General features: G+C 65.2%; 52 protein-coding genes (1 of these 52 cut by a window edge). 26 read left to right on the top strand and 26 right to left on the bottom strand.

The window, feature by feature from the left end:
• The 8 genes from XI05_RS14420 to XI05_RS14385 form a co-directional block, all read right to left on the bottom strand.
• Window positions 1-670, bottom strand: the 5' portion of a protein-coding gene (locus XI05_RS14420; protein WP_271502559.1) for a helix-turn-helix transcriptional regulator. The gene continues 206 nt to the left of window position 1, outside the view; the window shows 670 of its 876 coding nt (coding positions 1-670); its start codon is at window positions 668-670; its stop codon lies off the left edge, out of view.
• A 134-nt stretch (window positions 671-804) separates the two neighbouring features.
• The gene (locus XI05_RS14415) at window positions 805-1,518 is read right to left on the bottom strand and encodes an ABC transporter ATP-binding protein (protein WP_271502558.1); all 714 of its coding nucleotides are present in this window, start codon (window positions 1,516-1,518) and stop codon (window positions 805-807) included.
• Window positions 1,511-2,278 carry an ABC transporter ATP-binding protein gene (locus XI05_RS14410; RefSeq protein ID WP_212256023.1) on the bottom strand — a complete coding sequence of 256 codons (768 nt, stop codon included), beginning with the start codon at window positions 2,276-2,278 and terminating at the stop codon, window positions 1,511-1,513. Before XI05_RS14410 ends, XI05_RS14415 begins: the two co-directional genes overlap by 8 nt.
• Complete coding sequence (locus XI05_RS14405) at window positions 2,271-3,215, bottom strand: branched-chain amino acid ABC transporter permease (RefSeq protein WP_271502557.1); 945 nt, start codon at window positions 3,213-3,215, stop codon at window positions 2,271-2,273. Before XI05_RS14405 ends, XI05_RS14410 begins: the two co-directional genes overlap by 8 nt.
• The gene (locus tag XI05_RS14400; protein WP_018644491.1) at window positions 3,212-4,129 is read right to left on the bottom strand and encodes a branched-chain amino acid ABC transporter permease; all 918 of its coding nucleotides are present in this window, start codon (window positions 4,127-4,129) and stop codon (window positions 3,212-3,214) included. Before XI05_RS14400 ends, XI05_RS14405 begins: the two co-directional genes overlap by 4 nt.
• Before the next feature lie 390 nt (window positions 4,130-4,519).
• Window positions 4,520-4,738, bottom strand: coding sequence for a hypothetical protein (locus XI05_RS14395; protein ID WP_271502556.1), 219 nt, complete (start codon window positions 4,736-4,738; stop codon window positions 4,520-4,522).
• Window position 4,739: 1 nt separating this feature from the next.
• Window positions 4,740-5,399, bottom strand: a complete 660-nt coding sequence (locus tag XI05_RS14390) for an acyl-homoserine-lactone synthase (protein ID WP_271502555.1) — start codon at window positions 5,397-5,399, stop codon at window positions 4,740-4,742.
• An 85-nt stretch (window positions 5,400-5,484) separates the two neighbouring features.
• On the bottom strand, window positions 5,485-6,213 hold the full coding sequence (locus XI05_RS14385) for a helix-turn-helix transcriptional regulator (RefSeq protein WP_271502554.1): 729 nt from the start codon (window positions 6,211-6,213) through the stop codon (window positions 5,485-5,487).
• Between the two features lie 165 nt (window positions 6,214-6,378).
• Here XI05_RS14385 and XI05_RS14380 point away from each other — a divergent pair, with 165 nt between their 5' ends.
• The 10 genes from XI05_RS14380 to XI05_RS14335 all read left to right on the top strand — a co-directional run bounded on the left by XI05_RS14380 (window position 6,379) and on the right by XI05_RS14335 (window position 16,590).
• Window positions 6,379-6,555, top strand: coding sequence for a hypothetical protein (locus XI05_RS14380; RefSeq protein WP_172786151.1), 177 nt, complete (start codon window positions 6,379-6,381; stop codon window positions 6,553-6,555).
• 438 nt (window positions 6,556-6,993) lie between these two features.
• On the top strand, window positions 6,994-7,932 hold the full coding sequence (locus tag XI05_RS14375) for a LysR family transcriptional regulator (protein WP_271502552.1): 939 nt from the start codon (window positions 6,994-6,996) through the stop codon (window positions 7,930-7,932).
• A gap of 132 nt (window positions 7,933-8,064) precedes the next feature.
• Window positions 8,065-8,940 carry a shikimate dehydrogenase gene (locus tag XI05_RS14370; RefSeq protein WP_271502550.1) on the top strand — a complete coding sequence of 292 codons (876 nt, stop codon included), beginning with the start codon at window positions 8,065-8,067 and terminating at the stop codon, window positions 8,938-8,940.
• Window positions 8,941-8,996: 56 nt separating this feature from the next.
• On the top strand, window positions 8,997-10,127 hold the full coding sequence (locus XI05_RS14365; protein WP_271502549.1) for an ABC transporter substrate-binding protein: 1,131 nt from the start codon (window positions 8,997-8,999) through the stop codon (window positions 10,125-10,127).
• Between the two features lie 78 nt (window positions 10,128-10,205).
• Complete coding sequence (locus tag XI05_RS14360; protein WP_271502548.1) at window positions 10,206-11,081, top strand: branched-chain amino acid ABC transporter permease; 876 nt, start codon at window positions 10,206-10,208, stop codon at window positions 11,079-11,081.
• Window positions 11,078-12,076, top strand: coding sequence for a branched-chain amino acid ABC transporter permease (locus XI05_RS14355; protein ID WP_260381239.1), 999 nt, complete (start codon window positions 11,078-11,080; stop codon window positions 12,074-12,076). The genes XI05_RS14360 and XI05_RS14355 overlap by 4 nt, the downstream gene beginning before the upstream one ends.
• Window positions 12,073-12,816, top strand: a complete 744-nt coding sequence (locus tag XI05_RS14350; RefSeq protein ID WP_271502546.1) for an ABC transporter ATP-binding protein — start codon at window positions 12,073-12,075, stop codon at window positions 12,814-12,816. The genes XI05_RS14355 and XI05_RS14350 overlap by 4 nt, the downstream gene beginning before the upstream one ends.
• A gap of 113 nt (window positions 12,817-12,929) precedes the next feature.
• Complete coding sequence (locus tag XI05_RS14345) at window positions 12,930-13,667, top strand: ABC transporter ATP-binding protein (RefSeq protein ID WP_271502544.1); 738 nt, start codon at window positions 12,930-12,932, stop codon at window positions 13,665-13,667.
• Window positions 13,664-14,722: a Gfo/Idh/MocA family protein gene (locus tag XI05_RS14340; protein WP_271502542.1), complete on the top strand. Its 1,059-nt coding sequence runs from the start codon at window positions 13,664-13,666 to the stop codon at window positions 14,720-14,722. The genes XI05_RS14345 and XI05_RS14340 overlap by 4 nt, the downstream gene beginning before the upstream one ends.
• Window positions 14,719-16,590 (top strand): bifunctional sugar phosphate isomerase/epimerase/4-hydroxyphenylpyruvate dioxygenase family protein, encoded by a 1,872-nt coding sequence (locus tag XI05_RS14335; RefSeq protein WP_271502540.1) that lies wholly within the window; start codon window positions 14,719-14,721, stop codon window positions 16,588-16,590. Before XI05_RS14340 ends, XI05_RS14335 begins: the two co-directional genes overlap by 4 nt.
• A 159-nt stretch (window positions 16,591-16,749) precedes the next feature.
• Here XI05_RS14335 and XI05_RS14330 read toward each other — a convergent pair whose 3' ends face one another.
• On the bottom strand, window positions 16,750-17,922 hold the full coding sequence (locus tag XI05_RS14330) for an ABC transporter substrate-binding protein (RefSeq protein ID WP_172786161.1): 1,173 nt from the start codon (window positions 17,920-17,922) through the stop codon (window positions 16,750-16,752).
• A 301-nt stretch (window positions 17,923-18,223) separates the two neighbouring features.
• Between XI05_RS14330 and XI05_RS14325 the strand changes: the two genes are divergently transcribed.
• Window positions 18,224-19,486: an NAD(P)/FAD-dependent oxidoreductase gene (locus XI05_RS14325; RefSeq protein ID WP_271502538.1), complete on the top strand. Its 1,263-nt coding sequence runs from the start codon at window positions 18,224-18,226 to the stop codon at window positions 19,484-19,486.
• A gap of 143 nt (window positions 19,487-19,629) precedes the next feature.
• Here the strand turns inward: XI05_RS14325 and XI05_RS14320 are convergent, their stop codons facing one another.
• The 4 genes from XI05_RS14320 to XI05_RS14305 all read right to left on the bottom strand — a co-directional run bounded on the left by XI05_RS14320 (window position 19,630) and on the right by XI05_RS14305 (window position 24,211).
• Window positions 19,630-21,312, bottom strand: a complete 1,683-nt coding sequence (locus tag XI05_RS14320; protein WP_271502536.1) for a tannase/feruloyl esterase family alpha/beta hydrolase — start codon at window positions 21,310-21,312, stop codon at window positions 19,630-19,632.
• 94 nt (window positions 21,313-21,406) lie between these two features.
• Window positions 21,407-22,618 (bottom strand): ABC transporter substrate-binding protein, encoded by a 1,212-nt coding sequence (locus XI05_RS14315; protein ID WP_260381243.1) that lies wholly within the window; start codon window positions 22,616-22,618, stop codon window positions 21,407-21,409.
• A 48-nt stretch (window positions 22,619-22,666) separates the two neighbouring features.
• Window positions 22,667-22,990, bottom strand: a complete 324-nt coding sequence (locus XI05_RS14310) for a 2Fe-2S iron-sulfur cluster-binding protein (protein WP_271502533.1) — start codon at window positions 22,988-22,990, stop codon at window positions 22,667-22,669.
• 12 nt (window positions 22,991-23,002) lie between these two features.
• Window positions 23,003-24,211 (bottom strand): cytochrome P450, encoded by a 1,209-nt coding sequence (locus tag XI05_RS14305; RefSeq protein ID WP_271502530.1) that lies wholly within the window; start codon window positions 24,209-24,211, stop codon window positions 23,003-23,005.
• Window positions 24,212-24,294: 83 nt separating this feature from the next.
• Between XI05_RS14305 and XI05_RS14300 the strand changes: the two genes are divergently transcribed.
• Window positions 24,295-24,801, top strand: coding sequence for a MarR family winged helix-turn-helix transcriptional regulator (locus XI05_RS14300; protein WP_271502527.1), 507 nt, complete (start codon window positions 24,295-24,297; stop codon window positions 24,799-24,801).
• Window positions 24,802-25,138: 337 nt separating this feature from the next.
• Here the strand turns inward: XI05_RS14300 and XI05_RS14295 are convergent, their stop codons facing one another.
• Window positions 25,139-26,986, bottom strand: a complete 1,848-nt coding sequence (locus tag XI05_RS14295) for a feruloyl-CoA synthase (RefSeq protein ID WP_271502525.1) — start codon at window positions 26,984-26,986, stop codon at window positions 25,139-25,141.
• Window positions 26,987-27,142: 156 nt separating this feature from the next.
• Between XI05_RS14295 and XI05_RS14290 the strand changes: the two genes are divergently transcribed.
• Both XI05_RS14290 and atzF read left to right on the top strand, forming a co-directional pair.
• Window positions 27,143-27,649 (top strand): MarR family winged helix-turn-helix transcriptional regulator, encoded by a 507-nt coding sequence (locus XI05_RS14290; RefSeq protein ID WP_271502523.1) that lies wholly within the window; start codon window positions 27,143-27,145, stop codon window positions 27,647-27,649.
• A gap of 194 nt (window positions 27,650-27,843) precedes the next feature.
• Window positions 27,844-29,661, top strand: a complete 1,818-nt coding sequence (gene atzF / locus XI05_RS14285) for an allophanate hydrolase (RefSeq protein WP_271502521.1) — start codon at window positions 27,844-27,846, stop codon at window positions 29,659-29,661.
• 58 nt (window positions 29,662-29,719) lie between these two features.
• Here the strand turns inward: atzF and XI05_RS14280 are convergent, their stop codons facing one another.
• The 10 genes from XI05_RS14280 to ugpB all read right to left on the bottom strand — a co-directional run bounded on the left by XI05_RS14280 (window position 29,720) and on the right by ugpB (window position 40,853).
• Window positions 29,720-30,442, bottom strand: a complete 723-nt coding sequence (locus XI05_RS14280) for a GntR family transcriptional regulator (RefSeq protein WP_172786170.1) — start codon at window positions 30,440-30,442, stop codon at window positions 29,720-29,722.
• On the bottom strand, window positions 30,439-30,834 hold the full coding sequence (gene hpxZ / locus XI05_RS14275) for an oxalurate catabolism protein HpxZ (protein WP_260381251.1): 396 nt from the start codon (window positions 30,832-30,834) through the stop codon (window positions 30,439-30,441). The genes XI05_RS14280 and hpxZ overlap by 4 nt, the downstream gene beginning before the upstream one ends.
• Window position 30,835: 1 nt before the next feature.
• Window positions 30,836-32,230, bottom strand: a complete 1,395-nt coding sequence (locus XI05_RS14270) for an AtzE family amidohydrolase (RefSeq protein WP_271502519.1) — start codon at window positions 32,228-32,230, stop codon at window positions 30,836-30,838.
• A 4-nt stretch (window positions 32,231-32,234) separates the two neighbouring features.
• Window positions 32,235-32,414, bottom strand: coding sequence for a DUF4089 domain-containing protein (locus tag XI05_RS14265; protein WP_172786172.1), 180 nt, complete (start codon window positions 32,412-32,414; stop codon window positions 32,235-32,237).
• Between the two features lie 26 nt (window positions 32,415-32,440).
• Entirely contained in the window at window positions 32,441-34,177 is a 1,737-nt protein-coding gene (locus XI05_RS14260; RefSeq protein ID WP_271502517.1) for a dipeptide ABC transporter ATP-binding protein, read from the bottom strand.
• A gap of 94 nt (window positions 34,178-34,271) precedes the next feature.
• Window positions 34,272-35,171, bottom strand: a complete 900-nt coding sequence (locus XI05_RS14255) for an ABC transporter permease (RefSeq protein WP_271502515.1) — start codon at window positions 35,169-35,171, stop codon at window positions 34,272-34,274.
• A gap of 167 nt (window positions 35,172-35,338) precedes the next feature.
• Entirely contained in the window at window positions 35,339-36,352 is a 1,014-nt protein-coding gene (locus XI05_RS14250) for an ABC transporter permease (RefSeq protein WP_271502513.1), read from the bottom strand.
• 6 nt (window positions 36,353-36,358) lie between these two features.
• Window positions 36,359-37,978 (bottom strand): ABC transporter substrate-binding protein, encoded by a 1,620-nt coding sequence (locus tag XI05_RS14245; protein ID WP_172786177.1) that lies wholly within the window; start codon window positions 37,976-37,978, stop codon window positions 36,359-36,361.
• Between the two features lie 348 nt (window positions 37,979-38,326).
• A complete protein-coding gene (locus XI05_RS14240) occupies window positions 38,327-39,286 on the bottom strand; it encodes an aminoglycoside phosphotransferase family protein (protein WP_271502511.1) in 960 nt (319 codons plus the stop codon).
• Window positions 39,287-39,512: 226 nt separating this feature from the next.
• On the bottom strand, window positions 39,513-40,853 hold the full coding sequence (ugpB, locus tag XI05_RS14235; protein WP_271502670.1) for a sn-glycerol-3-phosphate ABC transporter substrate-binding protein UgpB: 1,341 nt from the start codon (window positions 40,851-40,853) through the stop codon (window positions 39,513-39,515).
• Between the two features lie 186 nt (window positions 40,854-41,039).
• Here ugpB and XI05_RS14230 point away from each other — a divergent pair, with 186 nt between their 5' ends.
• The 10 genes from XI05_RS14230 (at window position 41,040) to XI05_RS14185 (ending at window position 52,664) form a co-directional block, all read left to right on the top strand.
• Window positions 41,040-42,050 carry a TRAP transporter substrate-binding protein gene (locus XI05_RS14230; protein WP_333939898.1) on the top strand — a complete coding sequence of 337 codons (1,011 nt, stop codon included), beginning with the start codon at window positions 41,040-41,042 and terminating at the stop codon, window positions 42,048-42,050.
• A gap of 54 nt (window positions 42,051-42,104) precedes the next feature.
• Window positions 42,105-44,135: a sensor histidine kinase gene (locus XI05_RS14225; RefSeq protein ID WP_271502667.1), complete on the top strand. Its 2,031-nt coding sequence runs from the start codon at window positions 42,105-42,107 to the stop codon at window positions 44,133-44,135.
• Window positions 44,105-45,850, top strand: a complete 1,746-nt coding sequence (locus XI05_RS14220) for an ATP-binding response regulator (RefSeq protein ID WP_271502507.1) — start codon at window positions 44,105-44,107, stop codon at window positions 45,848-45,850. The genes XI05_RS14225 and XI05_RS14220 overlap by 31 nt, the downstream gene beginning before the upstream one ends.
• Before the next feature lie 10 nt (window positions 45,851-45,860).
• Window positions 45,861-46,592: a response regulator gene (locus XI05_RS14215; RefSeq protein ID WP_271502505.1), complete on the top strand. Its 732-nt coding sequence runs from the start codon at window positions 45,861-45,863 to the stop codon at window positions 46,590-46,592.
• A gap of 467 nt (window positions 46,593-47,059) precedes the next feature.
• Entirely contained in the window at window positions 47,060-47,671 is a 612-nt protein-coding gene (locus XI05_RS14210) for a sigma-70 family RNA polymerase sigma factor (RefSeq protein ID WP_271502503.1), read from the top strand.
• Between the two features lie 494 nt (window positions 47,672-48,165).
• Window positions 48,166-48,864, top strand: a complete 699-nt coding sequence (locus XI05_RS14205) for a cytochrome c biogenesis CcdA family protein (protein WP_333939907.1) — start codon at window positions 48,166-48,168, stop codon at window positions 48,862-48,864.
• Between the two features lie 32 nt (window positions 48,865-48,896).
• The gene (locus tag XI05_RS14200) at window positions 48,897-49,460 is read left to right on the top strand and encodes a thioredoxin family protein (RefSeq protein WP_271502499.1); all 564 of its coding nucleotides are present in this window, start codon (window positions 48,897-48,899) and stop codon (window positions 49,458-49,460) included.
• Between the two features lie 104 nt (window positions 49,461-49,564).
• A complete protein-coding gene (locus tag XI05_RS14195; protein WP_271502497.1) occupies window positions 49,565-50,536 on the top strand; it encodes a hypothetical protein in 972 nt (323 codons plus the stop codon).
• A 409-nt stretch (window positions 50,537-50,945) separates the two neighbouring features.
• Window positions 50,946-51,539, top strand: coding sequence for a L,D-transpeptidase (locus tag XI05_RS14190; protein WP_271502496.1), 594 nt, complete (start codon window positions 50,946-50,948; stop codon window positions 51,537-51,539).
• Between the two features lie 87 nt (window positions 51,540-51,626).
• On the top strand, window positions 51,627-52,664 hold the full coding sequence (locus tag XI05_RS14185) for an amino acid ABC transporter substrate-binding protein (protein ID WP_271502494.1): 1,038 nt from the start codon (window positions 51,627-51,629) through the stop codon (window positions 52,662-52,664).
• A gap of 273 nt (window positions 52,665-52,937) precedes the next feature.
• Here XI05_RS14185 and XI05_RS14180 read toward each other — a convergent pair whose 3' ends face one another.
• Together XI05_RS14180 and XI05_RS14175 are read right to left on the bottom strand one after the other, a co-directional pair.
• Window positions 52,938-54,077 (bottom strand): acyl-CoA dehydrogenase family protein, encoded by a 1,140-nt coding sequence (locus XI05_RS14180; RefSeq protein ID WP_271502492.1) that lies wholly within the window; start codon window positions 54,075-54,077, stop codon window positions 52,938-52,940.
• A gap of 149 nt (window positions 54,078-54,226) precedes the next feature.
• Window positions 54,227-55,441, bottom strand: a complete 1,215-nt coding sequence (locus XI05_RS14175; RefSeq protein WP_271502490.1) for an acyl-CoA dehydrogenase family protein — start codon at window positions 55,439-55,441, stop codon at window positions 54,227-54,229.
• 127 nt (window positions 55,442-55,568) lie between these two features.
• Here XI05_RS14175 and XI05_RS14170 point away from each other — a divergent pair, with 127 nt between their 5' ends.
• Window positions 55,569-56,114 carry a carboxymuconolactone decarboxylase family protein gene (locus XI05_RS14170; protein WP_271502488.1) on the top strand — a complete coding sequence of 182 codons (546 nt, stop codon included), beginning with the start codon at window positions 55,569-55,571 and terminating at the stop codon, window positions 56,112-56,114.
• 89 nt (window positions 56,115-56,203) lie between these two features.
• Window positions 56,204-56,698: a VOC family protein gene (locus tag XI05_RS14165; RefSeq protein ID WP_212255956.1), complete on the top strand. Its 495-nt coding sequence runs from the start codon at window positions 56,204-56,206 to the stop codon at window positions 56,696-56,698.
• The last annotated feature ends 117 nt before the right edge of the window (window positions 56,699-56,815 follow it).

Genomic DNA, 56,815 nt, shown 5'->3' with positions numbered 1-56,815 from the left:
ATCGCCGGCTCAGGCCTGCGTTGCGCGCCAGCTCGTCGATGCTCCAGGGATAGGCAAGGTCGGCGTCCATCCGCTCCTTGACCGATTGCAGCCGAATGCGCTGGAGATCTGTTGCCGGATCAACCGCGATCCGGCCGCACTCACCGAACAAGACATGGACGACGATCTCGGCGGCATGCGCCGACAACAACAATCGCGCCGCGTTTCCGGCGACCGGCGGCGAGAACATTTCCGCCGCGACCGCCCGCACCCGCGCTGATGCGGGCCGCGAGACGATGACCGCACCAGATCCTTCGTCCTTGAACAGCGCCCGAAACGCGGCGCCGAGTCCGAGCTGATCGATGGAAGCTTCGGGCAAGGCGAGGCCGATGGCGGGCCGCTCCCCACACCGCACCGAGCGTTTCACGGCGAGGGACTCCCGCACGGCCATCACGCCCATCCGCCTCTCGCCGATTGAGCGCGTCAGAGTGCCGCGGCCAGTGTCGGCTTCATCGAACCCCACCGAGATGAACAGGCCCGGCGCCGCGATTGCAGGCCCCTCGGCGTCTGCTCGAAACTCACCTTTGACGAACACACAGCCCGGATAATCCAGCCATTGGGCGGCCCCTCGCTGTGCGGAACCGATGTCGTCCTGAGGCAACCCGACAATTTGCTCGTAAAAGTCCCGCATCGAATCCACAACGCCGCGCCTTCTTTGACGGCTGACGGCGGCGCGCTCAAGAGCTCAGCGCGCAGTTTGGAGGATTTCGAAATTGGATTTGCTCGAAGGAAGCTTGCGTTGCGCCGGCGAAGGCAACGAACGCGTCAGATTCCCAGATATTTGTGCTGCAGGTCCGGCGCGGCCATCAGCTCGTCGGAGGTGCCGCTCCACACCGTCTTGCCGCGCTCGATGATGTAGTGGCGATCGCAGATGCGGGCGAGATGATCGACGTTCTTGTCGACGACCAGGATCGACTGGCCCCGGCTCTTGAGCAACGACAGGCAGTTCCAGATTTCTTCGCGGATCAGCGGCGCGAGACCCTCGGTCGCTTCGTCCAGGATCAGGAGTTTGGGATTCGTCATCAGCGCGCGGCCGATTGCGAGCATCTGCTGCTCGCCGCCGGAGAGCTGGTTGCCCATGTTGGACGCACGCTCGGCCAGGCGCGGGAACAGCACGTAGATGGCCGCGAGCGTCCAGGGATTATCGCTGTTGAAGCGATCGGCCGCAGCCGCGACCAGGTTTTCGCGCACGGTGAGGTTCGGGAAGATCTGGCGTCCCTCGGGAACGAGACCGACGCCGAGCTTGGCGATTTTGTAGGACGGAAGCTGCCGCACCTCAGCGCCCGCGAAACGGATGCTGCCTGCGCGTGCCGGCGTCAGGCCCATGATGGAGCGGATGGTCGTGGTCTTGCCCATGCCGTTGCGGCCCATCAGCGAGACCATCTCGCCCGGCTTGATCGACAGCGACAGGCCGAACAGCACCTGGGACAGGCCGTAACAGGTCTCGATGCCGTCGACGTCGAGCAGCGTGTCAGCCATGATGTGTCACCACGTGCTGATCGCCGAGATAGGCGCGCTTGACGTCTTCGTTGGCCCGGATCGCGGCCGGATCGCCGGAGGCGATGACGCGGCCATAGACCAGCACCGAGATGCGGTCGGCGAGCGCGAACACCGCCGGCATGTCGTGCTCGACCAGCACGATCGAGACCTCCTTCCGCAGCTCCTGCAGCAGCTTCACCATGCGCTGGGATTCGGTGACACCGAGGCCGGCCATCGGCTCGTCCAGCAGCAGCAGCTTCGGCTTGCTGGCGAGCGCAACGGCAAGCTCGAGCTCGCGACGCTCGCCATGGCTGAGCCTGTTCACCACGACATCTGCCCGATGGCCGAGACCGACGCGGTCGAGCGCGGCGTGTGCGGCATCGCGCAAGGGTCGCTCCTTGCGCGCGTTGGCGAAGAAGCGAAACGAGGTGCCGGCATGCGCCTGCGCCGCTAGCGCGACGTTGTCGGCGGCGGTGAAGTCGAGCAGCAGCGAGGTGATCTGGAACGAACGCGCAAGACCGAGCGCGCAGCGGCGATAGGCCGGCAAGTCGGTAATGTCCCGTCCCGCCAGCGAGACGCTGCCGGAATGCGGCGCGAGATGTCCGGTGAGCTGGCTGATCAGCGTAGTCTTACCGGCGCCGTTCGGGCCGATGATGGCGTGCAGCTCGCCGGATGCGACGTCGAGCGAGACGTTGTCGGTCGCGATGATGCCGCCGAAGCGGCGCACCAGCTTTTCGACGCGGAGCAAGGGTTCAGCCACGGCCAGCCCTCCCGAGCACGCCCATGATGCCGCCGCGGCCGAACAGCACGATGAGCAGCAGCAGCGGCCCCATGATCAGCGCCCAATATTCGGTGATCTGCGACAGGAACTCCTCCAGCAGCAGGAACACCACCGCACCCATGATCGGGCCGAACAACGTGCCCATACCGCCGAGGATCACCATCACCATGAGGTCGCCGGAGCGGGTCCAGTACATCACGGCCGGGCTGACGAAATCGGTGTTATTGGCGAGCAGCGCGCCGGCCAAGCCACACATGGTACCCGATATGACGAAGCAGACCAGCTGGTAGCGCTTGGCCGGGAAGCCGATCGCCTGCATGCGCTGCTCGTTGGAGCGCAGGCCCTGCACCACGAGGCCGAAGCGCGAATTGACGATGCGCCAGATCAGGAAGACGACGCCGAACAGGCAGGCGAGGCAGAGATAGTAGAACTGCACGCGATTGCCGAGATTGATGAGGCCTGAGAAGTCGCTGCGATTGTAGATGGTGAGGCCGTCGTCGCCGCCGTAACGCGCCAGCCCCGAGGCGACGTAATAGGCCATCTGGGCGAAGGCCAGCGTGATCATGATGAAGTAGACGCCGCGGGTGCGAAGCGAGAGCGCGCCGATCACGAGCGCATAGATCGCAGACGCGGCGAGCGCGACCGGAAACTGGATGAAGCCGGAACCTACGCCTTCCTGCGCGAGCATGCCGACGGCGTAGCCGCCGATGCCGAGATAGGCGGCATGGCCGAAGCTCATCATGCCGCCAAACCCCATGATCAGGTTGAGGCTCGCGGCCGCCAGCGCCAGGATGATGATGCGGGTGAACAGCGTCAGGATGAAGATGTTGCCGGACAGCTGCGAATAGAGCGGCAGCAGCACGAGGCCCGCCAGCATCAGGGCCGTGACGGCCTTGCTCACGCTCAGGTTCTTCATCGACGGTTGGCCGGAAACAGCCCCTCCGGCCGCACCACCAGCACGATCGCCATCAGGAGATAGATCAGCATGGAGGACAGCGCGGGTGCGGCGGTGGACGCGGCGGCGCCGCTCAGCACCTGGCGGAGCAGGTTCGGCAGGAAGGCGCGGCCGAGCGTGTCGATCATGCCGACGAAGATCGCGGCGAGGAACGCGCCACGAATCGAGCCGATGCCGCCGATCACGATGATGACGAAGGCGAGGATCAGGATGTTCTCGCCCATGCCGATCTGCACGGTCAGGATCGGCGCCTGCATCAGGCCGGCGAGGCCCGCGAGCGCGGCCCCCAGGCCGAACACCAGCGTGTAGAGCAGCTTGATGTTGATGCCGAGCGCACCGATCATCTCGCGGTTGGAGGCGCCGGCGCGGATCAGCATGCCGATGCGGGTGCGCATCACGCCAAGATAGAGCAGGAGCGCGACAAGCAGCGCCACCGCGATGATGGCGAGGCGATAAGCGGGATAATGAATGCCGGGCAGGATCGGCACCGGCACGGTGAGCCAGGCCGGCAGCGGCAACGCCAGGCCCGCCGGGCCCCAGATCAGCCGCACGGCTTCATTGAAGAACAGGATCAGGCCGAAGGTCGCGAGCACGTGGTCGAGATGGTCGCGGCCGTAGAGATGCCGCAGCGCCGTCACCTCCAGCACGATGCCGAGCACGAGCGTGGCCCCCAGCGCCATCAGCGCGCCGAGCAGGAAGCTGCCGGTCCACGCCGCGAAGGTCGCGGCGAAATAGGCGCCCATCATGTAGAGCGAGCCGTGCGCGAGGTTGACGAGATCCATGATCCCGAACACCAGCGTCAGGCCGGCGGCGAGCAGGAACAACAGCAGGCCGAACTGCAGCCCATTCAAGAATTGTTCGACGACGAGCAGCATCAAGACTCTTTCAAGCGCGCGCAACGTTGCGCCGATGTTCGAACACAGTCGCCATCAGTGAAAGAGCTCCCCCTGCCTCTTCAAGGCCGAAAAATGGGTAATGGCAGTATCGTTCCTAGGCAAGAGCGATTCGACACCAGACATGCACTTTGTTGCATCTCGGCACATGCGGATTGCACCCGGCAGCACGATCTCAAAAACATTTTAGGCTTAAAACAATTCGGAGCAATAGGGGATTTTAGGCATCCGGCGCTTCTTCGTGCAGCAAAGGGGCGCCGACATGCGCCTTGCAATGCAACAAGGCTGCGGCCCGCCATGAGGCAACCTGCCGCACTCAAATGACATCACCCTCTCACCGGCTGGCGATGAGAGGGTGCGATCATGTTGCGCCTAGTGCGACGTCATCTGCCGGGGGAGTTCGTCCGGCTCGGCAAGAACGCTGTTGGCCGTCGATGCCTCCAGGGCTGCCATCCGAAACAGGTAGGCGAGCGTCGTCAATCCGGTGTCTTCCGCCATCTGCGCCAGCTCGAGCGCCATGTCGGACATGTAGCCGAGATCCTCGTCCAGGATTTGCGCCATGATCTGGCTGTCCCGCATCACGTTCGACATTTCAGGCGCTCTTTCGTTGCGCGGCAGCATGACCGCGGAGGTTGGCACGGGCGATGCAGTCGATCCGCGGACCGGCCTGCTGGACGATGCTCGTCATCCCAATACGGTCGCGCACGACATCGAGCGACTCCTGGCGCATCTCGATGGTCGCCGCCATGGTCCAGGAATTTTCCACCAGCGCCGGCAATCCCAGCGGCGTCACGACGAATCCGATGTCGTGGAACCGCGGCAACCACCACGTCTCCATGACGAGGCAGAGCCGTTCGATGCCCTGATCGAGACAGAATTCCTGCGCGGCCGCCATCAATTGTAAATTGAACGCGCCATCGCGGCGCTCGCGCGTGACGAAGAAGCGCGACCACTCCCAGACCAGCGGGTCCGCAGGGCAACCGCGCACCGCGGCGAGATGCGGGAAAACCTCGCTCATCATCGTCGGCCGGGTGGTCGGATACATGCGGGAGCCGCCGAGCACCCGGCGGTTTTCGAGAGCCAGAAGGTAGACCGCGTCCTCGTTGTCGTAGGTGTCGATCTCGCGGCCATCGGGCTTGCGAAGCGCCTCCCATTTCCGCTCCTCGACGAAAATCTCGTGACGAATTCGGAAATGCTGTTCGAGAACGTCCTCGTACAGGTGCCGATTGACGCAAGAAATCACATGAATCATGAAGTCCCCCATGGCTTGAAATGAGGGAAGCCTCAGCGAAAAAGGCAAAATCGACTATTGGGAAATTTCCCAGTAGGCGAAGATTTCAGGGAGTGATGATTCTGTGGCGGATCGCGATGGCGACCGCATGCGTCCGGTTGACGGCGCCGAGCTTGCGCGCAGCAGTTGCAAGATGCTCTTCGGCGGTGCGTTGCGTGATGTGCAGGATCTCGCCGATTTCCCAGGCAGACTTGCCTTGCGAGGCCCAGGCGATCACCTCGCGCTCGCGGGGGGTAAGACGCGTTGACGGATACGGCACCGGCTCCAGCAAACGGCGGATGTGATCGAAGCCGTACATCCCGATCAGGTGCAGCGCCGGCTTGCTGCGCGCATTGAGATCGAGGTGGACGCCGCCGAGCGAGACGCCGGCCTCATAGCCAGTCAAGCCGTGGATCGGCACGACGAAGCCGCGCGACATGCGAAAATCGGCTGCGCGCCGCATCACCTCGACCGCGCCGGGCTCCAGCTCCGGATCGTACGGCGCTTCGGACCATTCGAAAGGGTTCACCGTCTGCCGGCATTTGCGGACCACGGGATCGACCCGGTCGTAGCTCTTTTCGGTATAGAGGCTGAACCACTCCGCCGGCCACTTCTTGGCAAGCACCATCTGGGAAAAGCGCTGCTCGGGATTCGGCAAGCCCGTCACGATGATATGTTCGAAACCGTAGCGACCGAACGCGGTTGCAAGCGCGTCCATGGCGTCCGAAACCTTGGTATGGGCTGCGAGCCCTTCGATGAAATCGAGCGCCTCCCGGCCATAATCAACGGCGGACATCGTAAGTTTCCTGACCTCGCCGCTCCCGTATAGCACGTATTCGCAGACTGCCTCAATTCGCTATGGCCGTAGTTTCCCGGTGCTCATCCGCTCTGAAGATTTAAACTACTTGTGGCAGAATTGACGCCACGATACACCTGAAGGCGTCGAAGCGGGAAACCAACGATGGAAGACGAGGACATCGCCCTCAACAGCGTGCTCGGCCTGGAATTGAACCGCGTGTTTTTTGCCGTCCGCGAAACCGCAAACAAGCAGAAGATCATCGAGTTTGCGCGCGAGGTGCTGCAGAGCGAGCGCGCGGAGCTGGCCGGGAGCGTGTTGCCGGAAGGGCCGGCGAGCTAGAGTGCCGTTGCAACAGGCGAAGCAACAGATCGCGCCACGAGAACGCCTCTCCATCTGAACGCGCGGATTTTAGTCGAACACCTGGAGCGAAGTTGCTTCGTCATCATCCGCAACGAGCCTGCTGGGCTCTTACCCTCCCCTGGAGGGGTCCGGGACGAGCGTAGCTCGCCCGTGGGTCGTCTCATATTGAGCGCCGCGAAATGTGAGACGGGGTGGGGTGACGGTCCCTCCGCGACGAACAGTGCCCGAGTGGAGAGATCACCCCACCCCGCTCGCGCTTCGCGCGATCGACCCTCCCCCTCCAGGACCCCTCCAGGGGAGGGTAAAGCAGCGCGGCTCCGTCCACATCGACACACACTTGCCGCTGGATGACATCGCATCTCTCGTGAGATGATCGCCGCCACGATCTCTTGTCGATGCCAGGGACATTTCTAGGCCATGATGACGCTGCGCCAGGTCGAAGTGATCCGTGCCGTGATGGTGACGGGCACCATTGGCGGCGCGGCGAAGCTGCTCAACGTCTCGGCGCCGGGGATCAGCCGCCTCGTCAAATACACCGAGCGCTCGCTCGGCATCCGCTTCTTCCAGCGCCAGAACGGGCGCTACTTCCCGACGCCGGAAGCCGAGAACATCTTCGAGCAGATCAACGGCGTCTACAAGAAGGTCGACGACCTCTCCGAGATCATCTCCAAGATCGGGCGCGGCGGCCTGTCGGAATTGCGCATCGGCTCGGTACCGAGCATCTCGCAGGTGATGGTGCCGCGCGCGATCGAGCGCGTCCGCCGCCGCTATCCCGATCTCGGCATCGACATCAACATCCTCAAGCTCGAGGAAGCCATCGACTACCTGATGCTCGGCCGCGGCGAGTGCGTGGCGATGAGCTATCGGCTCGATCATTCCGGGCTCGACTTCCTGCCGCTCGCCTCGGGCGAGCTCTATTGCATCGTGCCGCCGGGTCACGAGCTCTCCGGCCGCAAGCAGGTCTCGGCCGCCGAGATCACCCGCTATCCGCTGATCGGCATCGATCCCAACGATCCCTATGGCCGCATCATGGCCGGGATCTTCGCGCGCCATCGGCTCGACTACAACATCACCATCCGCGCGCGCTTCGGCACCACCGTCTGCGCGCTGGTGAAGGCGGGGCTCGGCATCGCCATCATCGACCAGTTCACGGTGGCCCATGGCGGCTATCCCGGCATCGAGCTCTTGAAGATCGCCGAGCCGACGCGGTTCGACACCTATGTCGCGGTCAAGCGCGGCACGCCGCTGTCGCTGCACGCCGAATACTTCATCGAGGCGCTGCGCACCGAGATGCGCGCGGTCGAGCCGTCCGGCGGCAGTGGCAAGGCCGCCCCGGCCCGCGGACGAAAGAAGTAACATGATGTTAGGTTTGCAGGACAAAAGGGTAATTGTGTTAGGCGCGGGAAAGGCTATCGTCGCAGCTGGAATTGCACGGATTTCCCCGCTAATGGCCGGGGCCGGATGCTCCCAACGAAACGATCGCGAACCATGTCGAAACGCGGATACGCCGCTAGCAAGAAGCTCCTCACCGGCCTGATCGGCGCGCCGATCGCGCATTCCGCGTCTCCCGCCATGCACGAGCGCGCCGCCGAGGCACTCGGCCTGCGCGGCCATTACCAGCTCATCGAGGTCGCCGGCGCCGATGCGGCCGGGCTGCGCATGATGCTGGAGGGCGTCCGGCGGCTCGGCTTTGCCGGCGTCAATGTCACCTACCCCTACAAGGAAGCGGTCGTGCCGCTGCTCGACGCACTGGCGCCAGGCGCGGCCAGCATGGGCGCGGTCAACACCGTCGTCGTCAGGGATGGCCGGCTGACCGGTCACAACACCGACACCACGGGTTTTGCGCGGGCGGTGATGCCGTTGCTGGCGTCGTCCGGCAACGCCGTCGCCGTGATCGGCGCCGGCGGCGTCGGTAAGGCCATCGCGTTTGCGCTGGCGAGCCTGAAAGTAGCCGACATCCGCATTCTCGACAGCGAGCCGGCGCGCGCCGAGAAACTGGTCGCCCTGCTCGCCTCGCGCGGCGCCCGCGTCGCCGCCAGCGTCGAGGACGCGCTCGAGGGCGCGACCGGTCTCGTCAACGGCACCCCGGTCGGCATGCTGCCGAACCGTGACACGCCGGTGCCGGTGGGACTGCTCAGAGCGGACCTTTGGGTCGCCGACGCCGTCTATTCGCCGTTGATCACGCCGCTGCTGGCCGCAGCGCGAGAGAAAGGCGCCCGGATCATGACCGGCCGCGAGCTCGCGATTTACCAGGCCGCCGACGCCTTCGAACTGTTCACAGGCCTTGCCCCATCGACCGAGATCATGGGAGAGGCTTTTGACGCCGTGATGGCTGCGCGCAGCGCGGCCTATCAGGCAGCTTGAGGCGAAGCGGCCGGATACAAGGCCGCTTGCAAGATTTGAAACGGGAGGAGAGGACGATGAAATCAACGCTAGTGGTGGGCGCATTGCTCACCGTCATCACTGCAACGGGCGCCTTTGGCCAAGCGATCAAGCTCGCCAATGTCGCGGAGCTCTCGGGCGGCGGCGCCACCGTGGGCACGAACTGGAAGAACGGCATCGATCTCGCGATCGAGGAGATCAACGCCAAGGGCGGCGTGCTCGGCCGCAAGCTCGAGGTCAGCCATGCCGACTCGCAGTCCAACCCGGGGGTGGCGCGCGCCCAGGTGCAGAAGGCGCTCGACGCCGAGCCCTATGTTCTGCTCGGACCCGGCTATTCCGGGTCGGTGAAGGTGACCGCGCCGCTCGCGGCCGAAGCCGGCATCGCGCAGATCATGGGCGGCGAAGCCGCCGAGCTGACGCAAGCCGGCAACAAGTTCCTGTTCCGCACGTCGTTCGGCCAGCAATCCTCGATGCCGAAGGTCGCAAAGTACATCCACGACGAGATGAAGGCCAAGACCGTCGCGGTGGTCTGGGTCAACAACGACTTCGGCCGCGGCGGGCGCGACGTGATGATCAAGGAGCTCGACCGGCTCGGCTCCAAGGTCGTCGCCGATCTCTCCACCGAGGCGGGTCAGGCCGACTTCGCCGCCGACGTCGGCAAGATCAAGGCCGCCAATCCCGATGCCGTGTTCGTCTACCTGAATGAAGAAGAGAGCGCGCGCATCCTGAAGGAGCTGAAGCGCCAGGGCGTCACCGCGCCGCTGATGGGCGAGACCACGCTGATTGGCCAGAAGGTGATCGAGCTCGCCGGCGATGCCGCCAACGGCGCGCGCGGCCATGTCGGCCTCACCACCGACGCGCCGGTCGACCTGATCAAGGCGTTCCGCGAGAAGTTCTCCAAGAAGTACAATTACGTCCCTGATCATAACGGCCTGAAGGGCTATCTCGCCGTCTACATGGTGAAGGCCACCACCGAAAAGATGGGCAAGGTCGACCCGAAGAAGTTCGCCGACACGCTGCACGGCCTCACCATCAAGGCCGCGGACGAGCCGGGCATCCTGATGGACGTCACCTTCAGCGACACCGGCGACATCGACCGCCAGAGCTTCCTGGTCGAGGTGGTCGAGGGCAAGCAGGTGGTGAAGCAGGTGCTGCCCAAGGTGAAGTGAGGCGTGGCCGTTCTCCCTCCCCGCTCGTCGCGGGGAGAGGGAGATGGTGGAGCGGGGATAGGGACACGAGAGGGGAACATGTCCAGCCTATTCGATCTTCTGGTCGCGGGACTCGCCACCGGCGCGATCTACGCGCTGGTTGCGGTCGGCTTCACGCTGCTGTGGCAGACCTCGCAGACCATCAATTTCGCGCAAGGCGAGTTCGTGATGCTGCCGGCGTTCCTGATGCTGGCGGCGATGCATGTCGGCGCGCCGTTCTGGCTCGCGATCATCCTCGGCATCCTCTTGTCGATGATCCTGCTCGGCCTTGCCTTCAAGCTGCTGCTGGTGGACCCGATGATGCGCCACGGCGTGCTGCCGCTCGCGATTGCGACCATGGCGCTCGCGATCGGCATCAAGGAGGCCGTCAAGCAATTCTTCAGCGCGGAGGCTTCGCCGTTCCCCTCGATCGTGCCGACCGGCGACGTCTCCATCCTCGGCCATGCCGTGTCGCTGCAGAGCATCGGCGTGCTCACGGTCGCCATCCTCGCCGTTCTCGGCCTGACCACGCTGCTGAACCGCACCTCGCTCGGCCACCAGATGCAGGCCGCGGCGCAGAACCCGACGGTGGCGCGAATCATCGGCGTTCCGGTCGAGCGCATGATCCTGCTGACCTTCCTGATCAACGCCTTCCTGGTGGCGCTGGCCTCGCTGCTGATCACGCCGATCTACCTCGCAAAATTCTCGTCCGGCGAGGTGCTGGGCCAGGCCGCCTTCATCGCCGCGATCGTCGGCGGCTTCAACCAGGTGCGCGGCGCGATCGTCGGCGGCCTCTTGATCGGCGTGCTCGACAATCTCGCGGCGGCCTATGTCTCGACGCAGTACCGCGCCGCCGTGCCGATGATCTTCCTGATCGCCGTCATCCTGTTCCGGCCGCAGGGCTTGCTCGGCCGTGCCGAGGAGCGCACCGTATGAGCGGCTTCGCCAAACCTCTGAAGATCGCGCTCGGCCTTGCAATCATCGCCGCGCTGATCATCGTCCCCATGAACTTCAACCGCTACGGCCTGTTCATCCTGAGCCAATGGGCGGTGATGAGTATCGCGGCGATGGGGCTCAATCTCACGCTCGGCTATGCCGGCCAGGTCTCGCTGGCCCAAGGCGCCTTCGTCGGCATCGGCGCCTATGCGGCCGCGATCATGACCACACATGGCTGGCCGCTGCCGGCGGCGATCCTGGTCGCGATCGGCTTGAGCTTTGCGATCGGCTGGGTGCTCGGCTATCCCGCGCTGCGCGTGCAGCACCACTATCTCGCCTTCGTCACCCTGGCCTTCTCCACCCTGGCCTTCCTGGTGTTCCGCAACGAGAGCTGGCTCACCGGCGGCATCTACGGCATCTCCAACATCCCGCGCCCGCACATCTTCGGCATCGCGACCAACAAGCCGCTGCCGTTCTACTATGTCTGCCTCGGCTCGCTCGCGATCGTCTCGCTGGCGGTGTGGTGGCTGATCCGCTCGCCCTGGGGCCGCGCCTTCATGGCGCTGCGGGAAAATCCCTTGCGCGCGCAATCGCTCGGCGTCGACACTCGCCGCTACACGCTGATGGCGTTCGCGATCGGCTCGGCGCTCGGCGGCGTCGCCGGCGCGCTCTATGCGCCGCTGACGCAATATATCGATCCGGTGCCTTTCAACCTGTCGCTCTCGCTCGACCTCCTGCTGATGGTGATCGTCGGCGGCGCCGGCTTCTATTTCGGTCCGTTCCTCGGCGCGATGATCGCGGTGCTGCTGCCGGAATGGCTGCGCTTCACGGAAGGCTATTATCTGATGCTCTACGCCGTCGCCGTGATGCTGCTGCTGATCTGGTCGCCCACGGGCATTCTCGGAATCCTCGACCGCTATCTCGCCGAACGCCGCACCAAGGCGGCCTCCGCGCTGCGCGCCGTCGCAAAGTCGCGCCTGGAGACGGTGCAATGAGCGCGGTCCTCGAAGTCACCGACATCAAGAAGAGCTTTGGCGGCATTCACGCCGTCAACGGGGTCTCGTTCGACGTGCGCGAGGGCGAAATCCTCGGCCTGATCGGGCCGAACGGCTGCGGCAAGTCCACGCTGTTCAACTGCATCCTCGGCCAGCTCACGCCGACAGGCGGTGAGGTCAAGCTCGATGGACAGGTCGTCACGGGCCTGCGCCCCTCCGAGCTCAACAAGCTCGGGGTCAGCCGCACCTTCCAGCTGTTGCAGGTGTTCCCAAAGCTCTCGGTGCGCGAGAACCTGATCCTCGCCGGACAGGAGCACCAGGGCAACATGGCCTCGCGCCTGATCGGCCGCTCCGATGCCGGGCTGACCGAGGCCGCCAACCAGATGATCGGCTTCTTCAAGCTCGACCATCTCGCCGACGAGCAAGCCGGTGGTCTCTCCTACGGTCAGCAAAAGCTGCTCGATGCCGCCATGGCCTTCATGGGCGGACCGCGCCTGGTGCTGCTCGACGAGCCCGCCGGCGGCGTCAACCCATCGATGCTGGCGGACCTTAGGGAGCGCCTGGTGGCGATCAACCGCGAGAAGAACGCCACCTTCGTCGTGATCGAGCACAATATGGAGTTCGTGATGTCGCTGTGCTCGCGCGTGATGGTGATGGCGGAAGGCAAGGTGCTGGCGATGGGCCGGCCCGACGAGGTCCGCAAGAACTCCGCCGTGATCGAAGCCTATCTCGGACACTAAAGCGCGATGGAGATTGGAATGAATTGTCATCGCGCTTTGGTTTTATTGTTTGAGCATGATCTTGTCGGAAAACCGCTGCGCACTTTTCCGGATCATGCTGTAGGGAGCGAGCGATGAGCGACCCGATTCTCTCGGTCCACAATCTCGTCGGCGGCTACGGCAAGATGACGATCTTGAACGGCACGACGTTTGCCGTTCCTTCAGCCACGATCACGACGATCATTGGCCCGAACGGCGCCGGCAAGTCGACCGTGTTCAAGGCGATCTTCGGCCTGCTCAAGCTCCGTGAGGGCAAGATCAGCTTCGCCGGCCGCGATGTGACGAACTTAAGCCAGCGCGCGCTGCTCAATGCCGGCATCTGCTACGTGCCGCAGGGCCGCAACATCTTTCCCGAGCTTTCGGTGCGCCACAACATCGAGCTCGGCGGCGTCGCCGCCGACAAGGGCCTCGACCTGCCCAAGCGGATCGAGGCGGCGCTCGACCTGTTTCCGGCATTGCGGCGCAAGTCCGCGCAGCAGGCCTCGACGCTCTCGGGCGGCGAGCAGAAGCAGCTCGAGATCGCCCGCTCCCTGCTGCTCGAGCCGAAGCTGGTGCTGGTCGACGAGCCTTCGATCGGCCTGTCACCGCTGATGGTGCAGCAGACCTTCGACATCCTCAAGAGCTTGCGCGACCGCGGCGTCACCCTCCTGATGATCGAGCAGAACGCACGCTCGGCGCTGGAGATCTCCGACATCGGCATCGTGCTCGAGCTTGGCCAGACCCGCATGGTCGACGACGCCAAGCGCATTTTGAATGATCCGCGCATCGGGCAGCTCTTCCTCGGTGGCGCCATGGAGGAGAGTGCAGCATGAGCGCGAAAATGCGGATCGCCGTGGCCGGCGCCGGCCTGATCGGCCGTCGCCATATCGAGGTGATCGCGGCATCAAAGGACTGCGAGCTCGCCGGCATCGCCGACCCCTCGCCCGCCGCGGCGGATTTGGCCCTGGCGCACAACGTGCCCTGCTATCCCGATCATCGTGCGCTGCTCGGACAAGCGAAGCCCGACGGCCTCATCATCGCCTCGCCCAACACGCTGCACTTGCCGATGGCGCTCGACTGCGCCGAAGCCGGCGTGCCGGCTTTGATCGAGAAGCCGGTGACCGAGACGGTTGCCACCGCGCAGCGCCTGTGCGCAGCGGTGAGACGCACCGGCGTGCCGATGCTGGTCGGCCATCACCGCCGGCATAATCCGATCATCAAGTCGGCCCGCGAGGCCGTGACGAACGGAAAGCTCGGCCAGCTTACGGCCGTGGTCGGGCTGTGGCTCCTCAAGAAGCCCCACGATTACTTCGAGGTCGCCTGGCGGCGCGAAGCGGGCGGCGGGCCGCTGCTGCTCAATCTCATTCACGACATCGACAATCTCCGCTTCATCTGCGGCGAGATCGTCGAGGTGCAGGCTCTGACCTCGAACAAGGTGCGCGGCTTCCCCGTCGAGGACACCGCCGCGCTGCTGCTGCGCTTCGCGAACGGCGCGCTGGGAACGGTGACCGTGTCGGACGCGACGCCGGCACCGTGGAGCTGGGAGCTCTCCTCGGGCGAGAACCGGGATTATCCCAAGCAAGACCAGCCCTGCTACATCTTCGCAGGGACCGCGGGTTCGCTCTCCGTGCCGAACATGGAGCTGTGGTCCTACGCGCAGCAGCCCGGCTGGTACGCGCCGCTGTCGCGCGCGACCATCGCGCCGCCCGGGTTCGATCCGCTGGTCGAGCAGCTCCGGCATTTCTGCGCCGTGATCGCCGGCCGCGAGCAGCCGCTGATCTCGGTCGAGGATGCGATGGGAACGCTCGCCGTCGTCGAAGCCGTCAGCGAGGCCGCGCTCACCGGGCAAACAATGTCGCCGGGGCAGATCCTGGAGCAGGCCGCATGAACAAGCGCTCGATCGCCACCGTCTCGCTCTCTGGCGCGCTCGACGAAAAGCTCCGCGCCATCGCCGCCGCCGGCTTCGATGCGGTCGAGATCTTCGAGAACGATCTGCTGTCATTCGGCGCCGGCCCGCGCGACATCGCGAAGATGTGCGCGGACCTCGATCTCGAGATCTGTGCGTTCCAGCCCTTCCGCGATTTCGAGGGCATGCCGGAGCCGCAGCGCGCGCGCAACTTCGCCCGCGCGGAGCGCAAGTTCGATCTGATGCAGGAGCTCGGCACCGATCTCTTGCTGATCTGCTCCAACGTCTCGCCCGCCTCGCTCGGCGGCATCGACCGCGCTGCTGACGATTTTCGCGAGCTCGGCGAGCGCGCCGCCAGACGCGGCTTGCGCGTCGGCTACGAGGCGCTGGCCTGGGGCCGCCACGTCAACGATTATCGCGACGCCTGGGAGATCGTGCGCCGCGCCGATCATCCCGCGATCGGCGTCATCCTCGACAGCTTCCACGCGCTGGCACCTAGCTTTCCGACCCGCGCCATGGCCTCGATCCCCGGCGACAAGATCTTTCTGGTGCAGCTTGCCGACGCGCCGAGGCTCGAGCTCGACATCCTGTCGTGGAGCCGGCACTTCCGCTCCTTTCCCGGCCAGGGCGACCTGCCGGTCGGCGAGTTCATGGCGGCGATCGCGGCGACCGGCTATGCCGGGCCGCTGTCGCTGGAGATCTTCAACGACCAGTTCCGCGCCGGCTCGGCCGCACAGACCGCGGTGGACGGCCTGCGCTCGCTGATCCTGCTGGAGGACCAGCTCGCACCGGATTGGCCGAAATTTGCCGGCAAGCCGCTGGCCCCGAAGGCGAAGAGCCGCGGCACCGGCTTCATCGAGTTTGCCGTCAACGAGAGCAAGGCCGGCGAGCTTGCCCGCCTGTTCTCACAGCTCGGCTTCCGCAAGAGCGGCCAGCACCGCAGCAAGGCGGTGGAGCGCTGGTCGCAGGGCAAGGTCGAGCTCGTCGTCAATTGCGAGACCGACGGCTTTGCGCATTCGCACTATGTCACCCACGGGCCCGGCGTCTGTGCCATCGCGCTCGACGTCGACGATGCCGGCCGCGCCATGCAGCGCGCCGAGACGCTGAAGGCGCGCACCTTCTATCAGCCGGTCGGGCCGGGCGAGCTTGAGATCCCCGCGATCCACGGCGTCGGCGGCAGCCTGCTCTATTTTCTCGACCAGGCCGGCAAGAACTGGGACACCGATTTCGAGCCGGTTGCAAGCGATGCAAGCGCCGATGCGCTGCTCGCCGTCGACCACATCGCGCAGTCGATGCCCTATGACGAGATGCTGTCCTGGCTGTTGTTCTACACCGGCATCCTCGACCTGAAGCGCCTGCCGCAGATGGAGATCGCCGACCCCCGAGGCCTCGTGCAGAGCCAGGCCGTCATCAACGCCGACCAGAGCTTGCGCTTCGTGCTCAACGGCTCCTCCGCCAACCGCACCCTGCCGGCGCGCTTCATCTCGGAGTTCTTCGGCTCGGGCGTGCAGCATGTCGCCTTCGCGTGTCGGGATATTTTTGCGACCGTCGCCGCGATGCGCCAGCGCGGCGCGGGCTTCCTGGACATCCCCGACAATTACTACGACGACATCGAAGCCAAATACGATCTTTCGCCCGAACTGATGGCGCAGCTGCGCGCCAACCACATCCTCTACGACCGCGAGGGCGACGGCGAGTTCTTCCAGGTCTACACCCACATCTTCGACGAGCGGTTCTTTTTCGAGATCGTCGAACGCAGGGATTATCAGGGCTTTGGTGCGGCCAACGCCGGCATCAGGCTCGCAGCGCAGGCGCGCGAGGTGCGCCCGGCAAGCATGCCAAGGGTGTAGGACACTCTCTCCACGCCGTCATTGCGAGGAGCTCTTGCGACGAAGCAATCCAGAATCTCTCCGCGGAAAAATTCTGGATTGCTTCGCTGCGCTCGCAATGACGGAGGAGATAGCTAGGAGGCCCTCTCCCCGCTTGCGAGGAGAGGGAGAGGCAAAACCTCACTTCATCTTGCACTTGTCGTGGAAACGATCCTGGTCGTTCTCGACGATGGTGGCGACGGTCTTCAGGGCGAGCTGGCCTTCGGAATCCTTGACCACGTCTTGCAGGTAGAAGTTCTGGATCGGAATGTGGTTGTTGCCGAACTTGAACGCGCCGCGCACCGATTTGAAGTTGGCCTTCTCCATTTCGGCCTTCATGGCGTCCTTCTTGCTGGTGTCGCCCTTCACGGCGACGACGGCGCTGTTGATCAGGTTCGCGGCGTCGTAGGACTGCGCGCCGTAGAAGGTCGGCCGCAAGCCGGGATACTTCTTGCGGTAGTCGGCGACGAAGCGCTTGTTCTGCTCGTTGGGGAGGTCGTTGACCCATTGCTGCGCGCCGGGCACCCCGAGCGCGTTCTCCTTCTGGAGCGGCAGCGAGAGCTCGTCGATGGTGAAGGCGGTATAGAGCGGCATCGTGCTCTTCAGCCCGGCCTGCGCATATTGGTTCAGGAATTGCACGCCCGCAGCACCTGGATAGAACACGAAGATCGACTCGGCGCCGGAGGCACGCGCCTTGGAGAGCTCGGCGGAGAAGTCGAGCTGGCTCGGCCACACCGTGTATTCCTCACCCACGACCTGCCCCTTGAAGGTGCTCTTGACGCCGGCCAGCATGTCCTTGCCGGCGGCGTAGTTCGGGCCGATCAGGAACACCGATTTGACGCCCTTCTGGTTCATATAGGTACCGACCGCCTGCGGCGTCTGGTCGTTCTGCCAGGAGGTCGAGAACACGTAAGGCGAGCATAGCTCGCCCGCGAGCTGCGACGGACCGGCATTGGCCGAGATCAGGAAGGTTTGCGAGTCCACTACGGTCTTGAGCGAGGCCAGCAGCACGTTCGACCAGATGTAGCCGACGATGAAATCGACCTTGTCGGATTGCACCAGCTTCTCGGTCTTCTGCTTGCCGACGTCGGGCTTCTGGCCGTCGTCCTCGTAGATCACCTCGACCGGCTTGCCGTCCATCTTGCGGCCGAGATGATCGAGCGCGAGCTCGAAGGAATTGCGCATGTCGTTGCCGATCACGGCGGTCGGGCCGCTGAAGGTCGAGACGAAACCGATCTTGATGGTGTCGCCGGCGGATGCCGGGCCTGCCAGCACCAGCGCCGCTGCGCCCGCCAGCCAGAATGCCGTCCTCATAACAACTCCCCTCCTTATTATCGGTCCCGGAAGCGGGGTGATCGCCGCTCCAGGCCTGTCTCTATTGAAACGCAAAATCTGTCGCGCCGCCAATGGCTCAGCGCCTGCCTTTGCACCATATTTCGCCCCGATCGGAGATGGCAAGAAATATAATTCTACTCACTTGGACGGAGGCTGCGGCGCTTTTTCGCGCCGGATCGATACATGATGCCTATACGACGATTGATGACGGCTATTGGACCGCGGGGCCCAATCCGCACTTAAATGGAGAGGCACAGCAGCGAGATTCGAGGGTTAAATCATGGCCGCAAATCCCCATCGCGTCGTCATCGTCGGCGCCGGCTTCGGCGGGCTGGAGACGACTTACCGGCTCGCGGGCGCCCCGGTGGAGATCACGCTGATCGACCGCCGCAATCACCATCTGTTCCAGCCCCTGCTCTATCAGGTCGCGACCGCCTCGCTCGCGACCAGCGAGATCGCCTGGCCGATCCGCCATCTCATGCGCGACCGACGCGAGGTGACGACGCTGTTTGCCACGGTGAGCGGCGTCGACGCCGAGCGACGCCGCGTGCTGATCGATGACGGCAGCGAGGTGCCCTACGATACGCTGGTGCTGGCCACCGGCGCGCGGCACGCTTATTTCGGCCACGACGAATGGGAGGCATGGGCGCCGGGCCTGAAGACGCTGGAGGACGCGACCACCTTGCGCCGTCACATCCTGGTGGCGTTCGAGCGCGCCGAGCGCGAGACGGATCCCGCGCGGCGCGCGGCGCGGCTGACCTTCGTGATCGTCGGCGCCGGCCCGACCGGCGTCGAGCTCGCTGGCACCATCGCCGAGATGGCGCATCACACCCTGCCCGGCGACTTCCGCAACATCGACACGCATAAAGCACGCGTCGTGCTGATCGAGGCGGGTCCGCGCGTGCTCGCCGGCTTTCCCGACGAGCTCTCGGCCTATGCGCAGGCCTCGCTGGAAAAGATCGGCGTCGACGTCGTGCTCGGCCAAGCCGTCACCGAGATCAACCGCGAGGGCGTCGTGTTCGGTGGCAAGCTGCTCGAGGCGAAGACACGGATCTGGGCCGCCGGCGTGCGCGCCTCGCCCGCCGCCGAATGGCTCGGCGCGCCCAGCGATCGCGCCGGACGCGTGCTGGTCGAGGCGGACCTCACCATTCCAGGCCATCCCGAGATCTTCGCGATCGGCGATACCGTCAGCATCAATGCCTGGGACGGCAAGCCGGTGCCCGGCATCGCGCCGGCCGCCAAGCAGCAGGGTCGTCATGTCGCGGAGACCATCAGAGCGCGCCTGCGCGGCGCTGCGACCGGCCCGTTCCGTTACAAGCATGCCGGCAGCCTCGCCCAGATCGGCAAGCGGCTCGCCGTGATCGATTTCGGCCGCGTCAAGCTGCGCGGCGCCATCGCATGGTGGATCTGGGGCATCGCCCACATCTACTTCCTGATCGGCCTGCGCCACCGCCTCAGCGTCGCGCTGAGCTGGCTCTGGATCTACGCGCGAGACCAGCGCGCGGCGCGGTTGATCACGCAGGGGTCGAGCAAGGTGGTGTAGGGAAGCTTCTCGTGTGCCGGACGCGGCGCGGCATGAAATGACGCGACGCAGAGCCGGGACCCAGAGCCGTGGGCCCCGGCTCTGCAGCGCAGCGCTACGCGCCGCACTTGGTCCGGGGCAAGCGCCTGCCGACGCGTGACGCGCTACGGCGCCTTGCAAACGAAATTCGCGGCGTCCTCGCTGTCGCCCTGGCCGGAATACGCGGCGTAGCTCGGATACGGGCAGAGCGGCCGCGTGCGGCCCGGGCTCCAGGACGCAGGGACTTCCTTGTTGGCGGGACTGGCCGACGCGATGATGCGGTCGGGCGCCTTGCCGTTCTCCACCCAGTCGGTTAGCGCCGCCAGCGCATCGAATTTGTCCAGGGTGACGCCGCCACCGCAATGCGTTTCGCCGGGAATCGCGAACAGGCGCGCGACCGTGTTGGCGTGCCCCTGCAGGTTCTTGTTCAGCCGGTCGTACCAGCGGATGGTGTCGTTCACCGAGAACACTGGATCGGCCTGGCCGTGATAGATCAGCATCTTGCCGCCGGACCTCTGGAGCGATGCGAGCTTGGGATCATCGATGTCGAGCGGCGTCATGAAGTCCATGGCCGATTCCGTGAAGGTCGCGTCCTTGGCGAAAATCTTCGGCGCGTCCTTGTCGAAGTCATAGGCCTTCAGTGCCTCGACCAGCTTCTCATTGCTGCCTTCGACCACGACTGGCGGTGTCGAGAAGATGTAGTTCAGCGACGCTGCGCCCATGGTGGCGATGATCGGATAGTTATTCCAGGGCGCGATGGGGCTCTCGACCTTCCAGGTGCGCCAATTGCCCGTACCGATGCCACCATCGAGAGGCCAGTCGGAATAGAGCGCCTCACCTTTCGAATTCTTCGGTCCGGCGAGGCTCATCTTCAGGGCGTCGACCTTGGCTTCGGACAAACAGGCGCTGTTCTGCCCCGGCGCGCAGACCAGGCTCTTGAGATCGAACGCCTTCTGACAGGCGGCGAGATTGGCCGTCAGCCCATCCTTGACGCCGTCGAGCGCATCGCAGGCCTCCGTAATGCGCGAGGACACGAGCTGAGCGTCCTCCTTGGTGAGGGACTTGCGCAGATCGGGATCAGCTTTCAGGAAAGCCTGCACGTCCCAGGCGTGCTGGATCGCGGCGCGCGGCAGGTCGAAGCCAGGATTGCCGACGAGGAAGCCGTCGTAATTTTCCGGCATGCGCGACGCCGCCACCATGGCGTGACGCCCACCGTTCGAGCATCCCGCCATATAGGAGCGATCCGGCTTGCGCCCGTAATGCAGGGCAATGATTTGCTTTGCGACCGGCGACAGTGTCATGTCGGCGGCATAGCCATAGTCGCGCCGCGCCTGCGGATCGAGGCCGAACGCCGCGCCGGCCGTCAGGCCCAGCGACTTGTTCGCGGGGTCCGAGCCGGAATGACCGCTGTCCGACGACAGCACGGCAAAGCCGCGCGCCAGTGGCACTGTGCCACCGAAGGCCAACCCCTCGGGCAGGCTGCCAAGAGCGGGCACGATTACGCCGTCATTGCCGCCATTCACCTGATGCAGGAAGCGGCCGTTCCACTCCGCCGGCAATCGCAATTCGAACCCGATCGCATAGGATTTCCCATCGACGCCGGTGCGCTGGTTGGCAAGGCCCGTCACGATGCAATGCTTGGGGAGGCCGTTGGCCGCGTCCTGCGTTTTGGACCCGGTGATCTCGACACCGGAGATGCCGAGCGAAGCGGTGGTGACCGGCGAGCAGGCCTCGCCCTCGGCCCGAACCAGCGCGGTCGATGCCAGAAGCGCGGCCAGCGCGGCGGTTGACATCAAGCCAGTCCTCATGGCGAACCTCCCTATTTAATTATATGTTATAATTATTACCTCCATTTCATAGTTTGGCAAGTACCGCCGAACGGCGTCGGAGGTACAACACCTTTTATTTCACCAGCTCGCATCCGCCTTCCGCCAGCGGGCGGAACGCCTGATCGGCGGGAATGGTCGATACCAGCTTGTAATAGTCGTACGGATATTTCGACTCCTCCGGCTTCTTCACCTCGAACAGATACATCGGATGCACGACGCGACCGTCCTGGCGGATCGTGGTGTCACCGAACAGCTTGTCCTTGCCCTTGAACTTCTTCATCTCGGGCACGACCTGCTTGGCATTGTCGCTGCCCGTGGCGGCGACGGCGTTGAGATAAGCGAGCGTGGAAGCATAGACCCCGGCCTGATTGCCGCTGGGCATCTTGCCGTTCATGCCGGGTCGCGCGGCAAAACGTTTTGCAAATGCGCGGGTGTCGTCGTTCATGTCCCAGTAGAAGGCTTCCATGAGCTGGAGGCCCTGCGCCACCTTGATGCCCATGCCGTGGACGTCGTTGATGAAGAGCAGGAAGGCCACGAGCTTCTGCCCGCTCTGCTGGATGCCGAACTCGGCGGCCTGCTTGACCGCGTTGATGGTATCACCCCCTGCATTGGCGAGCCCGATCACCTGCGCCTTCGAGCTTTGCGCCTGCAGCAGGAAGGAGGCGAAATCGGAGGTGCCGAGCGGATGCTTGGACGAGCCCAGCACCTTGCCGCCGTGTCCCTCGATGTATTTCTGCGCCTCCGCCTCGATGCCCTTGCCGAGCGCGTAATCGACGGTGAGGAAATACCAGTCCTTGCCGCCGCGCGACATCATCGCGGCCGCCGTGGTGTTGCCAGTTGCCCAGGCGTCGTTGACCCATTGGATGGTGTTGGGCGAGCACGCCTTGCCGGTGAGATCCGAACTTGCGGTCGAGGACGCAAGGAAGGTCATGCGGCTGTCGCGCAGGAGTGCGTTGATGGAGAGGCCGACGGCCGAGTTCGGCACATCGACGATGGCATCGACGCCCTCGACATCGAGCCATTTGCGCGCGATCGCGTTGCCGACATCGGCCTTGTTCTGGTGATCGGCATAGACGATCTCGACCTTGATGCCCTTAGCCCCGCCGTTGAAATCCTCCGCCGCCATGCGCGCGGCCTCGACCGAGCCCATGCCGTTGGTGTCCTGGAAGATGCCCGAGATGTCGTTGAGCACGCCGATGCGCACGACGTTGTCCGATATTTCCGCGCTCGCCGCGCCGGTCACCAGGCTCGCGGCCAGCGCGAGCGTCCACTTCAGATGCTTCATCATTCCCTCCCCTGTGTTGGTTGCCGGCCGTTGCCGGCGAATCGAGAATCAGATCTGCCGCTTTGGCAGTCTCAGCACGAGCCCGTCGAGCTCGGACGTAATGGTGATCTGGCAGGACAAGCGGCTATTCGGCCGCCGCTCGGCGGCAGTGCCGTCGAGCAGCGCGTCCTCATCGTCAGCTATGGCCGGCAGGCGCGGAAGCCAGCTCTCATCGACATAGACGTGGCAGGTTGCACACATCGCGTTGCCGCCGCATTCGGCCAGAATGCCATCGAGGCCGTGACGGGTCGCAGCCTGCATGGCGCTCTCGCCGTCTGAAGATTCGACGCGGTCGGACCTGCCGTCCGGATGGATGAAAGTGATGTCGGGCATCAAGACTCCTCGTCAGGCGGGGGTGATGGTGACCGGCAGGCTGTCGAGCCCGCGCAGCGTGTTGTTGAAGCGGCGCTTCGGCTCGCCCGTGATCTCGATCTTCGCGATGCGGCGCGCCAGCGCCGTCAGCATCACCTCGCCTTCGAGGCGGGCGACGAGCTGGCCGACGCACATGTGAATGCCGGAGCCGAAGCCGACATGGCCGGAGGTGCGGCGGGTGATGTCGTAGCTGTCGGGATCGTCCCAGCGGCGGGGATCGCGGTTGGCGGCGGCAAGGAACATCAGCACCTTCTCGCCCTCACCGATCGTGGCACCTGAAAGCTCGACCTCGCGCGTGGTGGTGCGGAAGAAGGTCTGCACCGGGCTCTCGAAGCGCACGGCCTCCTCGAAGGCGCCGCGCGCCAGCGAAAGATCCTCGCGTAGGCGCTGCCACTGATCGGGGAAGCGCGCGAGGCAATAGACGGCAGCGCCGATGCCGTTGACGGTGGTGTCGAGTCCGGCCGACAGCAGCGAGCGCACCAGCAGCGGCGCTTCGGTGGGCGTGATAGCACCCTCGTCGACCTGCGCGTGGATGCAGGCCCCGAAGCCGCCGGGTGCCAGATTCTCGCGCTGGCACTGCTCGGCGACATAGGCCTGATGCGGCATCGAACGTTCGATCGCCTCCTGGCGCAGCTGGTTGGGCGGGCCGAAGGCATTGAACACAACGCTGGCATAGGGAATCAGATGCTCGCGCCCCTCCGGCTGCAGGCCGAGCGCATCGGGGAAAATCGATAGCGGATAGGCCTCGGCAAGGTCGGTGATCGCGTCGAAGCTGCGCTGGCCGAGCAGCGCATCGACCCGTTCCTCCGCCGCGACGGCAAAACGGTCGCGCACCTGCTTCATCACCGTCGGCGACAGCACCTTCGACAGCACGGCGCGGGTACGGGTGTGCGCGGGCGGATCGGCCTCCAGGATCAGGCTCGGCGGCCGCCACGGCGTTTCCTTCTTGAAGTCGGACAGCCCGACGCCGCGGCTGGAGCAAAACGTCGCCGGATCGTTCAGCACCGCGTGGACCTCGGCATAGCGCGCCACGCCATAGACCTTCCATTTGTCGAGATAAACCACCGGACCGGCCTCCCGCAGCAGCTCATGGGCGGGATAGGGATCGGCAAAGAACGTCATGTCGAAGGGATCGACGTCGAGATGCGGGACGCCCGATCCCGCGGAGCCGGATGCGGTCATGGAAGACCTCCCTCATTTTGATCTTGTGAAAGGGCAGTGCATGCCCTTAGGTCTTTGGGCCCGCCGCGAGTCAGAAGCCCGATATGCCGCCGTCCTCGACCAGAGCCCGCCAAAAGCCCGCGCCCAACGATGCGGGACCGACGCTCGATCTCGACCGTTACGTCCCGGCGTTCATCACCTTCATCGCCAACAAGCTCTCGAACAGCGCGACCGCATTCTATCAGCGCGAGTTCGGCGTCAACGTCACCGAATGGCGCATCATGTCGCTGCTGGCGATCGAACCCGGCATTCCCGCCTCGCGCATTTGCCACGTCATCGGCTTCGACAAGGGGCCGGTGAGCCGGACCCTGGCCGGCCTCGAAAAGCGAGGGCTGGTGTCGATCCGCACCGACCCGAATGACGGCCGCACCCATTCGATCTCGCTGACGGCAAAGGGCCGCGCTACGCATGACAAGGTGATCGTGGCCGCGTTCGAGCGCGAGCGGCGACTGTTGTCCTGCCTGAGCAAGGACGAGCGCGAGGTGCTGATCGACCTCCTCCGCCGGCTTCATGAAAATCTCGGCACTGTGACGGACAGCAGCCACAGCTGACGCGCCGCGTGGCGGACACGCCCTGTCTTCAGGCATGGGTCGGCATTTGCCGACGGCACCATCTCTGCCGCGCATTGTTTCCTCCAGAATAGAACGCAGCGGTTCGTCCGCCGTCATCTTCGTCGGGAATGGTTCGCATAAATTAGTTGCTAAGGCAACAAAAGAATCGGCAAGATAATGCGGCAGGGTTGCTGGCGTATCCCACCCGTCATTCCGGGACGCGCGTAGCGCGAACCCGGAATCCATCGTGCAACACCCCTGCGGTGAAATGGATTCCGGGCTCGCGCCAAGAGGCGCGCCCCGGAATGACAGCGGAATGTGGCATCTAACTCGGCCTTTACAACCCGATCCACTCCCCCGACGCATCATCATTCAGCCGTGCCACCGCCTCCGCACGGCGCGTCAGCACGGCGCGCTGGTTGATGTAGCCCTTGTCGGTGACCTCGCCGCCGTCGACCGACGGCGGCTCGGCGAGCAGCAGCGCGCGGGTGGCGTGACCGGAGGAGTTGGCGCTCTGCTGTTTCAGCTTCGCCAGACCCTGCGCGATGGCACTGCGGACCTTGTCCTGCGCCAGCACCTCGCTCACGTCCGCCGTCTCGGGCAGGCCGGCATGGGCGCGGCAGGCCGCAAGATTCGGGAATACCAGGAAGCGCACCTCGTCACCGCCGTGACCGGCGACGACGATGTCCTGCGCCAGCGGTGCCAGCGCGGCGATGCCGGCAACGCGCAAGCCGCCGACGCTGACCCATGTGCCTGAGTTGAGCTTGAAGTCTTCGGCAACGCGGCCGTCGAAGAACAGGCCGCGCTCGGGGCGCGCGCTGTCGGCAAGCTTCACGGCATCGCCGATCAAATAGAAGCCCTCCGCGTCGAACGCCTGCTTCGTCAGATCCGGCGCCTTCCAATAGCCGGGCGTGACGTTGGGTCCGCGCACCCGCACCTCGAGCTTGTCGCCGGAGGTGACGAGCTTCAGCTCGGTGCCGGGAATGGGCACGCCGATGTTGCCGGAGCGTTCGGCAAGGAAATGACAGTCGGTGGCGAGCGGTGAGGTTTCCGTCGAGCCCCAGGCCGAGACCATTGGCAGCGCGCGGCCGACCGTCTGATGCGAGAGCTCTTCGAGCGCATCCCACAAATTCTGCGGCAGCGCGGCACCGGCGTAGAAGGCGAATTTCACCTCGCCGAAGAAGCGGCGGCGCAACTCCTCGTCGCTGCGCAGCGCCGCGATCAGCATGTCGAAGCCGCGCGGCACGTTGAAATAGACCGTCGGCATCACGCTTTTCAGATTGGCGAGCGAGGTCGCGAACAGGCCGGGCGCGGGCTTGCCGCCGTCGATGTAGAGCGAGCCGCCATTGCGCAGCACGAGATTGAAATTGTGGTTGGCGCCGAAGGTGTGGCTCCAGGGCAGCCAATCGAGAATGACGAGATCGCGGCTCTGTTCGAGGAAGGTCCAGGTCTGCGCCTTGGCCTGCTGGCTCGACGTCAGCATGCGCTGGGTGTTGATGACGGCTTTCGGCGTGCCGGTCGAGCCCGAGGTGAACAGGAATTTTGCGATCGTGTCCGGCGTGAGTGCAGCGAAGGCTCTTGCGACGTCGGGCGTCTCGGGCGCTGCCGCAATAGCGCGGAACGCGAGCGCGCCGGCGTCATCGGCATCGCCGCTGATGATCTGCGCGTTGTGCAGCGGCTTGATGGCGGCCAGCGCTGGCGCGAACGGCTGGAGCGCAGAGACGTAGATCGCACCCGGTTCGAGCAGCGCAATCATGCTCTTGAGCTTGTCGAAATCTTTCGACATCAGCGAATAGGCCGGCGAGATCGCCGCCGAGGGCACGCCGACATGCTGGGCGGCGAGCGCGAGCAGCGCATGATCGATGCTGTTGTCGGAGAGGATCGCGAGCGGGCGGTCCACGCTGAGCCCTTGCGCCAGGATCCAGGACGCGGCGGCGCGCACCTTCCGCAGCGCCTGCGCATAGGTGACGGTGGTCCAGGGCATTTCGACGTTGCCGCGTTCGGCCAGGAAGATCGTATCCGGCCTTTGCTGCGCCCATTGCTCCAGCCAATCGCCGGTGCAGCGCGCAAATTCGCCGAGAGGCTCGGGCGAGCGCAGAACGATACTGCCGTCGGGCCGATGCTCTGCGACGGTCCTGGGCGTTGCGAACAGGCCTGCAACGTCACCATGTGAGGCGACTGTCATGTGCTTCCTCCTCCATCCCGGTTTTCAGGATCGGCCGCAGCCTCGTTCCGGGCCGCTTTGGCCCATAATGTTGGGCACGCCAATTGTTGTCGTCAACAACAATCTTTCGCTTGTGACCGAGGGGCGCTAGGGTTGCGCGCGACAGGAGACATCGACGTGCCACCCACAGCAGCCCGGTCCGACAGCCGCCACTCCCCACGCAAGCGCGCCGGCAACGGCGCAGCACCACGCGATGTCGCCGACGACGTTGGTCTCGACGCATTGATCGGCCACGCCGGCTATGCGGTGCGGCGCTTCCAGATCTGGATCTTTCAGGACTTCATCAAGACGCTCGGCGAAGTCGATATCAGGCCGACACAATATTCGGTGCTGACCGTGATCGGCGCCAATCCGGGCCTGTCGCAAATGGCGGTGGCAAAACGCCTCGGCATCGAGCGCGCCCGGCTGGTGCACCTGCTCGATGCCCTCGAACAGCGCAAGCTGGTGAAGCGGATCAAGTCGAAGGAGGACCGGCGCTCGCATGCACTGCACCTCACCGCGCAGGGCGAGACGGCGCTCGAGAAGTTCAAGCGGCTCGCGGCCGAGCACGAGCGAAACGTCGAGGCGAAGATCGGCAAGGAGAACCGGGCGCAGCTGCTCCGGATCCTCTCCGGCTTCACCTGATCTCGACTGCCCACCATTTGGGCAGATGCACGCAAGAGGTCGCCGGAGCGAGCGGCCCCACGCCGACCGAAATATCCCGCAAGCCACTGATCGCACGATAAGATCCGGCACAATCATCCTGCCCGGATTCTGTACACAATGGCACATCGCTTGCTTCACTCCGGGCGAAGACGATTTGCCGGAGTTTTGCCGCCATGGGGGCCGAGCAGCCTGAAACGATCGCCGCGATTGTGGCCGCGCACCGCGCGGGCACACAGACGCCGGCAGAGACGGTCGCGCGGACCTATCAGCGCATCCGCGATCACAACGATCCCGCCGTGTTCATCAGCCTGCGCGACGAGAAGGACGCGACCGCGGAGGCCGACAAGCTCGCGGCCCGGACGGATGCGGCCAGCCTGCCGCTTTACGGCGTGCCGGTCGCGGTGAAGGACAATATCGACGCGCTGGGCTTTCCGACCACCGCGGCCTGTCCGGCTTTCTCCACCACGCCCACACACGACTCGACTGCCGTCGAGCGCCTGCGCGCTGCCGGGGCGATCATCATCGGCAAGACCAATCTCGACCAGTTCGCGACCGGCCTCGTCGGCGTCCGTTCGCCTTACGGCATTCCCCGGAATTCGATCCGCGAGGATCTCATTCCCGGCGGCTCGAGCTCGGGCTCGGCCACCGCGGTCGGCGCCGGGCTGGTGCCGCTGTCGCTCGGCACCGACACCGCCGGCTCGGGCCGCGTGCCGGCTATGCTCAACAACATCGTCGGGCTGAAGCCGAGTCTCGGCATGATCTCGACCGCAGGCCTGGTGCCGGCCTGCCGCACGCTCGACTGCATCTCGGTGTTCGCACTCACGGTGGACGATGCCGCGCTCGCGCTGTCGGTGATGGCCGGCCCCGACCAGGCCGATCCATTCTCGCGCGACCGGCCGCTCGGCGCGATCACGCCGATGCCGGCAAAGCTGCGCCTGGGCGTGCCGCGCAACGGCCAGCTGATCTTTTTCGGCGACAAGAAAGCGGAAGCCGCCTACGGCGATGCGCTGAAGCGATGGACCGCGCTGGGGGCAACGCTGGTCGAGTTCGACCTCGAGCCATTCTACGAGACGGCGCGGCTGCTCTATGAGGGGCCCTGGGTTGCCGAGCGTTACCTCGTGATCAAGAACCTGCTGGCGTCCGCGCCAGACACGATCCACCCCGTCACGCGGGAGATCACCGCGGCCGGCGCGCGGCTCACCGCGGCGGAAACCTTCTCGGCGCTCTATCGCCTGCAGGGCCTGCGCAAGATCGCCGAGCGCACGTTCGCCAACATCGACGCGCTGGTGCTGCCGACGGCGCCGACGGCCTATACGACCGCTCAGGTGCTGGCCAATCCGATCGAGCTCAACAGCCGGCTCGGCACCTATACAAACTTCGTCAACCTGCTCGATCTCTGCGGCCTCGCCGTGCCGGCTTCGATGCGCAGCGACGGCATTCCGTTCGGCATCACGCTGCTGGCGCCCGCAGGGCGCGACGCGCTGCTCGCGAGCATCGGCCGCGTGTTCCATGCCGACACGAAGCTGACGGTCGGTGCGAAGGGGGTGGCGCAGGCCCCGCTCGCGCCACTCCCGACCAGCAGCGACGACGAGATTCCGATCGCGGTCGTCGGCGCGCATCTCTCCGGCATGGCGCTGAACGGCGAGCTGACGGCGCTGAACGCACGCTTGATCGAGGCCACCAGGACGGCCGCCGACTACAAGCTCTATGCGCTCAAGACCACGCCGCCGAAGCCGGGCATGCTGCGCGTCGAGACCGGCACAGGCGCTGCGATCGAGCTGGAGATCTGGTCGTTGTCGTCGTCCGCCTTCGGCAAGTTCGTCAACGCGATCCCCGCACCGATGGCGATCGGCACCGTGCGGCTTGCGGATGGACGGAGCGTGAAGGGATTTTTGGTCGAGCCGGAAGTGCTGGGCGAGGCGCGGGATATCACCACCTACGGCGGCTGGCGCGCGTATATGAAGGAAGCTGCGGCAAAGCAGGTCTCGTAGGGTGGGCAAAGGCGCGCGCTTCGCGCCTTTGCCCACCCTACGGCACCGAGCGTGTACCCTACACCGACACCGCGTAGATCTCGTACTCCCCGCGCACCAGCTCGATATGCGCGCGCATGGCGGCGGCAGCGCCCTGCTTGTCGCCGCGCATGATGGCGACGACGACGCGGTCGTGCTCGGCTTGCGACTTGGCGAGGCGGCCGAGGTTGCGGAACTGGGCGCGGCGGAACGGCTGCACGCGGACGCGGGTCGCCAGCGTGATCTCGGCGATGTAGCCGTTCTGCGAGCCGGCATAGATCGCATTGTGGAAGCGCTCGTTGACCTCGTGGAAGCGCTCGGGATTGCCGGCGTAGCTCAGCACCCGCAGCTCCTCGTGGATGGCCTCCAGCCCGTGACGCTCGGCCGCCGACATGCGCTCGGCGGCAAGGCCCGCGCACAAGGCCTCGAGCTCCGCCATCGCCTCGAACATGCCCTTCAGCCGCTCGATGGAAGGCTGCGCCACCACGGCGCCGCGATGCGGTCGCGCCTCGACGAGGCCGCTTGCCACCAGCTGGCGCAGCGCCTCGCGCACCGGCGTGCGCGAGACGTTGAAGCGCCGCGCGATGTCGGTCTCGTCCAGCGGCGAGCCCGGCGCCAGAGTTCCCCGCACGATCTCGTCGGCAAGCTGCAGCCGCAGCTCCTCGGCGCGCGTGACCTTCAGCAGCGACGGCGATGCACGGTCGACGCGCGGCACCACCGGCTCGGCCGGCAACGTGCCCTGCGGAAGATCATCAAGCGTCATACGGTCTCTTTCGGCTCGTCGATGATGCTGACATGAGCGGCGACGACGCGCCAGCCCTCCGGGAAACGTATCCACGTCTGCATCTGCCGGCCGACCTTGCCGGGAGCCGTATCGCGATAGAACAAGGTGGACGCCACGGCCGTGTCGCGGCCGTAGCTGGTGATTACGGTCTTGGCGGTGCGGCGGTTCAGGCCGACCGGCGAACGGCCGGCGCGGAAACCGGAGATCGCCTCGTAGCCGTAGAGATTCTCGCCAATGCCGTAGCGCAAGGTGCGCGGATCGTTGCGGAACAGTTCGCCGAGCACGGCGACGTCGTTGTTGACGAGGGCCTGCTCATAGCGCTCGAACGCGGCTTTGACTTCCGCGATCACCTCGGGGAGATCGATCTGCATCTTAAAACCCTCTCGGCGCGGGCGCGGCGACGACGCCCATCTTTTCCAGTGCGTGCGCGACGCGCAGCGCGATGTCCTCGCGCCAGGGCGCGCAGATGATCTGCACGCCGATCGGCAGCGGCTCGAGCGGCACGGGAACCGCGACCACCGGCAGGCCGATGAAGGAGATCGGCTGGGTGTGGATGCCGATATTGGCGCGGACCGGCAGCTCGACACCGTCCAGATTGAAGTTCACCTGACCGAGCTTTGGCGCGGTGCAGGGCGTCGCCGGCGCCAGCAGAACGTCGACCGATCCAAAGATCCCGGCAAGCTGCGCGCGATACCAGCGGCGGAATTTTTGCGCGCGATCGACCAGCGCGGCCGGGACCATGGCGCCCGCGATCAGCCGGTCGCGCACCGCCGGGTCAAAGTCGTTCGGGCGCTTGCGCAGGCGATCGAGATGCAGCGCAGCGCCCTCAGTCGTGGTGATGACATAGGCGGCGGCGCGGGCGCGCGATGCTTCGGGAACATCCACCACCTGCGTTGCGCCCAGCGCCTTGGCGACGCGGCTAACGGCTTCAACGGCTTCCGGAAACACGTTCTTCTGGAAGTGCCCGCCGGCGATTGCAACGCGCAGACCGGAAATGGACTCATCGAGCAGCGGCGTGACGGGCTCCAACCCACGTGTGGTGCAGGCGCCGTCGTCTGGGTCCGGCCCCTGCATCGCGTCATAGGCGAGCGTGAGATCGGCGACGGAGCGCGCGAACGGGCCGAGATGGTCGAGGCTCGCCACGAACGGGAACGAGCGCGCGCGTGACAGCCGGCCATAGGTCGGCTTCAGGCCGAAGATGCCGCAGAAGGACGACGGCACGCGGATCGAGCCGTTGGTGTCGGAGCCGAGCGCGATCGGCACCAGCGCGCCGCCGACGGCGCTGCCCGAGCCGCCCGAGGAGCCGCCGCTCATCCGCGTGGTGTCGTGCGGATTGCGCGAGGGGCCATCATGGATGTTCTCGCCCGTAAAATCGTAGGCGTATTCGCCCATGTTGAGCGCGCCGACGAGAACGGCGCCGGCCGCTTCCATCCGCTCGATCAGCGTCGCGTCGCGCCTGGCCGGCGCGAGGTCCCGGTTGATCTTCGAGCCGGCACGCGTTGGCAGGCCCGCGACATCGAACAGGTTCTTGACGGCGAAGGGTACGCCGGCGAGCGGGCCGACTTTCTTGCCCGCAGCGATGTCGGCATCGATCGCGCGCGCTTTCGCGCGGGCGCGTTCGGCGGTGACGTCGGTGAAGGAATTGAGGATGCCATCATGCTGCTCGATGCGCGCGAGCGCAGCTTCGGTGGCGGCGAGTGCGGACATCTTGCCGCCCGCGACCGCACTTGCGATGTCGGAGGCCGTCATCTCTGGCTTGGCGGACATGGTGTCAGGCCGTGAAGATCGGTGCCGGCTCGGTCTCGTCCGGCAGCGCGAAGTCGTCGACCAGACGGCCAAGCCGCAGCGAGACCTCGAGGTTGGCGCGCACGGCGGGCCGCCAGCCCTCCTCGATCGGCAGCGCCAGCGCCTTCGATACGGCGTCGATATAGTCGTCCAGGGGTTCGGCCATCACGCTCTCAAGCAATCAGTGCAGTCTTAGTGTATCGGCAACGGCGGATGCGGGATCGCCGTCAGCAGCTCCTTGGTGTAGTCGTCCTTGGGATCGCCGAGCACCTGCTCGGAAGAGCCCTCCTCGACGATCCGTCCCGTCCGCATCACAATGACACGATCGCACAACAAGCGCACCACATTCAAATCATGCGAGACGAACAGATAGCTCATACCTAGCCGCGCCTTGAGGTCCTGCAGCAGGTTGAGGACGACGGCCTGCACGGAGACGTCCAGCGCGGCGGTCGGCTCGTCCAGGATGACGAGCTTGGGATGCAGGGCGATCGCCCGGGCGATGCCGACGCGGGCCTTCTGGCCGCCGGACAATTGGTGCGGGAAGCGGTCGAGCAGATTGTGCGGCAGGCCGACCATGGTGGCGAGCTCCTCGCAGCGGGCGCGAAGCGCGTCGGGTCCCCGGATGTCGCCGAGTTGCATGATCGGGTCGGCGATGGCGCGCGCGGCGGTGAAGCGCGGATTGAGGCTGTCGGTGGGGTCCTGGAACACCATCTGGATGCGGCTGCGCTGCGGCAGCCGGGCGAAGGCGGCAGGCTGGATGCCGCCAATGTCCTCGCCGTCGAACTGGATCAGGCCGGAGGTCTGGTCCAAGAGGCGCATCACCATCATCGACGTGGTCGATTTGCCGCAGCCGGACTCGCCGACGAGACCGACACTCTCGCCATGGCCGATCGCGAAGCTGATGCCGTCGACGGCGCGGAACACGTCCGGCTCCACCGGCGGCTTGCGGCCGAACAGTTTGCCGAGCGTGGCGGTCGCGCCCTGGCGGGGATATTCCTTGACGAGTTTTTCGATGCGGAGGAGGGGCTGGTCGCTCTTCCCCTCCCTTTGAGAAACGTGCTGGTCAGGCGCGGCGACAACGGATGCAGATGAGGTTGCGCCCTCCTCTTCCGGCAACAGATCCCGCAAGCTCACTCCGAGCCGCGGCGTCGCGCGCATCAGCTTCTTCGTATACGGGTGCTGCGGGTTCGCAAAAATATCGGCGGCCGTAGCGGTCTCGACGACGCGGCCCTTCTCCATCACGACGACGCGGTCGCAATAGGCGGCGGCCAAGCCGAGATCGTGCGTGATCAGGATGGTCGACATCGCGCGGCGTTTCGTCAACTCGACGATCAGGTCCATCACCACCTTCTGCGTGGTGACATCCAATCCCGTCGTCGGCTCGTCTGCGATGAGAAGCTGCGGATTGCAGGCCAGCGCGAGCGCGATGACGACGCGCTGGCACATGCCGCCCGAGAGCTCGAACGGATAGGCGTGATAGCGCTCGCGCGGGCGGGCGATCTTGACCTGCTCCAGCGCCTCGATCGCCTTCTCGCCATGATCGGCGACCTGGGCCTGCTGCACATGGGTGCGCAGCACATCCTCGATCTGATCGCCGACTTTGCGGATCGGATTGAGGGCGGCACGCGGGTTCTGGAAGATCATCGAGACTTCGCGGCCGCGCAAATCGCGCATCTGGTCTTCGGTCGCCGCCTTGACGTCGATGCCGGAGAACATCACCGAGCCCTCGGCGATCTTGCCGGCGCGATCGAGGATGCGCAGCACCGCGTAGGAGGTCACCGACTTGCCGGAGCCGGACTCGCCGACGATGGCCAGCGTCTCGCCCTTGGCGACGGAGATGTTGACGTGCTGCACCGCCTTGACGATGCCGCGGCGGGTGGTGAATTCGACCGTGAGGTCCTGGACGTCGAGCAGGGGCTGGGAGGTCATGGACGGCTCCCGTCACTCAAACAATCGAAAACAACCCCATGCACAGTAGAAGCGCCATTGGAATCATTGGAGAATTTTTCTCGGAGGTTTGGCATCACGTCCTCCGTTGGGGATCGACGATGTCGCGCAGGCCGTCGCCGAGGAGGTTGAAGCAGAACACGGCAATCATCAGGGCAAGTCCGGGGAAGAGTGCGATCCACCATTCGCCTGACACCATGAAGCCCGCGCCTTCGGCGACCATGATGCCCCATTCGGCGGTCGGCGGGCGGACGCCGAGGCCGATGAAGGAGAGGCCGGCAGCGTTGAGGATGGCGTAGCCCATGGTCAGCGACATCTGCACGATCATGATCGGCATGATGTTCGGCAGGATGTGCACCAGCAGGATGCGGAACTCGCCGTTGCCGGACAAGCGCGCGGCCTGGACGAAGCCGGCGTTGCGGCGGACATTGGCTTCGGCACGCGCGACGCGGGCATAGAGCGGGAAGTTCACGATGGCGGTGGCCAGGATGATGTTCTGCACGGTGTTGCCGAGCGCGGCGACGATGCCCATCGCGAGCACGAACAGCGGGAAGGCCATGATGGTGTCGGCGATGCGGCCGACGATGCGGTCGGTCCAGCCGCCGAAATAGCCGGCCGCGATGCCGGCAAGGCCGCCCATCAGGAACACCAGCGCGACCGAGGCGATCGCGATGAAGAAGTCGAGGCGCGTGGCGACGATGACGCGGCTGAAGATGTCGCGGCCGAGCTGGTCGGTGCCGAACCAGTGCGCCACCGACGGCGCCTTCAGTGCAGCGGCGGTGTCGGAGGCGAGCGGGTCGTAGGGCACGACATAGGGGCCGAACAGCGCGGCGAACACGATGATCAGGAGCAGCGCAAAGGCGAAGCCCGTGACCTTGTTCTCGCCGAGGACGTAACGGGTCTGCTCGAGGATGGCGACGAGGCCTGACGTACGGGCGGGACCGACAGGTTCAACAGCAGGCGCAACGGAGCTCATTGTTCGACGCCCTCTTTTCGCGTGATCGTGTTCGGAAGCCGTCTCTCCGTCGTCATTGCGAGCGAAGCGAAGCAATCCAGGCTGCGCATCGCGGCGATAGCCTGGATTGCTTCGTCGCTTCGCTCCTCGCAATGACGAGCTGGGGCACCGATATTCCGGATCATGCGCTAGCCCTCCAACCTGACGCGCGGATCGATCACGCCGTAGAGAATGTCGATGATCAGATTGAGCAGCACGTACATGACCGCCATGGTCAGCACGAAACCCTGCACCGGCGCGAAGTCCGAGGAGATCAGCGCTTCCACCGCGTAGGAGCCGATGCCGGGCCAGGCGAACACCTTCTCCACCAGCACGTTGGCCCCCAGCAGGAACGAGAACACCATGCTGAGCGTGGTGATGACCGGCAGCATCGCGTTGCGGAACGCGTAGGTGACGATCACGGTCGCCGGCGACAGGCCGCTGGCGCGCGCGGTGCGGACGAATTCACTCGCGAGCACCGCCAGCATGGAGGCGCGCGTCATGCGCGCGATCGGCGCCAGCGAGAAGATCGCGAGCGTCGTTGCGGGCAGGATGAGCTGGCTCAGCGCCGAGCGGAACGCCTCGACATCGCGCGCGATCAGCGTGTCGATCAGATAGAAGCCGGTGACCGTCGGCGGCGCGCTGTAGAACACGTCGAGACGGCCGAGGGGCGCCGGCGACCAGCCGAGCCGGAAGTAGAAGACATAGACCAGCACGAGGCCGGTGAAGAACACCGGCAGCGACACGCCGGCGGTGGTCGTGACACGGCAGAGATGGTCGATCCATGATCCCGGCCGCGTCGCCGCCAGCACGCCGAGCGGAATGGCGATTGCAATGGACACGAAGAGTCCGAGCAGCGTCAGCTCGGCCGAGGCCGGCAGGCGGTTGCGGATCTCGGTCGCGACCGGCTGTCCCGTGGTGAGCGAGTTGCCGAAATCGCCGTGGGCGAGATCGTTGGCGTAGCGGAAGAACTGTTCGACCAGCGGCTTGTCGAAGCCGAGCTTTTTCCGGATCTGCTCGACGGCTTCCTTGGTCGCGGCGGGGCCGGCGAAGTAGGCGGCGGGATCGCCCGGCAGCGCGCGCGTCAGCAGGAAGGTGACGATGACGACGCCGATCAGCGAGGGGATCGCGAACATCAGGCGCTTGCCGATCATGGTGAGCATGACGACTCACCCCTTCGCCATCGCGCGATAGTCTAGCCGCCGGTGGAACCAGTATTGGTAGCCCGAGATGTTCTTCTGCATCGCGACGTTGACGAAGGGCTGGTAGAGCGGGATGCGCGGGACGTCGGCGAAGGCGAGATCGACGAAGCCTTTCACGTCCTTGTCGTAGGCCGCAGTGTCGCCGGTCGCAGCCGCCGTGCGCGCGCCGTCGATGAACTTGTCCATCTCCGCCGACTTGTAGCTCATGGTGTTGAAGACGGAATTGTTGCCGTGATAGCACCAGTAGAAGAAATACTCGGGGTAATCGAGCCAACCCGAGAACACGTTGGTGAACAGCGGCATCTCCTTCTTGTTGAGCTCGGTGCGCCAGTTGGCGCCGGGCACCTTGTTGATGGTGGTCTTGATGCCGAGCTGGGCGAGACTCTCCTGCACCAGCACGCAGAGCGGCTCGTTGACACCGGCGAAGTTGAGATCGAACGAGATCGTGGTCTCGAAGCCGTTGGCGTAACCGGCTTCGGCCAGCAGCGCCTTCGCCTTTTCCATGTCGGTGTTGTATTTGTGCGGCTGCGGCCAGGCGACTTCGGTCGCCTTGTCCTTTGCGCCGAACATGGGATTGCCGAGGCCGAACAGCACCGCGTCCATGATCTTCTGATACGGCAGCGCATAGGCGATGGCCTGCCGCACCTTCACATTGTCGAACGGCGGCTTGGTGACGTTCATGCCGATATATTGGATGCCGTTGGAGAACGGCAGCGACACCACGTTGAGCTTGCCGTTCGCCTTCATCTCCTGGAAATCCTTGAACGGCAGCTCATAGGAGATGTCGGCGTCGCCGCGCTCGAGCAGCGCGCGGCGGTTGCCCGCCTGCGGCACCATGCGCCAGATCACGCGCTTGATCTTGGGGAGCGGACCGCCGACCCAGTCCTCGTTGCGCTCCATGATGACCTCGGTGCCGGCGGTCCACTTCGTCACCTTGTAGGCGCCCGAGCCCGCGGTCTGCTGTTTTGTAAACTCGAGACCCCACGGATCCTTCTCGCTCGCGTTCTTCTTCACCAGCTCGGAATTGACGATGCAGGGCACGATCACGGCGAGATCCGGGATCGTCAGCCGATCCTTCTTGGCGAAATCGACGCGCACGGTGGCATCGTCGACCACGACGAACTGCTCGGCCTTGGTCAGCGAGCCCGCGCTCATCTGGAAGGTCGGGAAGCCGCCGACGCTGACGGCGCGGTCGAGCGACCATTTCACGTCTTTCGCCGTGACCGGCGCACCGTCGTGGAATTTGGCGTTCTTCTTCAGCTTGAAGGTGACCGACATGTCGTCGATCTTGAAGTCGTCGGCGAGCTCGCCCTTGAACTTGTCGCGGTCGTAATAGGGCACCCCGCCGGGGCCGCTCTTCATCTCATGGCTGATCAGGCGGTCGTAGCAATTCCAGGAGACTTCATAGCCGGGCACGTTGGTGCCGACGCCGTGGATATCGAGATTATTGGGGCCGCCTTCCGAGACGATCAGCAGCGTCTCCGACCGGGCATCGGCCTTGGCCGAGGAGATCACGGACGGCATGGCCGGAAGCGCCGCACCCGCGGCCAACCCGGAAACGGATTTGAGGAAATCGCGGCGCTTCATGAAATCGCTCCAACATGAAAGTTTTTGGTTGGAACTGGATTCGCAAGGTTCGTGCCAAGGCTTAACGGAAGACTAAGGTTGCATAACCCTCTGATATCGCAGAGTTTATCCTGTTTTCAACAATCTGCGCTGTACGCGCGATTGCATACAAAGACGAACAATTGCGTAAGAATTAGGCTATTCGCCTTGAGAGCTCATTGTGGAGGCGACCGCCGAGCCCTGCCACCGCGCCCCTCGTCATTCCGTGGCGATGCGCAGCATCGAGCCCGGAATCCATCGGGCCGCAGCACGTGTAGAGAAATGGATTCCGGGTTCGCGCTGCGCGCGCCCCGGAATGACGAGCAGCGCTCAGCCCGGCCAGATCAGGTCCTGGAGATCGACGAGATCGGCGGCCCTCTCCTGCCAGCCCTCGATGCAGATGTGGCTGTTGAGGTCGCTGGCGCGGTGCAGCAGCATCAGGGCCATCAGGCGGCGCTTGAAGGTGAAATCCAGCGTCGTATAGCCAAAGCCTTCGAGCAGGCTCTTCACCCGTCCCGGCCGGCCCGCCGCCATGAAGGCGCTGGGGCCGAGCAGATCGTAGTCGCGCCATCCCGCCAGCACGTCGCCGAAATCGAACAGACCTGCGAGCGACCATTGGCCGTCATCGCAAGCGAGCAGGAAGTTCTCCGGGATGTATTCGCCGATCAGGATCACCGGCGGCGTGTCCATCGGGATCAGCTTCGCGGCATCGCGGAGGAGGTCGTCGAGACCGGCGAGGAATTTTGGTGCGAGGCCGAGACGCGTGTGCCGCGCGCGGCAACCCTGCATCTGGGCGCGCATGAACGCGTCCCAGCGCGGCCCGATGGACGCGAGCTCTCCGAGCGGAACGCGCTGCACGGACGCGATGGTCTCGCCGATCTGGCGCAGCAGGCGCTCCTTCTGCGGCTCCGGCAGTGAAGGCCAAACCTCCGAGCCGAGCGTGCCGGCAAGACGCGTCATGACCAGATAGGGCCAGCCGTCGCGCATCCCCTCCGCGACAATCTCGGGAATCGGCAGACCGAGACGGCCGGCGAGCTGCGTCAGCGAGGCGCGCTCCGAGACGAATTGGGCTGCGAGCAGCGGCGGGAAGATCTTCAGGATCAGCTTGTCGCCGAGGCCGACCACGAGATTGGTGCCGGTCGCAAACACCTGCGGCGAGCCGGTGTCGAGGCCATGGCCGCGCGCGATGTCGCGTGCGATGGGCAGCCAATGCGGGAACGCGGAGCGGAAGGCGCGAAAGCTTGCGGTGTCGGTGAGGCGAGGCAGTTGTTGCAATGAGGCGGTGGTCATCTGCACTCGGTCATCGATACAAGTTTGATGGATTCAGTGCGAACCAGGCAGGCGGTGCAACCTCTCCCGCTTGCGGGGGAGGTCGACGCGAAGCGTCGGGTGGGGGCTCTCTCCGCTAGGGGATTGTCCCGTTGTGGAGACAGCCCTCTCCCCAGCCCTCCCCCGCAAGCGGGGGAGGGAGCGCACCTCGCTTGCGGCTACAGCGATATCCAATCGCGACACGTCGCTACCGCTCCGGACTCGCGCGCTCGAACTGGCGGAGCAGCTTGTTGCCGCGCTCGACGGCGGAATCGAGCGCTGATTGCGCGCTCCTGTGGCCGGCAAAGGCCTGCTCGAGCTCGTCCTCGATCACGCCGCGGATCAGGACGAAGGAGCCGAGCCGGATGCCCTTGGAGTTCTCGGTCGGCGGATTGAGCGTGATCTGCTCGAACGAGATCGACGAGCCCGGATTGCGCTCGTAGAAGCCTTGCGCGCGCGTCAGCTCGAAGGCGGCGCGGGTGACGGGTAGATAGCCGGTGTTCTGGTGCCAGGCGGCCTGCACGCCGGGCTGGGACAGATAGGCGAAGAACCGCGCCACGCCCTTGTATTCCTCGCGCGGACGGTCGCGCAGCACCCACAGCGTGGCGCCGCCGATGATCGAGTTTTGCGGGGCACCCTTCACGTCGGGCCAATAGGGCATCATGCCATAGCCGATCTCGAACTTCGAATTGGCCCTGATGTCGGCGCGCGTCGCCGAGGAGCCGATGAAGATGCCGCACTCGCCCTTTTGGAAGCGCGGCTCGGCCGACTGGCCGCGGCCGCTATAGTCGAACAGCTTGGTCTTCTGCCACTCGCTGAGCGCCGCGACGTGATGCACCAGCGTCGGATTGTTGATGGTCAATTCCGCATCCAGCCCGGCGAAGCCGTTCGCCCGGCTCGCGACCGCGAGGTTATGGAAGGCGGAGAAATTCTCGACATGGATCCAGGACGGCCAGGACGTGGTGAAGCCGCAGGGAGCGCCGCGGTCGCGAAGGCGCTTCGCCGCCGCTCCCAATTCCGGCCAGGTCTTCGGTGGCGCCTCCGGATCGAGGCCCGCGTCGCGGAACATGGTCTTGTTGTAATAGAGGATCGGCGTCGAGGAATTGAACGGGAAGGACAATAGATTGCCGGCCGCATCGGTGTAGTAGCCGGAGACCGCGGGCAGGTAATCGCCCAGCGAGAACGGCTCGCCCTGGTCCCGCATCAGGCTGAACACAGGATAGATCGCGCCCTTGGCCGCGGTCATGGTGGCGGTGGCGACCTCGTTGACCTGGACGATGGCGGGCTGGCTGCGCGAGCGGAAGGCGAAGATCGCGGCCGTCACCGTCTCGGTGTAATTGCCCTTGTAGACGGGCACGATGCGGTGGCCGGACTGCGAGGCGTTGAAGTCGGCGGCGAGCTTTTCCAACTGTCGGCCGAGCTCGCCGGACATGGCGTGCCACCACGCGATCTCGGTGGCGGCCCGCGCAGGGGAGGCCAATGAGAGGGCCGCAAAGGCGGCGACGAGCTGCAAAAGGCGCAAGGCTGACCTCACGATGGCTCTTCCCAGAACGCACGGCGAAGGCCGGCTGCCCTGCTTAAGGCGCGACATACCCGGTTTCAACCGGGAATGAACGCCGGCCGCGCCGCACAATCGGTCTTGTGGAACCAGGCGGGATGGCCTTCCCTTAACCATCTGCTAGATTGCATTGAACCTTTTCCTTCCGCCATAGACTCCACCACTGAGGGGTTGAGTGTGCCAGTGTTGAGCCGTGCCGAACTCTCGCGGACCGGGGTGGTCTTCGTCGTGCTTCTGCTTGCCGCAGTCTCGTCGAGCATGTGCGCGACGGGCGCTGTTGCGCGCGAATTTCGCGCCGCCGATACCCAGACCGAGAATTACCCGACCGTCCAGGCGCTGCGCTACATGGGCGCCCTGATCGCCGAGCGCACCGGCGGCCGGCACGAGATCAAGGTGTTCCACTCCCGCCAGCTCGGGGAGGAAAAGGAGACCATCGAGCAGACCCGGGCCGGTGCGATCGACCTCAACCGGACCAACGTGGCGCTGATCGGCAATTTCGTCCCGGCCATGAACGTGCTGGCGATGCCGTTCCTGTTCCGGTCCATCGAGCACATGCAGAAGGTGCTGGACGGACCTGTCGGCAGCGAGATCCTCGGCAGCTTCGAGCCCTACGGCTTCGTCGGGCTCGCCTTCTACGATTCGGGCGCGCGGTCGATCTACAACGGGGTCCGCCCGGTGAAGACCATCGCGGATCTCAAGGGATTGCGGATCCGGGTGCAGCAGTCGGAGTTGATGAGCCAGATGATGCGCGCGCTCGGCGCCGAGCCGGTCGAGCTGCCCTACGGACAGGTGCTCACCGGGCTTGCCAACCATCTGATCGACGGCGCCGAGAACAACTGGCCATCCTTCGTGACCACGGACCATTACAAGCATGCCGGCTATTACTCGCTCACTGAGCACACGATGAGCCCGGAGGTGCTGGTGATCTCGCTGAAGGCCTGGAAGAGCCTGTCGGCAGAGGAGCAGACAATCTTCAAGGAGGCCGCGCAGCGCTCCAGCCGGTTCATGCGCGAGAAGTGGCGCGACCTCGAGGAGCAGTCGCAGCGCAAGGCGCAGGAAGCCGGCGTGACCATCGTCAAGGACATCGACCGCAAGCCGTTCGAGGACGCGATGGCCGCATTCTACGCCAAGGCCGAGCGCGACCCCGCGGCGGCCGCGCTGATCGAACGCATTCGCAAGGTGGAGTGAGGCCTGTTGGCTGCGCTTGGACATAGCGAACACGCAGACAAGCCGCCCGGCCCGATCGGGCAGCTGCGCGCGCGCATCGTCGGCCTGCTGCGGGCGGTGCCGATCCGCTGGCGCATCCTGTCGATCGCCGCGCTGAACTCCGCCGTGGTCGTGGTGCTGGTGGCGATGATCTGGAACGGCGCGCAGGTGCTCGGCTCGGCCTGGGACGACGTGCGCCGGTTACGCGAATCCGACCGGATCCTGGCGCTGCTCGAAAGCGAGACCGGACGGCTGCAGAACCTGATCCACCGCTACATCAACCAGCCGAGCCCGGACCTGTTCGCCGAGATCCTGTTGCTGCGCGAGGCGGTGCTGGGCACGCTGACCAATCGCGCCGCCAAGGACCCGATGCTGTCGGGCTCGGTCGAGGAGCTGGAGCGCACCACCGACCGCTTCCTCAACGGCTTCGGTGAGCTGCGCAGCGTGCAGGCCACGATCGCCAAGACTTATGAAGAGCAGGTGCAGGGCCCGGCCAGGGACATGGCAGGGCTCTACTCGATCATCGAGGGCGCCACCGGCCATCGCGACGCGCTGATCTGGCCCTCGCTCGGCAAATCCCGCGAGGCCTTCACCGCGATGCTGGTCGCGGCCAATTCCTATTATCTGTCGCAGTCCTCGGGCGCCGCCGACGACGCGCGCCGCAACACCGAGACGATCGAGCGGACCATCCCGGTCATGATCGATCTCGCCGACAACGACCTGCAGAAGATGGCGCTGCAGCGGCTCGGCGCCCGCACCGCCGCGCTGCGCGAGGGCTTCGCAAAGCTCTCCGAGCAGCTTGCGAGCCGCACCGAGCTGTTGCGCAACACCATCGACGCCAGCCAGGCCGAGGCGATCGGCGCCATCGACGACCTCTCGACCAAGATGCGCCAGCGCGAGCAGAAGGCGCAGGAGACGTTCGACCGCACGCTGGCGGACATCTCACGGCGGGTGCTGTCGATCGCGGTGATCTTCCTCGGCATCATCCTCACCGCGGGCGTCTTGATCGCGCTGTCGATCCGCCTGCCGCTGCAGCAGATCATGACGGCGATGCGCGCGATCACGCTCGGCGACCTCGACCGCGAGGTGCAGGGCACCAAGGCGCGCGACGAGGTCGGCGCCATGGCGCGCGCGGTGGAGGTGTTCCGCGAGAACGCGATCGCCAAGCGCCGGACCGAGGACGAGTTGCGCGCCTCGAAGGAGAAGGCCGAGAGTGCCCTGCTCGAGCTCAACGCCGCGCAACAGAACCTGATCGACGCCGAGCGGCTGGCCGCGCTCGGCGGCCTGGTTGCCGGCGTCGCGCACGAGGTCAACAACCCGATCGGCATCAGCCTGACGGTGGCTTCGAGCTTTGCCCGGCGCACCGAGATCTTCGAAGCCCAGCTCAAGGGCGACGGCGGCCTGCGCCGCTCGCAGCTGGAGGAGTTCGTGCAATCCTCGCGCGACGCCTCGCAGCAGCTCGTCGCCAATCTCCAGCGCGCCGGCGAGCTGATCCAGTCGTTCAAGCAGGTCGCGGTCGACCGCTCCCATGCCGAGCGGCGGCAGTTCTCCCTGAGCGAAGCCACCGACCAGATCATCGCCAGCCTCAAGCCCGTGCTGAAGCGCTCGCCGATCACGCTGGAGGTCGACGTGCCCGAGGGGCTGCTGCTCGACGGCTATCCCGGCTCCTACGGCCAGATCCTGACCAACCTCTTCCTCAACGCCGCCAACCACGCCTTCGCCGACGGCCGCGCCGGCAGGATCGCGATCTCGGCGCGGCCGCGCGGGACCGAGGACATCGAGATCAGCTTCTCCGACGACGGGGCCGGCATGACCCCCGACGTGCAGCGCCAGGCCTTTGACCCTTTCTTTACCACCCGGCGCAATGAAGGCGGCACGGGACTTGGCCTTCATATCGTCTATAACCTCGTCACCCAGCAGCTCGGCGGCCGCATGATGCTGGAATCCAAGCTGGGACAAGGCACTACTTTTCGCATTATCATGCCCCGCGTCGCCAAGGGCGGCGCGCAAAGCACAGAAAGTGACGGATCTTCTCAATGGCCGAACAGGACGATGTCCTCCACCTGATCGACGATACCGGTACCGCGTCGGAGGATAGCAACGCCCGGAAATGGAAGATCGCCGTCATCGATGACGATCCGGCCGTGCATGACGGCACGCGTTTTGCGCTGTCGGACTACAGCCTGAACGGCCAGAGCCTGGAGATCCTGTCGGCCTATTCCGCGGCGGAAGGCCGCAAGCTGATGGCCGAGCACCGCGACGTCGCCGCCGTGCTGCTCGACGTCATCATGGAGACCGACGTCGCCGGCCTCGAGCTGGTCGAGTTCATCCGCAACGAGATCCGGAACGAGACCGTGCGCATCATCCTGCGCACCGGCCAGCCCGGTCAGGCGCCAGAGCGGCGCGTGATCGTGCAGTACGACATCAACGACTACAAGGCCAAGACCGAGCTCACCGCCGACAAGCTGTTCACCTCGCTGACCGCGGCGCTGCGCTCCTATCAGCAGCTCGAGCGCATGGTGCAGACGCGGCGCGGGCTGGAGATCATCATCGACGCGGCCTCCACGCTGTACGACTTCAAGTCGATGCAGCGGCTCGCCGAGGGCGTCCTGACCCAGCTCGCTTCGCTGCTCAACGTCGATTGCGCCGGCATCCTGGTGCTGCGCGACAATGGCGGCAACGATCCCGAGCTCTCCGTGCTCGCCGGCAGCGGCTGCTACAGCCGCTTCATCGGCACCACGTCGTCGAAGGCGCTCGATCCCGAGCTGCGCGAGATGGTGGAGGCCGCGTTCCAGCGCCGCAAGAACGAGTTCGCCGACCATCGCAGCGTGATCTATTTGCGCACCGGATCGGGTCGCGAGGTCGTGGTGCTGCTCCAGGCCGAGCGCGAGCTGTCGGAGACCGACCGTTCGCTGGTCGAGATCTTCTCGAGCCGGCTCTCGATCGCCTTCGACAACGTCATCCTCTATCAGCAGCTGCAGGACGCCAACACCCAGCTGGAGGACCGCGTCGCCCAGCGCACCCGCGCGCTGATGCAGGCCAACCGCCGCCTCTCGGCGCAATGGCTGCGGCTGCAGCGCGCCAACGGCTTCAAGAACGAGATCTTGGGCACCGTCGCGCACGACCTGAAGAACCCGCTCGGCGTCATTCTCGGCCGCACCGAGATGCTGAAGGAGCTGATCTCGACCGGCGCCTCGGAAAGCGGCGTGGTCGCCCAGGTCGACCACATCCGCGACGCCACCAAGCGCCTGACCACGATGGTCGATCATTTGATCTCGGACGCGATGGCAGATGCCTTCGACATCACCATCCGCCGCGAGCCGGTCGACGTCGCCGCCCTGGTCAAGGAGGTCGCCGAGGCCAACCAGCCGCTCGCGGTCAACAAGCAGCAGGCGATCAGCGTCACGGCGCCGGCCAACATCGTCACCATGTGCGACACCGACCGCATCCGCGAGGCGATCGACAATCTCATCAGCAACGCCATCAAATACTCGCCGATCGGCGGCAAGATCGAGGTGGCCGTCATCCACGAGGGCAGCGACACCATGGTCCGTGTCAGCGACGAGGGCGCCGGCCTGTCGCCGGAGGATCTCGGCCGCCTGTTCGGCCGGTTCCAGCGGCTGTCGGCCAAACCGACCGCCGGCGAGAGCTCGACGGGACTTGGTCTGTCCATCGTCAAGCGTATCATCGACATGCACGGCGGCGAGGTGACCGCCGAGAGCGAGGGCCCCGGCAAGGGCTCGACCTTCACCATCACCCTCCCCGCGACTGAAATACCATGATGCAAAGACCATGACTCAAAGCCAGCACATCATGATCGTCGACGACGAGGCCCCGGCCCGGGAGATGGTCGGCGATTACCTCAAGATGCACGGCTTCACCGTGACGCTGTGCGACGGCGGCAAATCCTTGCGCGCCGCGATCCAGGGCAGCATGCCCGACCTGGTCGTGCTCGACCTCAACATGCCCGAGGAAGACGGGCTCTCGATCATCCGCGACCTCAAGAGCCGCATCAACGTGCCCGTGATCATGCTGACCGCGACGGCGAGCCCGATCGACCGCGTCGTCGGCCTCGAGCTCGGCGCCGACGATTACGTCGCAAAGCCCTGCGAGCTGCGCGAATTGATGGCGCGCATCCGCTCGGTGCTGCGGCGGAGCGGGCCGGCAAAGGCGACGGACGCGCCGGCGGCGAAGTCGGACAAGGAGCAGCTGGTGCGCTTCGGCACCAAATGGCTCGATCTCGAAGCGCAGGCCTTGCGCGACGACGAGGGCAACGAGCATCCGCTGACGGCGTCCGAGTTCGGGCTCTTGAAGGTGTTCGCGGCCAACCCGAAGCGCGTGCTGTCGCGCGAGCGCCTGCTCGAGCTTGCCAACGCGCGCGACGCCGAAGCCTTCGACCGCGCGGTCGATCTGCGCATCATGCGCATCCGCCGCAAGATCGAGCCCGACCCGGCCAAGCCCGCCGTGATCCGCACCATCCGCGGCGGCGGCTATCTGTTCTCGCCGCAGGGCGAGAAGGCGTAAGGGCGAGCGGCCTCCACATCGTCATTGCGAGCGCAGCGAAGCAATCCAGAATCCCTCCGCGGAAAGACGCTGGATTGCTTCGCTGCGCTCGCAATGACGGAGCAAGCGGCATCGGCGCCACTCCCCCGTCGGGCATTCAGGCCGCGGAGCCACCGCCCGCAAGATGCCCTTTGGCCCGATCAATCCCCGCGGCCACAGCGCTGGGTGTCGCGCCACCAAACGCAATCCCGCGAATTACGTTCCCGGCGCCTGCGTCCGCGTCAAAATCCCCGCCCCCGTATTTTCCGTACATTGAAATCACACGGTTTTTTGCCCCGAATGTTTCGTCGCGGCGATGGCGGCGAAACAAATTGGCGGCGCACGAAACCATTTTCCGCTTTTCGTGCAGACGTCCCGAAACGTTGGCTGATTAACACTTTGACCCAAGGAAACGCCGCTCGGTTGCGGCGCTACGGGGAGCCAAGTCCATGCCGAACGTCATTGCCATCAACGCCCAAGCCAGCCAGAGCATCATTGCCGCTCAGGCGACCTCGGACGACATGCTCCTCGAAAGCATTGCCGGCGGCAACCGGACGGCCATGCACATCCTTTATTGCCGGCACAATGTGCGGGTGTACCGCTTCATCCTGCGCATCGTGCGCGACGCCACCGCGGCGGAAGATCTGGTCAGTCAGGTGTTTCTGGACGTGTGGCGGACCGCCGGCCAGTTTCAGGGCCGCTCGCAGGTGTCCACCTGGCTGCTCTCGATCGCCCGCTTCAAGGCGCTGACCGCGATGCGCCAGCGCCGCTTCGAGGACATCGATCAGGAAGACGTGCGCCAGATTCCTGATGATTGCGACACGCCGGAGACCTCGCTCGACCGCAGCGACACCAGCGCCATCCTGCGCGCCTGCGTGCAGAAGCTGTCGCCGGCGCACCGCGAGATCATCAACCTCGTCTACTACCACGAGAAGTCGGTGGAGGAGGTCGGCCAGATCATCGGCATCCCCCAGAGCACGGTGAAGACGCGGATGTTCTATGCCCGCAAGCAACTCGCCGATTTGCTTAAGGGCGCCGGCGTCGACCGCTTCGCCGCGTAAGCGCAATGATTTCAAGGGGATAGGGCCGCGGTTTTGACCCTATCCCCGGACACGGAAGCGTTACCGCTGATGAAACAATTGAAACAAACGACAACATCAGGCGGAAAAACTTCCCCTCTATAAAGCTCCCATACGGTTTCGTTAAACCTCCCAAGACCTCCAGCGACCCGGACGATGCCCCGTCCGGGTCGTTTTGTATTTGGGCCCGAGTGGTTGCAGCGGGCTCCCGCCTCTCCCGCTTGCGGGAGAGGCCGACGCACTCGCAGAGTGCGGCGGGTGAGGGTTCTTTCCTCTGGGGGAGTGTCCCGGTGCGGAGACACCCTCTCCCCAGCCCTCCCCCGCTTGCGACCCGCTTGCGGGGGAGGGAGCGCACCGCCGTTGTCGGTGGCACTGCTGCCTCACAGCCCGACGGCCCGTCACGAAGGCGTGACGCTGCGTAACGACCGTCCCACCGCACACGAACTGCCCTCGTGACCTCCCTCACGAGTGCCCCGATGCTCGACCTGCTGTTCGCTCTCCTCGCCGGCCTCCTCACCATCGCCGCGCCCTGCACGTTGCCGATGCTGCCGATCCTGCTCGGTGCCTCGATCGGTCGCGCGGGACATTTGCGCCCCGCGATGATCGCACTCGGCTTCGTCGTCTCGTTCTCCGCGGTCGCGCTGGCCCTCGGCGCAATCACGCGCGTCTTCGATTTCGATCCGAACGTGCTGCGCGAGGCGGCCGCAGCCCTTCTGCTCGGCTTCGGCCTGTTGATGCTTTGGCCGGCGCCGTTCGAATGGTTGTCGATCCGGCTCAACGGCTGGCTCGATCTCGGCAACACCGGCGCCACGCAGCGCGAGGGCGCGCTCGGCGGCCTGATCCTCGGCACCACGCTGGGCCTCGTGTGGACGCCCTGCGCAGGGCCCGTGCTCGGGTCGATCCTGACGCTGGTTGCGACATCGAGGAATCTCGGCTGGGCCGGCACGCTGCTGGTCGCCTATGCCATTGGCGCGGCGATCCCGATGCTGGCGATCGCCTATGGCGGACAGGCCGCGACCACGCGCGTGCGCAGCCTGGCCAGGATCTCGCCGCGGCTGCAGCAGGGCTTTGGCATGGTCGTGATCGGCTTCGCGGTCGCTGCCTATTTCCAATACGACACGCTGATCGTGGCGTGGCTCACCGGCTTCTACCCCACCGGCCAGATCGGCCTGTGATCACCCTCATCATCACCGAAAGGACGCTTTCCATGACTCTCAAGCTGCTCGCAACCTCTGCTGCACTGATCGGCATCACAATCACCGGCGCCGTCGTCCCCGGCATCTGCGACGAGGCCGCACGCGCCGCGCCTATCGTCACCGCCGCCGCGAGCCAGCAGCCCGCGCCCGACTTCGCCGGCATCACCAATTGGTTCAACTCGAAGCCGCTGAGCATCGCCGATCTCCGCGGCAAGGTCGTGCTGGTCGATTTCTGGACCTATGGCTGCGTCAACTGCGTCAACACGCTGCCGCACGTCACAGAGCTCTACGCCAAGTACAGGGATCGGGGTCTCGTCGTGGTCGGCGTGCACACGCCGGAATTCCCGTTCGAGCGCTCGGCCGCGAACGTGCAGGCCGCGCTGAAGCGCCACGGCATCACCTATCCGGTAGCGCAGGACAATGAGTCCAAGACCTGGAACGCCTATCGCAATCAGTATTGGCCGGCACAATACATCGTCGACCAGAGCGGCAAGATCGTGTTCCAGCACGCCGGCGAGGGCCGCTATGACGAGATCGATCGCACGGTGGCCAGGCTGCTGAACGCGAGCAGCTGACGCCGTGCGGCCATCGCGCGGCGGGCTTCAATTGTCGCCCTTGTTGCTTGACTCCACGGAGCCGTCCGTGGAGTTTCGCAACCCGACGCAATCAGCCGCCCGCAATGGACGCGACCACCAGCACCGACATCCGCCTTCGTGAAGGTTCCTCGATCGCACAGCGGCTGGTCGTGGCCGCCTCTGCGGCGGCCGTTGCGCTCTGCTTCACGCCGGGACTGTTCACGCACGACCTCCTGGAAATCCTGATATCGGCGGTGGCGCTGCTGGTGGGAGCCGGGTTCGTCGTCGGCATCATGATGGCGCCGGCGGTGGTGTGGATCATCACGGCGGACGAGATCCTGATCGGCCGGCAGCGGCCGTTCGGAAAGCTCCAGACGCGCCTCGTCGGCAAGGACGAGATCACGGCGCTACAGGTCCCCGGCAGCAAGAGGGTGAAGGCCCGCTTCCAACTCGTCTTCACGCTTGCCTCGGGCGAGCGCCTGACCTCGCCGCCGATTCCCGATGTCACCCATGTTCGTGACACCGTGGCGTGGATCGCGGCGCATTTCGACGTTCCCAATGTCGAGTCGCCCAGCAACCCGCTCGATGCCAGCAATCCCGAGATGCATCTCGGCGAGCCGCTCGAGGCGTTTTCGGCGCGGGACATCCGGATCGTCGCACTGATCGCGGTGGCCTTGTCCGCGGTCCCCTATGCCTACAAGCTGTGGCGCGGGCTTTCCCCCAGCCATGTCGATATCCTGCTGCTGCCGCTGGGCGCGATCGCCGCATTCGCCGTCTATCGCTATGCGAACCTCGCAACCGGCGCGTTCTGGATGATCGGAGCGAACGATATTCGCGTCGAGCGCCTGTGGGGCGACGGCAGCTTGCGGGCCGACCATATCGCCGGGCCCGACGTCAAATCGATCACGGTCGAGCGCCGCGGCCGCTCCGAGGACGAGCATTGCATCGTGGTGATCCGACTGCATTCGGGCCGACGGTTTCGCAGCCCCCGCATCGGCTCGCGGGTCGAGGCCCGCGCCGTGGGAGCCGAGATCGTGCGGCGGCTCGGGATCGCGGCGGAGAGCAACAAGATCTGAGTCGCCTCGATGGCCAGTTGTCGAAGTTGACCCCTTCGGCGAACTCGGTCTGAGCCTCTCCCGCTTGCGGGAGAGGTCGCGCCCACCGGGTCGCGCCGAAGGCGCGCCCGATGACAGGCTCCGGCGCGGGTGAGGGTTCTATCCTCTGGGGGAGTGTCCCGTTGTGGAAACACCTTCTCCCCGGCCCTCCCCCGCCTGCGGGGGCATGCGGGGGAGGGAGCTCACCTCCCGAGCGGCAACACCTATGCTTTTCGCGCCATCCCCTGTTCGTGGCATTGCTCTGGGCCCGTCAAAAAACCAAAGCATTCTCGTGACATGCCAGGACGGCGCGCCATCAACTTGCCATGAACTTGCCCCTCAGGTTTGATGGTTCCGAATGATTTGCGCTGTGGCAGCGGGGAGAGCTTAAATGACGGATTTTCGTCGCCTGACCGGGATTTTCGTGGCTGCGATGGGGCTGGTCCTGTCCACGCCGCACGCCTTCGCCCAGCAGCCGGACCGCGGCGACGAGCCGGGCCTGATCGCGGACGATGCCTACCAGCTCGAGCCGGAATGGCAGAAGCAGGTGGTGTACTTCCGAACCACGGAAGCGCCCGGCACCATCATCGTCGCGACCGCCGAGCGCCACCTCTACCTGGTGCAGCCGGGCGGGCGCGCCATCCGCTACGGGATCGGCGTCGGCCGCGACGGTTTTCAGTGGCAGGGACTGGTGACCATCACCAACAAGAAGGAGTGGCCGGACTGGACGCCGCCGGCGGAGATGATCCAGCGCCAGCCCTATCTGCCGCGCTTCATGGCCGGTGGCCCCGGCAACCCCTTGGGCGCCCGCGCCATGTATCTGGGCACCACGGTCTACCGCATCCACGGCACCAACCGCCCTGATACGATCGGCACCAAGGTGTCGTCGGGCTGCTTCCGTCTCGTCAACAACGACGTCGCCGATCTCTACGATCGCGTCCCTCTCGGCACCAAGGTCGTGATCCGGCAGAAGCCCGAGCTCTGAAGGCTCTAGATTCGAGCATGATCCCTCGGGATCATGCTCCTTCCCCTCCTCCGCTTCCTTTTCCGATACTTTCGAGAGAGAGACATCATGCGCACTTTTCGTGGCGGCCTGCTGATCGGGCTTGCGGTCGCCGTGCTGGTCGGCGTTCTCGCCATCATCTATGAATTCTACGACACCCGCACCCTGAAGCGCACCGTGCGCCGCGGCGAAGTGCTGTGCGGCGTCAACAAGGGCCTGCCGGGCTTCTCGTATTCGGAAGACAACAAGAACTGGAGCGGCTTCGACGTCGATTTCTGCCGCGCGGTGGCGGCCGCGATCTTCAACGATCCGGGCAAGGCGAAGATGATTCCGCTCGACGCCAGCGAGCGCTTCAAGGAGCTGCAGAGCCGGAAGGTCGACATCCTCTCGCGCAACACGACCTGGAGCATGGCGCGCGAGCTCGACTACGACCTCTATTTCCCTGCCGTCGCTTACTATGACGGCGCCGGCTTCATGCTGCCGCGCTCGCGCAACAAGGAGACGTCGCTGGATCTCGCCGGCAGCAAGGTCTGCGTGCAGGCGAACACCACGACGGCGCTCAACGTCGCCGACTACTTCCGCGTCAACAACATGAAGTACGAAGAGGTGAAATTCGACAACCTCGCCGACGTGGTGAAGGCCTACGACACCGGCAAGTGCGACACGTTCTCCGCCGACGTCTCGCAGCTCTATGCTCTGCGGCTGAACCTGACGAAGCCCGGCGACCACATGATCCTGCCGGACATGATCTCCAAGGAGCCGCTCGCCCCCGTGGTGCGCCAGCGCGACGACGACTGGATGATGATCGTGAAGTGGACGCTGTATGCGATGATCAACGCCGAGGAGCTCGGCGTCACCTCGGAGAACATCGACGAGGCCCTGAAGTCGAAGAAGCCGGACGTGATGCGCCTCGTCGGCACCGAGGGCAATTACGGCGAGCAGCTCGGCCTCACCAAGGACTGGGCCGCGCGCATCATCCGCCACGTCGGCAATTACGGCGAGATGTATGATCGCAACATCGGCGAGAAGTCGAAGCTGAAGATTCCGCGCGGCATGAACCAGCTGTGGAACGCGGGTGGCGTGCAATACGCGCCGCCGATGCGGTAACGGGGTCTAACCACCGTCATTGCGAGGAGCGCAGCGACGAAGCAATCCAGACTGTCTCCACGGCAAGATTCTGGATTGCTTCGCTGCGCTCGCAATGACGAGCCTGGGGCAGGTACTTTCCACATTCTCAACTGTCATCGCTCGGCTCGACCGGGCGATCCAGTATTCCAGAGACTTCAAACGTATGCGGAGAGGCCGCGGCGTACTGGGTCGCCCGGTCAAGCCGGGCCATGACACCGATTGTGAGGCGGCGTCCTGCGCCTCACCCCCGCCTCAATATCCCCGCGACCTTGCCAGCTGCTCGGTGTGGTAGTTCGCGTCGCCGAACAACTCCTCGCAGACGCGCGCGCGCTTCATGAAGAAGCCGATGTCGAACTGGTCGGTCATGCCCATGCCGCCGTGCATCTGCACGCCTTCCTGCACCGCGCGCGTGGCGGTGGTGCCGGCGCGCGCCTTGGCGACGGCGACGGCGGGCGTGGCCTTGGCGACGTCGGCGTCCAGCGCCTGCAGCGCCTTCATGGTGGCGGCGCGGGTGATCTCGATATCGATATAGAGCTCGGCGGCGCGATGCTGCAGCGCCTGGAATTCGCCGATCAGCTTGCCGAATTGTTTGCGGCTCTTCAGATACTCGACGGTGCGGTTGAACACTTCATCGCTGAGGCCGACCATTTCGGCGGCGACCGCGCCGCGGCCGATATCGAGCACGCCATCGAGCAGGCCGGCCGCCTGGTCGACCTCGCCGAGCACGCTGTCGGCATCGACCTCGACATTGGCGAATTCGATCCGCGCCGCATTGTGCGCATCGACCATGATGGTGCGCTCGACCGCAACGCCCTTGGCTTTGGGATTGACCAGGAACAGCGTCAGGCCCTCGCGCTCGCCGGCGGCGCCCGCGGTGCGGGCAGCGACGATGAGGAGATCGGCGACATGGCCGTCGACCACCAGCGCCTTGGCACCGGAGAGCTTGAAGCCGTTGCCGGCGCGCACGGCCTTAAGGCTGGTCTGCAGCGGGCGATGCTTGGCGCCCTCGTCGATCGCCAGCGTCGCGAGCAGCGAGCCGCTCGCGATCTTCGACAAATATTCCGATTTCTGCGCGGCATTGCCGCCGCGGCTCAGCACTGATGCCGCCACCACTGACGTCGCGAGGAAGGGCGACGGCATCAAGCTGCGGCCGATCTCCTCCATGATAATTCCGGCCTCGACGAAACCGAGACCGCTGCCGCCGAACTCTTCCGGCACGAGCAAGCCGGCAAAGCCCATCTCGGCGAAGGAATGCCAAAGCTCCTTGGAGAAGCCGGTGGGGTCCTTGCTGTCGCGCAAGTGCCGCAGGTGCGACACCGGCGCCTTGTCGCTGATCAGCCCGCGCGCGGAGTCGCGGAGCATGGATTGTTCTTCGGAGAGGACGAGGGCCATGTGCGTGTTTCCGATTCGAAATCTATTTGGTAGTTCGTCATTCCGGGATGGCCCGAAGGGCCAGGCCCGGAATCCATCGAGCGGCAGAGTTGGTGGATAGATGGATTCCGGGCTCGCGACTTCGTCGCGCCCCGGAATGACAGAAAGGCTCACGCCCCCGGCAGGTCCAGGATGCGCTTGGCGACGATGCCGAGCATGACCTCGCTCGTGCCGCCCTCGATCGAATTGGCCTTTGTGCGCAGCCAGGCGCGCGGGCGGGCGCCCTGCCTGGAGCGCTCGCTCTCCCATTCCAGCGCATCGACGCCGCCGGCCGACATCAGGATCTCGTGGCGGCGCTTGTTGAGCTCGGTGCCGTAATATTTCATCGCCGAGGAGAACGCCGGATGCGCCTGCCCAGCCTTGGCGAGATCGACCGCGCGCTCGGCGCAGGCAGCCAGCGCGGCCTCATCGACGTCGAAGCTGGCGATCTGGCCGCGCAGTATCGCATCATCCAGCCTGCCTTGCCCGTCGGTGCCGACCGAGTCGGCCGCGATCTGGCCGAGCGGCCGGCCGACGCCGCGCTCGCCCATCCCTGAGATCATCGCGCGCTCGTGCTGTAGCAGATATTTCGCAACGTCCCAGCCGCGGTTGATGGTGCCGACCACATGCGACTTCGGCACCCGGACATTATCGAAGAAGGTCTCGCAGAACGGCGAGTAGCCGGAGATCAAGAGGATCGGCTTGGTCGAGACGCCCTTCGAGGTCATGTCGAACAGGATGAAGCTGATGCCGTCATGCTTCTTCGCGGCCGGATCGGTGCGGACCAGGCAGAAGATCCAGTCGGCATAATTGGCGTAGGACGTCCAGATCTTCTGACCATTGATGATGAAGTCGTCGCCGTCGCTCTCGGCGCGGGTCTGGAGCGAGGCGAGATCGGAGCCGGCGTTCGGCTCGGAATAGCCCTGGCACCAGCGGATCTCGCCCGCCGCGATCTTCGGCAGATGCTCCTTCTTCTGCGCCTCATTGCCGTATTTGAGCAGCGCCGGCCCGAGCATCCAGATGCCGAAGCTCGACAGCGGTGGCCGCGCGCCGATTCGCGCCATCTCGGCGCGCAGCACCTTGTGCTCGGCCGCGCTGAGGCCCCCGCCGCCATACTCCGTTGGCCAGTCGGGCACGGTCCAGCCCTTGTCGCGCATGCGCTCGAACCAGATGCGCTGCGGCTCGGAGGAGAATTTCGCGTTGCGCCCGCCCCAGAACACGTCGGCGTCCGCCGTTGCAGGCTTGCGCATCTCCGGCGGGCAATTGGCCTCCAGCCAGGCGCGTGTCTCGCTGCGGAATGTCGAGAGATCGGCGGATTCAGAATCGCTGGTATTGAGGTCGTTCATTGGTCGTTTCCATCACTCAAAATTCGAATTGTTGCCGCCGAGTCTGGGCCAAGCCCCTGCGGAATTCAACCACTTATCGGTTATAGTCACCGCGAGGGCGAGCCTTGAAAACAAAGAGGAAACGACAATGCGCCTAAAGCTTCTTTCGCCTGGCGAAATGAACGAGAGCCAGCGGCAGACCTATGACGAGTCGATCACCGGCAAGCGCGGCAAGCCGCCGGCGCCGATGATGGCCTGGCTGAACAGCCCCGAGATGGCGCGCCACGCCACGCGGCTCGGCGAGGTGCTGCGCTTCGACACGATCTTCCCGGCGAAGCTCTCGGAGATCGCGATCCTGGTGACGGCGCGGCACTGGACCGCGCATTACGAATGGTATGCCCACAAGCGCCTGGCGCTTGCGGGCGGCATGAAGCCTGAGATCATCGAGGCGATCCGCGATCGCCGCACGCCCGACTTCGACGATCCCAAGGGGAAGATGATCTACGATCTCGCAAAGTCGCTGCACGAGGGCCACGGCGTCGAAAAGGGCCTGTATGATGAGGCGGTGAAGCTGCTCGGCGAGCGCGGCGTGGTCGAGGTGATCGGGCTCTGCGGCTATTACACGCTGGTGTCGATGACGCTGAACACGTTCGAGTTCGGCCTGCCCGAGGATGAGGTATCGGAGCTGGCATAGTTTCCCATCCGGAAACGATGGGTTTCGCGTTTGGCCGTAGCACTGGCTCGAGGCCGGGCTTACGTCCATGTTTTCGATGGAGCATTCACATGTCGCAAAGCCCCGCCATTCCTGCCGGCACCCGGATCGGCCACGTCCACCTCAAGGTCGCCGATCTCGATCGTGCGCTCGGCTTCTATTGCGGCGTGCTCGGCTTCGAGCTGATGCAGCGGATGGGCTCGGGCGCGGCCTTCATCTCGGCCGGCGGCTATCATCACCACATCGGGCTCAACACCTGGGAGAGCAAGGGCGGCTCGCCGCCGCCGCCAGGCACGACCGGGCTCTATCACACCGCGATCCTGTTTCCGACGCGCCCCGCGCTGGCGGATGCGCTGCATCGAGTGCTCACGGCCGGGATTGCGCTCGATGGCGCCAGCGACCACGGCGTCAGCGAGGCGCTTTACCTGCGCGACCCCGACCAGAACGGCGTGGAGCTGTATTGGGACAAGCCGCGGGAGCAATGGCCGTTCGGGCCTGACGGGAAGCTCGCGATGGTCACCAAGCGGCTGGATGTCGAAGCGCTGCTGAGGCAGCGGCAGGGGTGATGCTTAGAGCGGAATGGCTTTAGGTTGATTCGATTGCCACGGGTTCGGTGCAACCTCTCCCGCTTGCGAGGGCTTTGCTTAATCGGGTGTGCGGGAGCAGTTCCCGATATGAGATTT

It is taken from the genome of Bradyrhizobium sp. CCBAU 11357 (assembly GCF_028128865.1).
Taxonomy (GTDB): Bacteria; Pseudomonadota; Alphaproteobacteria; order Rhizobiales; family Xanthobacteraceae; genus Bradyrhizobium.
This window is presented reverse-complemented; position numbering and strand designations above follow the sequence as displayed.

Excerpts from the sequence above, each read along its gene's own strand:
- XI05_RS14415 (WP_271502558.1), bottom strand. The coding sequence starts at position 1,518 with ATGGCTGACACGCTGCTCGACGTCGACGGCATCGAGACCTGTTACGGC.
- XI05_RS14405 (WP_271502557.1), bottom strand. The coding sequence starts at position 3,215 with ATGAAGAACCTGAGCGTGAGCAAGGCCGTCACGGCCCTGATGCTGGCG.
- XI05_RS14400 (WP_018644491.1), bottom strand. The coding sequence starts at position 4,129 with ATGCTGCTCGTCGTCGAACAATTCTTGAATGGGCTGCAGTTCGGCCTG.
- XI05_RS14395 (WP_271502556.1), bottom strand. The coding sequence starts at position 4,738 with ATGTCGAACGTGATGCGGGACAGCCAGATCATGGCGCAAATCCTGGAC.
- XI05_RS14390 (WP_271502555.1), bottom strand. The coding sequence starts at position 5,399 with ATGATTCATGTGATTTCTTGCGTCAATCGGCACCTGTACGAGGACGTT.
- XI05_RS14385 (WP_271502554.1), bottom strand. The coding sequence starts at position 6,213 with ATGTCCGCCGTTGATTATGGCCGGGAGGCGCTCGATTTCATCGAAGGG.
- XI05_RS14380 (WP_172786151.1), top strand. The coding sequence starts at position 6,379 with ATGGAAGACGAGGACATCGCCCTCAACAGCGTGCTCGGCCTGGAATTG.
- XI05_RS14375 (WP_271502552.1), top strand. The coding sequence starts at position 6,994 with ATGATGACGCTGCGCCAGGTCGAAGTGATCCGTGCCGTGATGGTGACG.
- XI05_RS14370 (WP_271502550.1), top strand. The coding sequence starts at position 8,065 with ATGTCGAAACGCGGATACGCCGCTAGCAAGAAGCTCCTCACCGGCCTG.
- XI05_RS14365 (WP_271502549.1), top strand. The coding sequence starts at position 8,997 with ATGAAATCAACGCTAGTGGTGGGCGCATTGCTCACCGTCATCACTGCA.
- XI05_RS14360 (WP_271502548.1), top strand. The coding sequence starts at position 10,206 with ATGTCCAGCCTATTCGATCTTCTGGTCGCGGGACTCGCCACCGGCGCG.
- XI05_RS14355 (WP_260381239.1), top strand. The coding sequence starts at position 11,078 with ATGAGCGGCTTCGCCAAACCTCTGAAGATCGCGCTCGGCCTTGCAATC.
- XI05_RS14350 (WP_271502546.1), top strand. The coding sequence starts at position 12,073 with ATGAGCGCGGTCCTCGAAGTCACCGACATCAAGAAGAGCTTTGGCGGC.
- XI05_RS14345 (WP_271502544.1), top strand. The coding sequence starts at position 12,930 with ATGAGCGACCCGATTCTCTCGGTCCACAATCTCGTCGGCGGCTACGGC.
- XI05_RS14340 (WP_271502542.1), top strand. The coding sequence starts at position 13,664 with ATGAGCGCGAAAATGCGGATCGCCGTGGCCGGCGCCGGCCTGATCGGC.
- XI05_RS14335 (WP_271502540.1), top strand. The coding sequence starts at position 14,719 with ATGAACAAGCGCTCGATCGCCACCGTCTCGCTCTCTGGCGCGCTCGAC.
- XI05_RS14330 (WP_172786161.1), bottom strand. The coding sequence starts at position 17,922 with ATGAGGACGGCATTCTGGCTGGCGGGCGCAGCGGCGCTGGTGCTGGCA.
- XI05_RS14325 (WP_271502538.1), top strand. The coding sequence starts at position 18,224 with ATGGCCGCAAATCCCCATCGCGTCGTCATCGTCGGCGCCGGCTTCGGC.
- XI05_RS14320 (WP_271502536.1), bottom strand. The coding sequence starts at position 21,312 with ATGAGGACTGGCTTGATGTCAACCGCCGCGCTGGCCGCGCTTCTGGCA.
- XI05_RS14315 (WP_260381243.1), bottom strand. The coding sequence starts at position 22,618 with ATGAAGCATCTGAAGTGGACGCTCGCGCTGGCCGCGAGCCTGGTGACC.
- XI05_RS14310 (WP_271502533.1), bottom strand. The coding sequence starts at position 22,990 with ATGCCCGACATCACTTTCATCCATCCGGACGGCAGGTCCGACCGCGTC.
- XI05_RS14305 (WP_271502530.1), bottom strand. The coding sequence starts at position 24,211 with ATGACCGCATCCGGCTCCGCGGGATCGGGCGTCCCGCATCTCGACGTC.
- XI05_RS14300 (WP_271502527.1), top strand. The coding sequence starts at position 24,295 with ATGCCGCCGTCCTCGACCAGAGCCCGCCAAAAGCCCGCGCCCAACGAT.
- XI05_RS14295 (WP_271502525.1), bottom strand. The coding sequence starts at position 26,986 with ATGACAGTCGCCTCACATGGTGACGTTGCAGGCCTGTTCGCAACGCCC.
- atzF (WP_271502521.1), top strand. The coding sequence starts at position 27,844 with ATGGGGGCCGAGCAGCCTGAAACGATCGCCGCGATTGTGGCCGCGCAC.
- XI05_RS14280 (WP_172786170.1), bottom strand. The coding sequence starts at position 30,442 with ATGACGCTTGATGATCTTCCGCAGGGCACGTTGCCGGCCGAGCCGGTG.
- hpxZ (WP_260381251.1), bottom strand. The coding sequence starts at position 30,834 with ATGCAGATCGATCTCCCCGAGGTGATCGCGGAAGTCAAAGCCGCGTTC.
- XI05_RS14270 (WP_271502519.1), bottom strand. The coding sequence starts at position 32,230 with ATGTCCGCCAAGCCAGAGATGACGGCCTCCGACATCGCAAGTGCGGTC.
- XI05_RS14265 (WP_172786172.1), bottom strand. The coding sequence starts at position 32,414 with ATGGCCGAACCCCTGGACGACTATATCGACGCCGTATCGAAGGCGCTG.
- XI05_RS14260 (WP_271502517.1), bottom strand. The coding sequence starts at position 34,177 with ATGACCTCCCAGCCCCTGCTCGACGTCCAGGACCTCACGGTCGAATTC.
- XI05_RS14255 (WP_271502515.1), bottom strand. The coding sequence starts at position 35,171 with ATGAGCTCCGTTGCGCCTGCTGTTGAACCTGTCGGTCCCGCCCGTACG.
- XI05_RS14250 (WP_271502513.1), bottom strand. The coding sequence starts at position 36,352 with ATGCTCACCATGATCGGCAAGCGCCTGATGTTCGCGATCCCCTCGCTG.
- XI05_RS14245 (WP_172786177.1), bottom strand. The coding sequence starts at position 37,978 with ATGAAGCGCCGCGATTTCCTCAAATCCGTTTCCGGGTTGGCCGCGGGT.
- XI05_RS14240 (WP_271502511.1), bottom strand. The coding sequence starts at position 39,286 with ATGACCACCGCCTCATTGCAACAACTGCCTCGCCTCACCGACACCGCA.
- XI05_RS14220 (WP_271502507.1), top strand. The coding sequence starts at position 44,105 with ATGGCCGAACAGGACGATGTCCTCCACCTGATCGACGATACCGGTACC.
- XI05_RS14215 (WP_271502505.1), top strand. The coding sequence starts at position 45,861 with ATGACTCAAAGCCAGCACATCATGATCGTCGACGACGAGGCCCCGGCC.
- XI05_RS14210 (WP_271502503.1), top strand. The coding sequence starts at position 47,060 with ATGCCGAACGTCATTGCCATCAACGCCCAAGCCAGCCAGAGCATCATT.
- XI05_RS14205 (WP_333939907.1), top strand. The coding sequence starts at position 48,166 with ATGCTCGACCTGCTGTTCGCTCTCCTCGCCGGCCTCCTCACCATCGCC.
- XI05_RS14200 (WP_271502499.1), top strand. The coding sequence starts at position 48,897 with ATGACTCTCAAGCTGCTCGCAACCTCTGCTGCACTGATCGGCATCACA.
- XI05_RS14195 (WP_271502497.1), top strand. The coding sequence starts at position 49,565 with ATGGACGCGACCACCAGCACCGACATCCGCCTTCGTGAAGGTTCCTCG.
- XI05_RS14190 (WP_271502496.1), top strand. The coding sequence starts at position 50,946 with ATGACGGATTTTCGTCGCCTGACCGGGATTTTCGTGGCTGCGATGGGG.
- XI05_RS14185 (WP_271502494.1), top strand. The coding sequence starts at position 51,627 with ATGCGCACTTTTCGTGGCGGCCTGCTGATCGGGCTTGCGGTCGCCGTG.
- XI05_RS14180 (WP_271502492.1), bottom strand. The coding sequence starts at position 54,077 with ATGGCCCTCGTCCTCTCCGAAGAACAATCCATGCTCCGCGACTCCGCG.
- XI05_RS14175 (WP_271502490.1), bottom strand. The coding sequence starts at position 55,441 with ATGAACGACCTCAATACCAGCGATTCTGAATCCGCCGATCTCTCGACA.
- XI05_RS14170 (WP_271502488.1), top strand. The coding sequence starts at position 55,569 with ATGCGCCTAAAGCTTCTTTCGCCTGGCGAAATGAACGAGAGCCAGCGG.
- XI05_RS14165 (WP_212255956.1), top strand. The coding sequence starts at position 56,204 with ATGTCGCAAAGCCCCGCCATTCCTGCCGGCACCCGGATCGGCCACGTC.